Here is a 57671-nt window from a genome sequence, read left to right as displayed (position 1 = left end):
AGCGGACCGCTGGTGAGCCAGTTCTGAATTTGCGTGACGCTGGCCGTGAACTGGTCGGTGAGCTGGGGCAACCCGTCGATGAACTGCTCGACGACAAACGTCATGATTCCCGCGACCAGTCCGATCGAGGCAAGCAGAACGACGATGACGGCTGCTGAGCGGGGAACACCCCACACCTGTAGCCGATCGACAATCGGGATCAGCAGAGCTGATGCCAGAAGAGCCAGCCCCACCGGGATGAGCACGGTTTCGAGGCGGAGTACGACGTACCCGAGAACCAACAGTCCGGCGAAGATCACAATGAGGCGCCACGACCATTCCGCAGCGATGCGCACGCCGGGATGCACCGCCCGAGCGTCGGCGGAGATGGGTTTGTTCATCCTCGATGCTCGCTCCGCACGCCCCCTGTTTGCGTTCACATCGCGAGCCTAACCGGCCCGGCCGACACAGGTGAGCGGACGAATAATCGGACGCGCGTACCAACACTTCGACCTCTGCCAGCTAAATTGAACCCTGTGCGGGCCTCATACAGAGCAATAGCGGTGACCATCCGCAGCCGGTGGCCCCTCTATATGCTCTCCATGCTCGCAGCCAATCTGATCGGCGCGGTACTGGTCTTTGCCTTCGTCCGGTACGGCGTGCCGATCCAGGAGTCCGACGCGATAGTTGCCGACCGGGTCCGCAACTTCGCGATCTTCGGCGTGTACCTGGCATTCGCCGGCGCCGTCAGCCTCACGGCGGCGGCGATGATGTTGAAGTCGGTCATTCGCTGGCGGCTGCGCGGGGGTCCACCGACGAGGTCCGAGCAGATGGCGGCACTGCACGCGCCGCTTCGCCAGGCCATCGTCCACCTGGTGCTGTGGATTCTGGGCGGCATCATCTTCGTGTTCCTGACCATCACCGAGATGCCCGGACTCGCGATCGCCGTGATCGTGACGGTCTGCATGGCCGCGACCACGACCTTCGGGTTCACCTACATGCTCGGTGAGCGCATTTTGCGTCCGGTCGCCGCCCAGGCCTTGAGCGAGGGCGAATTCGATCGGACCATGGCGCCTGGCGTCGGAACCCGGCTGGCGATGACCTGGGGTCTCGGCACGCTGATGCCCGTCGCAGGCATCATCTTGCTGTGCTCGACGCAGCTCACGACCGATCTCGAGTTCTCCCCCGACTCGCTCGCGTGGGCGATCCTGCTCATCTCGATCATGGCGATCGTGCAGGCCTTTGCGCTGTCGATGCTGACGGCTACCCAGATCTCCGATCCGATCCGCCAACTGCGACGCGCCATCGAGCGGGTGCAGCGCGGCGCCACCGACGTACGCGTCGAGGTGTTCGACGGCAGTGAGATCGGCCGGCTGCAGGTCGGCTTCAACCGCATGATGAAAGAGTCCGACGAGCGTCGTCTGCTGCGTGAGCTGTTCGGTCAGCACGTCGGCGAGGACGTGGCCCGGCGCGCGTTGAAGTTCGGTACCGAGCTGGGCGGCGAAACTCGATTCGTGGCAGTTCTGTTCGTCGACATGGTCGGATCCACCGGTGCCGCGGCCGAGCGCCCGCCGGGTGAGGTGGTCGAACTGCTCAACGAGTTCTTCCGTGTGGTCGTCGACGTCATCGATCGTCACCATGGTTTTGTCAACAAGTTCATGGGTGATGCGGCACTCGCCATCTTCGGTGCACCACTCGATCGGCCCGACGCTCCGACTGCGGCCTTGGCGGCGGCTCGCGAGCTGCGGTTCAAGCTCAACGACATCACCGGCCTCGACGTCGGAATCGGTGTGAGCGCGGGGCTCGCGGTCGCCGGCAACATCGGTGCTGCCGAACGTTTCGAGTACACCGTGATCGGTGATCCGGTCAACGAGGCGTCACGGCTCACCGAGCTCGCGAAACTTCGGCCCAGCCGGGTGCTGGCGTCGACGAGCGCGTTGTACTTCGCCGACGAAGAGGAACAGGCCGAGTGGGAACTCGGCGAGCAAGTCCAACTGCGTGGGCGCCGACGACTGACGCATCTGGCGTGGCCCGAAAAGTATCCAGAGGTCGATCCGGATCAAATTGGTTAGGGTGAGTCGATGGCTCAGCCTGGAAACACCCCACGGCGACTGAGACGACCACGCTCGCCCGTGGCCGAGACCAGTCGGGTCAGAGGGCGCTTCTGGTGGCTGAAGTGGCTGCTCGGGGTGGCTCTGATCGCTCTTCTGATCGTCGAAGGTGCAATTCTGTGGTCCAAGCTCAGTGAGTCCTGGCAAGCCTTGACCGAAATCCATTGGGGTTGGGTGGCCGCGTGCGTCGCGGCGCAACTCATTTCGCTCAGCGGATACGCGTCCGTTCAGCAACGTCTTCTCAATGCCGCCGGTGTGATTGCCGGTCACCTCAAGAACCTCTCGGTCATCTACGCCAGCACCGCGATGGCGCTGACGTTGCCAGCCGGCCAGGTCTTCTCGACCGCATTCACCTACAAGCAGACTCGGAAGTGGGGCGCTACACCAGTTGTCGCGTCTTGGCAGTTGGCGGTGTGTGGAGTGATCGCTGCGGCGACTTTGGCGCTGTTGGGTGCCGCGGGCGCGTTTGCCTTCGGCACCAAGGTCAGCCCTATAACGCTCACGATCTCGATCATCGGCATGGCGGCACTGTTCCTGGCGTTGCGATACATAGCCCAGAATCCCGGCAGTATCGAGCGAATCGGGCATCGAGTCCTAGCCCGCTACAACCGAATTCGCAAGAATCCGCTCGGCCACGGGATGCGACGCTGGTCCGAGATCCTGAAGCAACTGGATACGGTCGAGCTCAGCCGCACCGACTCGGTCATCGCATTCGGGTGGTCGGCCATCCATCGTGTCGCCGATGTCGCTTGTTTGGGTTTCGCATGTTGGGCTGTTGGCGCGGAGCCCTCTTTTGCTGGGCTCCTGATCGCTTTCGCCGCCGCAAAAGCAGTCGGCAGCATTCCGCTGGTTCCCGGCGGGCTGGGTTACGTCGACGCTGCTCTGGTCACCGCGCTGACGATCGCAGGGGCCGGCGGAGCGCAGGCAATCGCGTCGGTGTTCGTGTATCGGATGGTCAGCCTCGTCATGGTCGCTGTCGTCGGTTGGATCGTCTTCTTGATCACTTTCCGTGCAACCCACCACGAAGACCTCGAGATGGACCTCGAGTTCGAACGCCGAGAACAACCCGGCCTCTAGCGTCGCAACGCTGCTGCCATGTCGTCGAGGTGTGCCCGGCTGATCCGTACGGCTGCCTCCGCGTCGCCGGCTTCGATGGCGTCCACCAACATTCGATGCTCGTCCGCGTCGGGCTGGCTGTGTGGATGCAGGTCCAGAACCGCGATCAACTCGATCAACGCAGCCCGCAGACGCGGTACAAAGGTCTCGAAGAGTTCCGACAGCACGGGATTGTGTGCCGCGTCCACCACTGCTCGGTGGACGGCGATGTCGGCGTCGACGAACGCTGCGTCGCCAGAGTGCGCTGCGGCAGTTCTACCGTCGAGCGCTTGCCGCAGAGCCGCGACGTCAACGGCATCGCGCCGCTGCGCGGCGAGGCGAGCTGCTTCGATCTCGACCGCGTTGCGCACCTCGACGACGTGAAGGATCGCCTCGGCTTCGAGCACTCGGGGCCACTGATCCGGAGGCGTCGTACTCCGTAGGAAGACCCCGGCGCCCTGCCGCGATTCGAGCATGCCGAGGCCCGCGAGAGTCCGCACTGCTTCCCTGATAGTGGACCGCCCGATACCCAACTGCGCAGCAAGAGTGGTTTCACCTGGAAGTTTGGCGCCGACTTCCCATTCACCGCTCACGATCCGCGCGCGTAGCAACTCCGCGGCCTGGTCGGTGAGCAGCCGACGCTCGACGATCGGGGACACGTGAACTCCTCAGGTTGTCTGATAAGTGATTTCGTTCTAGTGTAGCCCGCATGGCTACAGGAGCACTCCTTCTCGACTGCCGCGGCGGGGCCTGAAAGACCGGCACCCCTCCGCGGGGTTTCGCCATGCCGGTCTCTCGACTCGACCGCAGGAGAAACCGAAGATGAGTACTACCCGAGCCAACCGCTGGAACAACCAGAAGCCGTCACCCATGCCGTCCGAGCGCTATCGCGCCGCGTGGGCTCGCGTCGACATTCCGACTTTCGAGCGGACGTGGCCGTCCAATCGCACCACCGCGGCGCCCCTGTGGGTGCCCGTCGATCTGCGTGACGGCAACCAAGCCCTCGCAGAACCGATGGACCCCGAACGCAAGCGTCGAATGTTCGAACTGATGGTGGCAATCGGCTACAAGGAAATCGAGGTCGGCTACCCCTCCGCGAGTCAGACCGATTTCGATTTCGTTCGCGACCTGGTGCGCTTCGATCTCGTTCCCGACGACGTCACTATCGTCGTATTCACTGCCGCGCGTACGGATTTGATCGAACGGACATATCAATCGATCGAGGGGCTGCCTGACGCGGTCGTCCACATGTACACGGCGACTGCGCCGACGTGGAGAAACGTCGTTCTCGGCAAGGAGCGAGAAGAGTTGCACGACATGATTTTCCGCGCCGCGCAAGACGTTGCTCGTGGCGGCGAAGGCCACGACGGCTGGCGATTCGAGTTCTCACCCGAGGTCTTCAACCTCACCGAACCCGACTACATCCTGCAGGTCTGCAACAGTCTCACCGAACTATGGGACGCCAGCCCCGATCGCCCGGTCATCCACAACCTCCCTGCCACAGTCGAAATCGCCACCCCCAACATCTATGCCGATCAGATCGAATACATGCACCAGAATCTGGCCCGACGCGATTCGGTGATCCTCTCGGTCCACCCGCACAACGACCGCGGCACCGGCGTTGCGTGCGCCGAACTGGCAGTGCTGGCCGGCGCGCAGCGCGTCGAGGGATGCCTGTTCGGCAACGGCGAGCGGACGGGCAACGTCGACCTGGTCACGCTGGGGCTCAATCTGCATGCACAGGGCGTCGATCCGGAAATCGACTTCTCCGACATCGACAAGATCCGTCGAACGGTGGAGTACTGCAACAGAATTCCCGTCCACGAACGCCACCCGTACGGCGGCGATCTCGTGTACACGGCATTTTCCGGAACCCACCAGGACGCGATCAAGAAGGGCTTCGCGCATCACTACGAGAGCGCGGAGGCTGCCGGCGTCGATCCGGGATCGGCGCCGTGGGCGGTCCCTTACCTGCCGATCGACCCCGCCGACGTCGGCCGCGACTACCAGGCGGTCATTCGTGTGAACAGCCAGTCGGGCAAGGGCGGAATCGCATATCTGCTGCAGACCGAGTACGGGGTCGAACTCCCCCGGCGCCTGCAGATCGACTTCGCCTCGCGGGTGCAGCTCGAAACCGACGACTCGGGCACCGAAATGACTGCCGACCAACTGTGGAAACTGCTGCTGCGCGAGTACGGGTACAACGGAGGAGTGCGTCGGTACTCACTGGAACACACCGCCGACGGTGATCAGTTGTTCGTTGCCATCGATCGCGACGGGCGCGAGGTCACCGCCGCGGCCAGTGCGTCCGGGCCGGTCGAGGCATTGAGCAAAATCCTGACCGAACAGGGCTCGGCCGTCGAGGTTGTCTCGCTCACCCAGCATTCACTGCCCCGCAACCCGAATTCTTCCGGGAGTGCGAATTCGGCAGTCACCATTGCAGAGTGCGTGGTGAACGGTGAAGGACGCTGGGGCATTGCGGTGCATCAGTCGGTGACAGCGTCGGCGCTTCACGCGGTCTATGCCGCAAGCACAAACACTGTGATGCAGCTCACATGATCTTGCGGAAGGATTTCCTGGGGTCCATAGTTGAAGCTACAAGAACTTGAACATTCAACTACTTATTCAGGAGCTTCCATGACCACCGCAACCTTGCCCGCTTTGACCGCCGGAACCTGGGTCATCGACACCGTCCACTCCACTGTCGGATTCTCGGTTCGCCACCTCATGGTTTCCAAGGTTCGTGGAACGTTCGACGAGTTCTCCGGAACGATCACCGTTGCCGAAGACGGAACCCCCGCCGTCGAGGCCGAGATTTCCGTGGACTCCATCAACACCAAGAACGAGCAGCGCGACGGCCACATCAAGTCCGCTGACTTCTTCGACGTCGAGAAGTTCCCGAAGGCCACCTTCAAGTCCACCGCAGTGCGCTCCAAGGGCAGCGACTTCGTCCTCGCCGGCGACTTCACGCTCCACGGCGTCACCCGCGAGGTCGAGCTGAACCTCGAGTTCAACGGCGTCAACCCGGGCATGGGCCAGGGCCCCGTCGCAGGATTCGAAGCCACCACCGTCATCAACCGCAAGGACTTCGACATCTCCATCGAGATGCCCCTCGAAGGCGGCGGAGCAGTTGTCGGCGACAAGATCACGATCACCCTCGAGATCGAAGCCGGCCTCCAGGCCTAACAACACTGTGCGCCTTTATTAACCGCCCGCGGTTAATAAAGGCGCACAGTCGTATGGTGTGAGCGTGAAGAAGTACGCACCATTCCTGCTGATCGACGCCATTCTTGTCATAATCTTCTGCGCGATAGGGCGCCGTACCCACGAAGAAGCCAATGCGCTCGCCGGTCTGGCGAAGACATCCTGGCCCTTCCTGACCGGCCTGGTGATCGGATGGGCTGCCACGTTCGCGCTCTACCGCGACAAGTTCAACGCCGTTCTCCTTGTTCCCACCGGCGTTGTCGTTTGGCTCGGCGCCGTCGTCATCGGGATGATCCTGCGAGTGTTGAGTGGCCAGGGCACCCAGTTCAGCTTCATCGTCGTCGCGACGCTGGTCCTCGGCGCGTTCCTTCTCGGTTGGCGCGCACTCGCTCCGCTGGTAGTGAAAATCCGCACCAAGTCGTAACCAAACTCCACGGCTCGGAACCACCCGAAATGCCCGAGCACGTAGGACACTTTTCGGATGAGCAACACTACGGAGCCCGTCGAACGTAGCGAGAAGGAAGACCGGGGGTTCTTCGGCCAACCCTTTGCGCTGGCGAACCTGTTCGGCGTCGAGATGTGGGAGAGGTTCTCCTTCTACGGGATGCAAGGCATCCTCATCTATTACCTGTACTACAGCGTCAGCGACGGCGGCCTCGGCATCAGCCAGGCGGCAGCGACCAGCATCGTCGGCGCGTACGGCGGCACCGTCTACCTGTCGACGATTCTCGGGGCGTGGGTGGCCGACCGACTGCTCGGCTCCGAGCGCACGCTCTTCTACAGTGCTTCGCTGGTGATGGCCGGCCACATCGCACTGTCGGTTCTTCCCGGCATGTGGGGTGTCGGCGTCGGCCTCGTCATGGTCGCCTTCGGCAGCGGCGGCTTGAAGGCCAATGCGACCTCTCTGGTCGGAGATCTCTATTCCGAACAGGATGTTCGCCGCGACGCCGGATTCTCCATCTTCTACATGGGCATCAACATCGGCGGTCTTGTCGGTCCGCTGCTCACCGGAGCCGTCCAGGACGCCTGGGGATTCCACGCCGGTTTTGCTCTCGCTGCCGTCGGCATGGCGCTCGGTCTGATCCAGTACACGCTGGGCCGCAAGCATCTTCACGGAATCGGTGCCGAACCCGGCAACCCGTTGCCTGCAGACAAGCGCGCACTCTACATCGGGATCGGCATTGCCGCGATCGTCGTCGTCGCGGTCGCCTCCGTCACCGGCTTGATCACGGCGGACAACATGTCCGACGTCGTTGTCGGACTCACGATCGTCGCGTCGGTCGGTTACTTCCTCCTCATGCTCACCAGCAAGAAGGTCACCAAGGTTGAACGCAGTCGAGTCTTTGCGTTCATCCCGATGTTCATCGCGAGCGCGGCCTTCTGGTCGCTGTTTCAGCAGCAGTTCACCACCGTGCCGGTGATCTCAGACAAGCTCCTGGACCGCAATCTCTTCGGTTGGGACTTCCCGCCGACGTGGGTACAGTCGATCAATCCGGTGTTCATCATCATTTTTGCCGGTGTGTTCGCAGCGATGTGGACCAAACTCGGTGACCGTCAGCCGTCGTCGCCGATCAAGTTCGCGCTCGGTACCGGCACGATGGGTCTGGCGTTCCTGGCGTTCATCCCGATCACCGGGGGCGGACCGAACAGTGCACCGCTCCTCGGCCTTGCCGGTGTGCTTCTGCTCTTCACCTTCGCCGAACTCTTCCTGTCCCCCGTCGGCCTTTCCCTTGCAACCAAACTCGCGCCCGAGCATTTCCACACTCAGATGGTGGCGTTGTTCTTCTTGTCCGTTGCATTGGGTTCTTCGATGGCGGGAACCTTGGCCGGTTACTTCGACATCGACGACAGTCGCCCGTTCTTCCTGATCATCGGTTTCTCGTCGATCGGAATCGGAGTGATTCTTGCTCTTGCCTCGCCGTGGATCAAGAAGCTGATGCAGGGCGTGAAGTAGACGGGCTCACTTCACCCACAACCACAGAGCCAACACGAATCCCGCTATCGCTACTGCCACACGCAGTACCGATGGCGGGATTTTCTTGACGACGGGCGGGCCACACCAACCTCCGGCCAACGCGCCGAGCGCCATCGCCAACGCGGCCACCCAATGCACCTGTCCGGAGAAGGCGAAGATGAGTGCAGCCACAAGATTGGCGATGCCGAGAAAGAAACTCTTCAGGATCGTTGCACGCCACACCGTTTCGGAAGTGAGGATGAGCGTCGCAGCCAGGAAGATGACGCCGGCACCGGCACCGAAATAGCCGCCGTATACCGCGACGGCGAACAGTGCTGCGGAGTAGATTCCGGGGCGGTCGCCGCCGGACAACTCACGAATCTTCGGTTGCAGCAGCAGCGCGAGCGAGGCGAACACGACCATCGCCGGCACAACGGATTCGAACGAACCTTCCGGTGCCAACCACAGGATGAGGGCACCGATGATGCCACCGGCCGCCGAATAGAGAGACCAGCGAACAAGTTTCGGACCGGTATCGGCAACTTCACGGGACGAGTTCGCCAACGCTCCGACGCCGACGGCCACCAACGCGACGGTATTGGTCATGTTCGCGCTGACCGGTGAGAGCCCGACGCTCAGCAGCGCCGGATACGAAACGATCGATGCAAGACCGGTGACAAAACCGACTAGACCGCTGAAGAAACCCGCTACGACGAGGAAAAGGAAATCGAGCAGGTTCACGAACCAGGAATCTACTCGCGGTGCCCGGTACTACTTGTCGGCAGGCTTGCCGAGTTCCTGGAAGAGCTTGTCCGTCATCTGCATTGCTCGATCGCCGCCGTCGGCGTCTGCGACGAACACCGCGAACGCGAAGTCTCCGCGTGATCCGTAGAACCAGCGATCGTCACCGCTCGCTGCACCGGCCGCCATCATGTCCGGGTACCCAGCCAGTCCGCCGGCGCCTCGCATGGCGTCACGCAGACGATTGTTGACGTCGCCGGGCAACGCCGTCGGCGTGACGTCGGCGGTAGCCGGTTGTCCGAAGACCATCATCGGCATCGGGGCACTGCCGCGGGCAATCGATGCCGCGAGCATCGCCATTCCGAACGGAGTTACCGTCGGTGTGCTCGCGTCGTTGGACGTCTTGTTGGCCATGACGTTGTTCATCGCCTGGTCCACGCCGGGGCGGTTCGCGGCAAGCACTGCTGTCTGCTGTTCGAGTCCCTGAATGTGGAAGCCGTTGCCGAGTCCGAGTTGCTGCCCGGTGTCGGCCAACTGCTCGGGTGAAACGGCGCCGGGGTCGACGCCGTTCTGCATCGACGATGCGAGACGGACCAGATCGAGGGCGCCGCCGGCCGGGCGCAACCCGGTGAAGGCGATCGGGCCCTGTTCGATGGCCTGATTGTTCTGTGCGGCAGCCAGAATGGCGCCGTCCGACGGGCGGATCGCGACGATGGCCGCAGGAGTACCTGCACTGACGACAGCTTCGATCGCGGCGAGTTGAGCGTGCGAGTCGAGGGTCGCGGCGACGTCGGGGCCGGGAGGTCCTTGGAAGCCGGCTTGCTTGATCGGGAATCCGTTGGGCTCGACCAGATTGACCGCCCAACCGGCGGTGGCGTCGCGATTGGCCTGCCACACGGTCCGCAGTGGGTCCAGCAACGGCGAGTTGATGCGACGGTCGGAGGCGATCAGCTTGGGTGTCTTGACCACGACGACACCGGGGATCGCAAAATCGCTTTCCAGGTAGGCGTAGTCGGGATCGCGGAGCAGTACGGCGGTGACGGGCTTGCCGGGGTTTGCGGCGAGGTCGGCCAACATCGACTCCGAAGTGACCAACGGGGCGACAGGTTCGAGCACCGTGGCGAGGCGACGAGTGGTGTCGACGGGGTCCGGCATGGTGGCCGGGTCGAGAGTGATCGCGTTGATGGTCTGCTCGTTCATGAGCAGGGTGCCGGTGCTGTCGACTACCTTCGGCGGCGCTGCGTCCGTGCGGGTGTACGAAACGGTGCGACCGTTGCCGAGGTCGGGGACGAGGACCGACGGGTCCCAGGACACACGCCAGCCGACCGACAGATCACGAACCTCACCCTGCGACTGGTAGCTCCAGTCCTTGCCTTCGCCGAAGTTCCAGGACGCGTCGAGTGTGAAGAGTCCGGAGTCGCTACCCAGATCCATGACCTGAGCGACGTCGAAGTCGGTGGACTTGGCGGCCAGTCCGTCGAACATCTGCTGGATCGACGGCCGCGCCGCGTTGGGGTACGACGTGAGCGCCGCGGCAGCTTCGGCGTCGTGGTTGTTGAGGGCGGTGACGAAGTCCTCCACCACCGAGGCGGCGTCGGATTTCTTCTCCCCACCGATGACACACGACGCGAGCGCCACTGTCAGAACGACAGCAGTTATCGACGCAACGACATATTTTCCACGACGGTTGTGCTGTCCTCCGGGCCCCATGCATGTAACTCTTTACTTCTGTCACACGAGTAACAAGCACGGGATGCCTACAAACGTGTCACGGTTGAGCTACGACGGTGTGATCCAACTGCAACGGAAAACAGGTTTCAGCGCAGAAAAGTGCCCGCTACCTGCACTGCAGGCGAAGAGCTGTCCGCACCCGCGATGAATACCGCAAATGCGAGGTCTCCCTTGATTCCGACGAACCACCCATGTGCCGGGCCACCCTCGGTTTCGGCCGTGCCGGTCTTGCCGAGAAGCCCCGGAATGTCCTGCAACGACGTCGCCGTACCGCCTGTGACGGTCTCGCGCATCATCACCCGCAACTGTTCGGTCACCTCCGCGGGAGCCGGTACAACGGTCTGATCTGCCACGCCGGGCTGTCCCTTGACCAACATCGGCGCGGGTGTCGTTCCGTTGGCGATCGAGGCCGCCACGAGAGCCATCCCGAAGGGCGTGGCGGTCACCGTGCCCTGTCCGATCGCGGACTCGACGCGTTCGGCGGGGGTGTTCGCGTCAGGGACGTTGCCCGTCACCGTCGTGAGTCCGGGGGTGACGTAGTCGACGCCGAGCCCGAACTGCAGCGCCGCTTTGTGCAGAGCATCGGCGGGCAGACCGACGGCCATCCTCGCCATTGTGGTGTTGCACGACTTCGCGAACGCGGTGTGCAGCGGAACCGATCCGAGGTCGAACTCGTCGTCGTTGGGAATCTGACGGCCCTCGATGTTCTCGGTACCCGGGCACGGCAGAACGGTGTCCGGTGTAGCGACACCGGCTTGCAGGGCCGCGGACGCCGTCACGGTCTTGAACGTCGAACCCGGTGGGTACAGGCCGGTCAGAGCGATCGGGCCCTGTGCGTCGGCGGGGGCGTTCTGGGCCACCGCCAACACCGCTCCGGTCGACGGCTGCAGCGCAACGATCGCCGCCTGTTGTGTCACCCCGGCAAGCGCATTCTCGGCCGCGAGTTGCATCGGTCGGTCGATCGTTGTCGCGATGTTCGGAGCAACCGGCCCGTCTTGGCCGGCGACGGTGGTGACGGTTCCGTTCTGCTTCACCTGCTGTACCGCCCAGCCCGCGGACTTGTCCTGCCCCTCCTGCCACAGATCGGACAACCCACTGAAAGTCGGCGACGCCAGAGTTTTGTCCACCGAGAGCAACCGAGCCTGCGGCGCCAAGCTCACTCCGGGAATCGCCGCCAACCGCTCCTCGATCGGTGCAAGATCCTCGGCCCGCAAAGTGATTGCGGTGACCGGCTTCCCACTTGCCGACGCAAGATCGCCGCTCAGCGATGCCGCCGTGATCGTCGGTGCGATGGGCGAGAGAAGAGCCGCCACGGCTGCCGTGTCCACCGGGGGCACCGCGACGGAATCGAGATTGACCAGCGTCACCACCTGCTGCTCCATGATCGGCTGGCCCGCCGCGTCCAGCACCGACGGCGGAGCACCGGTAGTGGGTGTGTAGCGCAAGGTCGTCGAGGAGGTCAGGTCCGGAGCCAACAGCGCCGGGTCCCACTGAATCAGCCAGTTGTCCCCGCTTTTCGACGCGTTTCCCTGCGTCGAGTAGTTCCAGTCCTGACCTTCACCGAACTTCCATGCCGCATCGAGTGTGAACTTCCCCGCAGAATCACCGGACTCGGTGGCGTCGGAGACGGTGAATGTTCCCTCGTCCTTGCCCAGCCCGTCGATCAGAGCCGAAATCGCAGTCGACGCCGCCGCCGGATCGGTGGTCAGGGCTGCCGCCGCTTGCACGTCATCGGACGTGAGCGCGGAGGCGAACTCCTCTGCCACTGATTTCGGCTGGTCAGGGCCAGAACTGCAGGCAACTACCGATCCTGCGGCCAATACCCCCAGAGCCACGGCAGCCACGGGACGACGGAAAGTTCGGAAGCTCTGACGAGCGTGTGAAAGGCGCACGACTCCGATCATGCCCGAATTTGTGGCGCCAGTTCGACTATCGGTGTAATCATGTAATCAGTGCAATAAACGCACGCCACACTCCACCAGCTCTCCGAGGAGAACGCCATGAAGAACTCACAAAACTCCGGCGACCGCAGGTTCGGCCGTCCCGGAGGTTGGCAACAGGCGTCGGTTCCCGACGCGAGTGATGCGTCCGACTGGTTTGCCGGTCGACTTCCAGATGACTGGTTCACCGGAACGGCCGACGTCCAGGTCGACCGCGAAGAAATCGTCGTGATCGGTGAACTCCCGGCAGTCGACGGTGGCGAGGCCGCCGCGGACGGAAGGATCTCACGCTTTCGCGAAACCACGCGCGCCGACCGGATGCGCATCGCCGACGAGGCCGAGGCTCGCTACGGGCGCAAGGTCGCCTGGGGTGTACGTCTGGACGAAAAGACCGTCCTGTTCACACATCTCGCAGTTCCGGTGATGACACGACTACGTCAGCCCGAACGCAAGGTTCTCGACACTCTGGTGGACGCGGGTGTTGCTCGTTCGCGAGCGGACGCCCTCATGTGGACAGTCCGGTTGGCGGGCAAGCACAGCGAACAATGGCTCACCGAACTCCGCGAAGCGATGTCGAAGGTCGACGACCTCCGATCCGAGGGTCCGAAAATCTGAAGGCCCGAAAATCTGAGCACCGAACACTGACGAGACCGACAGCACAGAATAATTCGATTGCACGGGACCGTTCGAGTGTTCTAACCTGGAACACGAATCATTCCCGACAGAACAGGAAACGGGCCGTTGCTCCTCTAGAGGTTCATCACGCGAAGGCACTCGCACCCATCAGCACTTGCTGAGCCGGGCGCACAGTCCAAGCACCCTCTGGAGTACTCATGACCCAATCCCATCTTTCTCTGTCGCTCTCGGATCTCACCTTCATCTGGCCGGACGGCGAATCAGTCTTTTCCCACACCAATTTTGTATTCCCCAGTGGCCGTGTCGGTCTCGTGGGACTCAACGGATCGGGAAAGTCGACTCTGCTGCGATTGATCGCAGGAGAGCTCTCACCGGAATCCGGATCCGTGACCGCTTCCGGCGAGGTCGGCTACCTCCGTCAGGACATCACACTCGATCCGAGCGTTCGGGTGGATGACATCCTCGGTATCCACGAACTCCGAAACGCATTGCACCGCATCGAAACCGGCGACGGCTCCGAATCCGACTTTGCGCTCGTGGACAACAACTGGGATATCGAGGAGAGCGCTCTCTCCACCTTGCATCGACTCGGCCTCGAGAAGGTGGCTCCGGATACCGCAGCATTGAGCCGAACTGTCGGCACCCTCTCCGGCGGAGAGACCGTCTTACTCGGCCTGACCGCAACGCTGCTGAAGAATCCACAGGTACTTCTCCTGGACGAGCCGACCAACAACCTGGATCGCGACGCTCGATCACGAGTTCATGCTGCAGTCCAACAGTTTCCGGGAACCGTGCTGATCGTCAGCCACGACCGGGAACTGCTCGACACCGCGGAGTACACGATCGAACTACGTCGGGGGGATCTACGCGTGTTCGGCGGCAACTACTCGCACTACCAGGAGGTCGTGACCGCTGAGCAGGAAAACGCACTCGCCACCGTTCGCGACGCCAAGGCCGATCTGGCAAAGCAGAGCCGCGAGCTGATCGACGCTCGAACGAAACTGGACCGGCGTAAGCGCTATGGGCAGAAGATGCTCGAGAACAAGCGGATGCCGCCGATCATTGCGCAGACACGAAAACGTCAGGCCCAAGTTTCAGCGGGAAAGCTGGCCCTCAACCATATCGGGAAGGTGGACGAGGCCAAGTCTGTCCTGTCGGAGGCAGAGGAACTCCTTCGAGACGATCGCGAGATTCGTCTGGATCTGCCTGCTACAGAGGTTCATCCGGGGCAGCAGGTTGCGCGGCTCGACGAGGTGACGTTGCAGAGCGGCCAAGTGGTATCGCTCCAGATCACCGGACCGGAGCGGATTGCGATAGTGGGACGCAACGGAATCGGCAAGACGACGTTGCTCGATGCACTCGCCGCGTCGACTCCGTTCGTAGCCTCTCGTGCGCTCCCCCAACGTCTCGACGTGTTCGACGAGGACCTCTCGGTGGCGGACAACGTCGCGTTGGCCGCGCCACACGCGACAGCCGAGGAAATTCGCGGGCAGTTGGCACGGTTCCTTTTCCGGGGAACGGATTCCGACGTATCGGCATCCGCACTCTCCGGCGGTGAACGATTGCGTGCGGCGTTAGCCACGATCCTGCTGGCCGAACCCGCGCCCCAGCTGCTTCTTCTCGACGAGCCGACCAACAACCTGGACCTACCGAGTCTCGCCCACCTCACGCAGGCACTTTCCGATTTTCGCGGCGCCATGGTGGTGGTGAGTCACGATCTGCCGTTCCTTCGCGGCATCGGCATAACGCGATGGATCAGCATGGACGAGACTGGTATTCGAGACATCGATCCCGAGTAGGCCGACGGTTGACGCTGTCGGCGCTCGACGGTCTGGCCTACCGTGGGGCGATGTGCCTTCACCTCGACGCAACCGCCGCGCTGTCGCTCGCAGGTTGGGTTCGCGAAGAACCCACTCGATCGGCCTCTGCCCCAGTTCCGCAACCACTGGTCGGCGGTTGTGACCAACTCGTAGTGTGGGCGAGTTCGTTCTCCGTACTTGCCAGTTCCGACGACCAGGTGTGGTTTCTCTCGGCGGAGAACTATGCCGGTGGCGTTGGCGTCAGCGATGAGGCGTTTCCCTGGAATGCGTTCCGGCACGAGAGCCTGGCGGTCGCTTCCGGGCCGGCGGAGCGCGCGGCGATCAACGCCTTCTGGTCCACTCACCTCCCGGTCCTGCTGTCGGTGCGCAATGGGTACGAGTACTTGGCGCTCGCACCCGACGGTCAGGTTGTCCGTGGAGGAGAGCCGGAGTTCGAGGAGGTCACCATCGTCGCCGCTGATTTCGAGGCTCTGATTCGGGGCATAGCCGCAGGCGTCAGCACTGCAGACCCCTCCACCGATGCATTGCTTGGAACAGTGGGTACTGCCCAGCCGGGCAGTGACCAGTAGCTCTGAGGGAGGCCGAGTTGACGGCCCGACTGTTCGTGAGAGCCCACGCCATCCGTCGAATGGGTCCGGACGACTACTCGAGTTCACGTGCGTAGCAACTGGCACCCATACTGGACGGGTGTTGCACGACGTGAGAAATCCGGTGGACGGTGCGCGGATCACCTATCAGATCGTGGGCGATGGCCCACCCCTGTTGATGGTGCACGGCACAGCGTTGTCGCGCTCCATCTGGCGTGGCTTCGGGTACGTCAAGGCACTTCAGGAGCAGTATCGTCTGATCCTCGTCGACATGCGGGGTCACGGACGCAGTGACAAACCACACGACTCCGATTCGTATGCAATGGATCTGGTGGTCGGCGATCTCCTGGAGATCCTCGACACGGAGTCTCCGTTCGAACCGGCACACGTCCTCGGATACTCGTTCGGCGGACGCTCGGTGATGTCGCTGACAGTCGAGCACTCCGAACGGGTGCGATCGCTGACCGTCGGAGGCGGTAGCAGCCGACCGATGACGGGCGCGTTCGACGCATTGTTCTTCCCGGGTTGCATCGACGTACTCGAAAGCGGCGGTATCGAGGGATTTCTGACCGGTTGGGGCGTGAGGCGCGGCAAACCGGTGGATCCTCAGACTGCGACTGCCTTCCGAATCAATGATGCCATCGCGCTCGCTGCCTACATGCGCCGCGCAGAGAAGGAGCACGGCATCGACGACGCCGTGCTGCAACGGATCACCACACCGGCGTTGTTGTTCGTCGGATCGAGAGATCGCGAGCGCCTGCCGGATACCGAGCATCTCGCGTCGCTGATCCCGGACAGTGCCTTGACTGTGATCGAAGGGGCTGACCACGCAAGCGCAGTCGCAGACTCCGATGCTGTACTGCGTGCGCTCATTCCGTTCCTGAGCCGACAGTAGTCCGCCTTCAACCTCTCGCTACTGCGATGTGAGCACTCTCGACTCCAACGCGGTCACCGGTGGTTGCCGCAAGTCCAAGCGCCTCAACAACTGGGCATTCGCGGCAACGACCACAGTGGATACCGACATCAGGATTGCTCCGACCTCCATCGGCAGCACGAACCCGACGGGCGCCAGTACTCCCGCAGCGAGGGGAACCGAGATCGCGTTGTATCCCGCTGCCCACCAAAGGTTCTGAACCATCTTGCGGTAGGTGGCGCGGGAGAGCTCGATGACCGAGCTCACCGAACGCGGATCATCGCTGGCCAGAACAACTCCCGCCGACGCGATCGCCACGTCGGTTCCGGCACCGATCGCGATGCCCACATCCGCCTGGGCGAGTGCCGGCGCATCGTTGACCCCGTCACCGACCATCGCCACGCGGTGGCCCGCAGCCTGAAGCCGAGATACCTGCGCTCCCTTGTCCTGCGGAAGCACTTCGGCGAAAACTTCGTCGATCCCGAGCCTGCGAGCCACCGAATGGGCCACGGCCTCCGCGTCTCCGGTGACCATGGCCACCCGCACACCGCGAGCATGGAGGGCGTCGACGGCCAATGCTGATTCCGGGCGAATCTCGTCGGCCAATGCCAATGCGCCGATTACCTTCTCGTCACGCACTACATGCAGGACGGTCGACCCGTCACTGAGCCACTCTTCGGTCCCCGGGATCGCGGTGGCCCCGACCGATCGCAGCATCCCCGGTCCGCCGACACCGACGCGTGCACCGGCGACGTCCGCAGCAACCCCGATCCCGTTGTGCGCCTGAAAGTCGGAACCCGAAGTGAATTCGAGCGACAACTCCCGCGCCGCCGCGACGACGGCGCGCCCGAGTGGATGTTCGCTGTCGAACTCGACGGCAGCCGCTGCGCTGAGAACGTCGTCATCGGAATACCCGTCGACACCGCGTACACCGACCACTGCGGGCTCCCCCTTGGTGAGAGTGCCGGTCTTGTCGAAGAGAACGGTGTCTACGTTACGCATCGCCTCGAGGGCCATGCGGTCGGTGATCAAGATCCCAGCCCGAGCCGCCCGTTCCGTCGCGATCGAGACGACCAGTGGAATCGCCAACCCGAGCGCGTGCGGGCAGGCGATCACCAGAACGGTGATCGTCCGGGTGACTGCGCTCTCCGGGGTGCCCCAGATACTCCAGGCGATCGCGGTCAGCACTGCCGCGCCCAGTGCGTACCAGAACAGCAGAGCAGCGGCCTTGTCCGCCAACACCTGCGCGCGACTCGACGAGTTCTGGGCTTGTTCGACCAGGCGCCGGATACCGGCGAGCGCGGTGTCTTCTCCCACGGCGGTGACTCGAAGCCGAAGTGCCGAGTCGGTGGCTACCGTGCCGGCCACCACCTGATCTCCGACAGTCCGGCGGACGGTCTTCGACTCGCCTGTAATCATGGATTCGTCCATGTCGGCGCTTCCCTCGACCACCGTTCCGTCCGAGGGAACACGGGCCCCGGGACGAACTATCACCAGGTCGCCGGTCGCCAGAGCTGCGGTGGGCACGGTTTCCACCGATTCCCCCACCACCCGTTCTGCCTCGTCGGGCAGCAAAGCGGCAAGTGAATCCAAGGCGCTCGATGTCTGACTGAGCGAACGCATCTCGATCCAGTGGCCCAACAACATGATCACGATCAGAAGCGCGAGCTCCCACCAGAAATCGAGAGTGTGATCCACCCAGTGCAGACTCGCAGCCCATGACGCGAAGAAGGCCACGGTGATCGCGAGCGCGATCAACAGCATCATTCCCGGCTGCCGAGAACGGATTTCGGCAACAGCGCCGGTGAGGAACGGCTTGCCACCCCAGAAGTACATCACCGTGCCGAGTACCGGTGAGATCCATTCCACCAGAGAGTTTTCCGGCAGTGTGTACCCGACCAGATCAGCGAACATCGCGTCTGCCGCAACGACCGGAACCGCGATGACCAGCATGACTGCAAACAACGTCCGGAACTGTGCGACGTGATCCCCGTGACCACCGTGTGCCCCATGCTCCATCTGGCCATGGCTCATCTCGCTATGGTCCATCTGGCCATGGTCCATCTGACTGTGATCCATGTGGCGGTCATCCCCTCGCGTGTGATTGCAGCACAGCACCGGTCAAGCCATCAGCCTCGAACGTATGCCCAGGTAGCCACCCGAGCAAGGTCACGCGGCCAAGGCCTCCTGTTCAACTCCCCTTCAACATCGCTTCCATCTGAGTGATTTCCGCCTGCTGACCGGCAATGATCGCTTCTGCCATCTTCTCCGCCGACGGGTCGAGCCCGTTGTCGAGTTCGGTCTGGGACATGGTGATGGCACCCTTGTGGTGCTCGATCATCATCGTCAGCCACAACTTGTCGAACTCCGCGCCACTGGCATCGGTGAGGGCGGTCACGTCGTCGGCCGACATCATTCCCGGCATCTCGGCCATCCCGACGCCGTGTCCCGCGTGCGCCGACTCATCCATGCCCTCCATCGAACTCGACGAAGGCTCGGGGCGTCCCCACTCCGTCAACAATTCGGTCATCTGAGCCATCTCCGGGCCTTGCGCTGCCTCTATCTGCGCTGCAAGAGAGAGAAGTTCGGCATTGTCGGTTCGACCGTCGACCATTCTGGCCATGTCCAATGCCTGCGCGTGATGCGGGTACATCCCTTCGAGAAACTCGATGTCGGCAGCATTGACACCCGAAGGAATCTCCGACTGTGCTGCAACACTGGTTGTTTCGGAAGAATGGTTGATGCTCTCCCCGGAGTTGTCCGAGCATCCGGCAATCAACAGTGCTGCCGCTGCCACAACCGGAACGAACCGCGCGGCGCTCTTCCTGACCGTCAAAGACATGTTTTCACTCCCGAGAATTGATTCTGTCCGATATGCACTGCACCACAATTGATTTGACAAGAGTGCTGCACATGCACAGTTGCCACGTTACCGGCGAAAATCCACCGCGAAGCCCGATAACCGGCTCGAACAGGCTTCCTTCATCGAATCTTCACAGTCGAGTGGAAACCACCACGCGCCAGCAATGCAGACACGCAGTCGACTAACCTCGGTCTGATGAGCGCCGAACTACGACCTGGCGAGGAACCGGGGCGCGTTCTTGTCGTCGACGACGAGACTGCCCTCGCCAAGGTTGTCGCCAACTATCTGACACGCGAAGGATTCACCGTGCGCCTCGCCCACGACGGGCCGAGCGCAGTACGTTCGGTGCGCGAATTCGAGCCCGCGCTGATAGTGCTCGATCTAATGCTCCCGGGCTTCGACGGCATGGAAGTCTGCCGACGAATCCGTACCTTCTCCGATGCGTACATCCTGATGCTGTCCGCCCGCGGTGACGAGTCGGACAAGGTGACGGGTCTGGCGGCCGGCGCAGACGACTACGTGGTCAAACCCTTCGGCCCCCGCGAACTGGTTGCGCGAGTGAAAGCACTGCTCAGACGGCCACGCGCGTCGAGTTTGCTGCCAAAAGTGCTGCCGACGCCTCCCGGTCTCGACATCGACGTCCTCGCCCGCACCGTGCATGTCGACAACCACCCTGTCGATCTCACTCCCACCGAGTTCGCGTTGCTCTCCGCGCTTGCATCCCGACCCGACGCTGCCTGGAGTCGGGCCGAGATCATCGCCTCGGTGTGGGGCTCGTCCTGGTTCGGGGACCAGCACATCGTCGACGTCCATGTGCGTGCATTACGCCGCAAACTCGGCGACGACGCGACCGATCCTCGGTTCATCAGAACCGTCAGGGGCGTCGGATACTCCCTGAGGTCGTCATGAACGCGGTCGTCATGAACGAGGTCGTCATGAAGAAACTCGGGCTACGCGGAAAACTGCTGCTGGCGCAGCTTGTCGTCCTGTTCGTCTCCTGCCTCGCCATCGCCGCAGTCGCCATTGCCGTCGCTGCCCCGCTCTTTCACAACCACCTCATGATGGCCGGCATCGAAGACTCGAATGTCCGTACCCACACCGAAGAGGCATTCGCTCAGACCATGACCATTGCACTGTTGTGCGGGATCGCGGTCGCACTGGTAGGCGCAGGCATCGCCGCGGTCTACATCGTCCGACGCATCACGGCCCCGATCTCAACGCTGGCGGAGGCGGCGCAAAGCGTCGCAGACGGGAACTTCGACGTGACTATCGGCAGGTCCGACGTAGATGCCGATTTCACGCGTCTCGAAACTGCCTTTGCCGACATGGCGGCACGCCTTGATCATTCGGATCGGGTCCGCAAACGCCTGCTTGCCGATCTTGCCCACGAATTACGCACTCCGGTATCGACTTTGGCTGCGTACGTGGACGGCATCGAGGATGGCGTCCTCCCCACGGACAACTCTTCATGGTCGGTCATGCGCGATCAACTCGAAAGACTGCGTCGGCTCTCTTGCGATCTGGCGGACGTCTCCGCGGCCGACGAACACGCTCTCGAACTCGATCGCCGAGACGAGAAGATCGACGACATCGTTTGCAGCGCAACGGCAGCAGCGGCGCCACGTTTCGCCGATCGTGGAGTCGAATTGACGACCGCGCTACCTCCGCAACCGATCACGGCCGAGGTCGATCGCCAACGAATCGAACAGATCCTCGCCAATCTGCTCGAAAACGCATTGCGGCACACTCCGAGCGGAGGTTCGGTGACGGTGACACTCGCACGGGAAGGTGACCACCTCTCGGTGTCCGTCACCGACACCGGTGACGGAATTCCCGCAGACCAACTCGAATCAGTCTTCGACCGTTTCCATCGCGGTGATCGATCCGACGGTTCCGGTTTGGGGCTCACGATTGCGCGCAGCCTCGCGCTCGCACACGGCGGCGATCTGTCGGCGCTCCGAAACGAGCAACCTCTCGGCAGCACGCTGATCCTCACCTTGCCGACAGGTTTCAGGCTGCCGCTTTGAACGGATCGTGCTCGGCGATCAGCTTCTCGAGTCGAGCCTCGTCCACTCGAACCCTGACAGTGGATGCCTCCTGCTGATCACGAATCACCTTGGCCAACGTGAACGTACTGGTGACCAAGAACAGCAAGGACATTCCGAGAAATCCGCGTTGCCACGCATCGATCGGAAGATACGCAATTCCGAGGAGGGTGCCGACAAAACTGACGGCAAAGGCTATTCCGGCCTGAAGATAGAAGGCTGCAGTGGTCTTCGAGGGTGTTGTCGGTGTGCTCATGCTTCGAAGTCTGCTCGCCCATCCCGGCACTCGGATGCGTAGTCCTACTCGAGTGCGCACGGTACTTCCCCGGCAAAATCAGATGCCGTCACCCATCCTGGTGGATAGTCTCGGTCCCGTATCCGGAGTTGTTCCAGAACAGTCAGACGGCAGGAGTGATCGATGACCCGCAGACATATAGCCATGGTGAGCATTCCGGCACCGGGCCACGTCAATCCGAGCCTGGCGATCATCGCGCGTCTCGTCGCCGCCGGTCACCGCGTCACCTATGCCAACGACGAGTCGATGCGTGAGATCATCGAGGCGACCGGGGCCGAATTCGCACCGTACGTCTCCACGCTGCCCAGCCTCGTCCCTTCTCCCGACGGCGCCGAACCCGAGAAGAGTTGGGACGGGGATCTGATCGATCAGTTGACGATTTTCCAGGACGATTACGAGTCGATGCTGCCGCAGCTACGCCGAATCTACGAAGACGATCGCCCTGACCTCTTTCTCTACGACATCGCCGGCATTCCGGCACGAATACTGGCTCAGCAGTGGGGCGTTCCCATCATCCAGTTGTCGCCGACGTACGTTGCCTGGGACGGTTACGAAGCCGACGCCGCACCGATGTACGACGAAATTCGTTCCGATCCGAGAGGCGTCGACCTGCTCGATCGGGAGACCCGGTTCTTCCGCGCCGAAGGCGTCGAGGTCGATCCACGTGAGTTCACCGGACGCCCACCCCGTGCAATCGTGCTGATCGCAGAATCGATGCAGCCCAATGCCGATCGCGTGAACCGCGACGTCTACACGTTCGTCGGCCCCGCACTCGAACCGAGCAGTCAACCTTGGGTGAACCCGGATCCCGAACGCAAGCTCTTGTTGATCTCGCTGGGTTCAGCATTCACCGATCATCCGGATTTCTACCGCACCTGCGTCGAGGCTTTCGGCCAGATGGACGGCTGGCACGTCGTCCTCCAGATCGGAAAGCAGGTGCAGATCTCAGATCTCGGACCATTGCCCGACAACGTCGAAATACACCGTTGGGTACCGCAGTTCGCGATTCTGCAGCAGGCCGACGTGTTCGTGACCCACGCGGGTATGGGCGGATCCAGCGAGGGACTCGTGACCGGGACACCCATGATCGCAGTGCCGCAAGCCGTCGATCAGTTCGGCAACGCCGACTCGCTCGTCGACGCCGGTGTCGCAGTACGCGTCGACAGCGCTACCGTCACGGCAGTAGAGCTTCGTGAGGCGCTGACTCTGGTGAGCGCCGACGAGTTCCGCCGACGCAGCGCGGAGTTGGCAGAAGAACTCGCAGCGGCGGGCGGTGTGTCCCGTGCCGTCGAATTGATCGAAGCCGCTCTACCCGGCAGCGGGCCCGGATAATGTCTGCTACCAGTGCCAGGCGTCGCCGCCCACATTCTTGATGGTTCGCTGCAGCACAGTGATGGTGGTGACAAACTCCTCTTCGGTGATTCCCTGCATCCGCTCTTCCTGCAGCATCTGCTGTACCCGCGCGGCGCGATCGAACTGCTCGGAGCCCGCATCAGTCGGGCGAAGGACAGACCCGTCTTCGCGCGCCCACCCCAGTTCGAGGGCAGAGTCGACGGCGTCATCGATCACATCGGTGGATTCGTTCGGACCGATCGTCCGCAAGAGGACAGCGCGCTCCACTCCTTCAGGGTGCAGCGAAAGTTGGTGCAGGACCCACCACCCCGGCTGGGTGACGCCGATCGCTTCGAGTGCTCCGCGCGTGCGCGTGCGAATCGCTTCACCGGCTCGCGCGGTCCAGAATCCGATCGGCTGGTTGGCCGGTGGCTGCATCGCTTGTTTGTTCATGCACACGACGATAAAACCTCAACGGAAGTTCAGGTCAACCACCAGCGAGGTGAAGTTCTACATATGTTGCGTGATTGCTCGGCCGATAATGCGGGCGGCGTCGGGGAACTCACCCGGGTTCGGTCCGGCGTAGTTGAGCCGCAAGAACTTTCCAGTCGGTTCTGCCGGGAACCAATCGTCACCGGCCCCGACGATGACGCCGGCCGACCGGCAGTCCTGCACCACGCGTTCGACGTTCGTGGTGTCCGGGAGCCGAAGCCAGAGGTTGAGTCCGCCTTTCGGTACGGCATCGAGGTGAGCGTCCGGCGCGTGCTCGCGCAGACTCGAGACGAGGAGGTCGCGTCTGGCCTCGAGTTGGTGACGAAGCCTGCGCAAGTGCGTTCGCCAGGCCGGTTGGGTCACGACGTCGAGCGCTACCGCTTGCAGCATCCCGCTGACGTACATCGAATCTGCCTGTGTATCAGCCAGAATCCGCTCGTACGCCGGACCCCGAGCGATCAATCCGGCAACTCGCACCGATGGGGACACGCTCTTGGTCAGCGCACGAAGGTAGACGACGTGACCGCTGTCGTCTCGTGCAGCGATGGGGCTGGGATCTGCGGTGATTCCGAAGTCGAGCGCCGAACTGTCCTCGATGAGGAATGCGCCGTGCCGACGGACGGTGTCGAGAACCTTGTCAGCCAACGACGGCGACCACAGCGCTCCCGTCGGACTCGCGAAGCTCGGTTGTGCGTAGAACGCACGGGCACCGGTCTGTTCGAATGCACGCGAAAGCTCTTCAGGATCAGGCCCGTTGGCGCCGCTGGAAATCGGAATGACCGTGACTCCAGCCTGCGCGGCGGCCAGGATCGCTCCCCAGTAGGTCGGCGATTCCATGAGCAACGGACGTCCCTCCCCCACCAACGCACGAAAGGACGTCGCAAGCCCACCCTGACTGCCGGGAAGTACAACCACGTCGTTCGGCCCCGGCGGAGTGATCCCGGCAGGAGTGGCGGAACCCAATTCGGAGGCAAACCAGGACTGCAGTTCCGGAAGCCCGGCAGCGAGGGGCCGATTGAACACGGCGTCGGTTCGCGTCGCCCTGGTGAAGGCTGCACGAACCAGACCTTCCGGCAACAGCTCTCGGGCCGGATAGCCGGAATGCAGCGCGATCACGTCGTTGGAGGTGGACTGCAGCGCCATGGGCAACTGCAGACGATAGTTCGGCGATCCGAGCGCCGCTGTCTGCCACCCGTAGTCATTGGGTCGCACGACGCGCGCCGCGCGCACGAAGGTCCCCACACCGGGACGAGCCTCCACGACCCCCTGAGATACCAGTGTTCGCAGCGCCTTCTGCACGGTGACCGGACTCGCCCCGTGCAGGCTGACGAGCGACCGAGTGGACGGAAGCTTCGCGCCTGGAGGAGCCGTCGCGATCCACTCACGCAAGGCTGCGACAATCCTCGAACTGCTATCATTGGACATGTCGAATCATAGTAGCGCTACTCCTCTTTCGCCGCTAGCGCTATCGCGAATCAATGTCCGTTTCCAGACCGAACCCTGAGGCGCCCTTCTCATCTGAAACACAACTCGCCCACCCGAACCGGAGAGGTACGTAACCGCGTGAACACACCCATCGATCAGGCCCGCAAGCTCGAGAATGTCAGGTACGACATCAGAGGGCGAATTCTCGACAAGACCGAAGAACTCGAGGATCAGGGACACACGATCCTGCGACTCAACGTCGGCAATCCGGCCCCCTTCGGGTTCGAAGCTCCGGACGAAATCATGATGGCCATGATCCGCAATCTCCCTACCGCGCAGGGATATTGCGATTCTCGCGGACTGTATTCGGCGCGCACTGCGGTGGTCCAGTACTACCAGACGCGGGGTATCACCGACGTCACCGTCGACGAGATCTATCTCGGAAACGGTGTGTCCGAACTGATCACCCTGACGATGCAGGCCCTCTGCAATCCAGAGGACGAGATCCTGATTCCCGCTCCCGACTATCCCTTGTGGACGGCTTCGGTTTCACTTGCCGGCGGCACGCCCGTCCACTACCTCACCGATGAAAGCCAAGGCTGGGCACCGGACTTCGACGATCTGGAAGCTCGGATCACGCCGCGCACCCGAGGGATTGTCGTCATCAATCCCAACAATCCGACGGGCGCCGTCTACTCGACGGAGGTGCTGCAACGCTTCGTGGATCTAGCGCGCAAACACGATCTGATGCTCTTCGCCGACGAGATCTACGAAAAGATCGTCTACGACGGCCGATCCATGACAAACCTTGCGACGATGACCGGGCGAGACGTTCTGTGTCTGACGTATTCGGGACTGTCCAAGGCCTACCGCGTGTGCGGATTCCGAGCCGGATGGCTGGCCATCACCGGACCACTCGAGCGGGCGTCGAGCTTCATCGAAGGCATCAAATTGCTGGCCAACATGCGAATGTGTGCCAACGTGCCGGCGCAGCACGCTATCCAGACTGCACTCGGTGGACGCCAGTCCATCGAGGACCTGTTGCTTCCACAAGGTCGGCTGACGGCCCAGCGCGATCTCGCACACACCACGCTCAACAGCATCGACGGGATCAGTTGCCAACAGGCCGACGGGGCGCTGTACCTGTTCCCCAAGCTCGACGTCGACAAGTTCGGCATCGTCGACGACGAGAGGTTCGTTCTCGATCTACTGGAATCGGAGAAGATTCTTGTCAGCCACGGTCGCGCGTTCAATTGGATCGAACCCGATCACTTCCGGTTGGTGACTCTCCCCAACACCGACGATCTCTCGACGGCACTCGAGCGACTCGGCAACTTCCTCAGTTCCTACAGCCAGTAGCCCTGGGTACCGGGCCCACATACGACTGAACGCCGACCGGATTTCCGGTCGGCGTTCAGTGGTGAAAATCAGCAGGCGATCAGGCAGTGACGATCGCGTCGAGGGCCGAGTAGAACAAGCCCAATCCGTCGTCACTGGGACCGGTGAGAGCCTCGGTGGCGTGCTCGGGGTGAGGCATCAAACCGACGACCCGGCCGTTGGCCGAGGAGATACCGGCGATACGACGCTGCGAGCCGTTGGGGTTCTCCTCCGAGTAACGGAAGACGACGCGGCCTTCGCCCTCGAGTTCGTCGAGAACCTTCTCGGACGCCTGGAAGCGACCTTCACCCGACTTCAGGGGGATGAGGATCTGCGCGCCGGCCTCGTATCGCGAGGACCACGCCGTGTTGTTGGCTTCGACCGTCAACCACTCGTCGCGGCAGATGAAGTGCAGACCCTGGTTACGGGTCAGAGCACCGGGCAGCAAACCTGCTTCGCAGAGGATCTGGAAACCGTTGCAGATGCCCAGGACCGGCATGCCGCCCTTGGCTGCTTCCACAACCTTGCCCATCGCGGGAGCAAAACGTGCGATCGCGCCGCAACGAAGGTAATCGCCGTACGAGAATCCGCCAGGAACGATGACCGCGTCGACACCCTTGAGGTCTGCATCGCCGTGCCAGAGTTCGACAGCTTCACCGCCGGCCAGGTTCACTGCCCGCGCCGCGTCGATGTCGTCGAGCGTGCCGGGGAAAGTGATTACTCCGATACGTGCGCTCATGCCTCGACTCGCCTGACGGTCCAATCCTCGATCACCGTGTTGGCCAGCAGGCCTTCGGCGATCTTCTCGAGTTCGGCGTCTTCGACACTGCCGTCGATCTCCAACTCGAACCGCTTGCCCTGACGGACATCGGATACTCCTGCAAAGCCCAGGCGAGACAGTGCCCCGACAATTGCCTGTCCCTGGGGGTCGAGAATCTCGGCCTTGGGCATGACTTCGACGACGACACGGGCCACGTGCTGCTCCTCGGTACTAGTGCGCGAACCCGGAGTGAAACGCTCGGGTGATGGCCAGTTTACCGGGCGGACCCGAGATGGTTCGCATCGAGTGATCGGGGCGTGACGGCCACCACCTGTGAAACCCGCCTGCGAGTCCCTTCGGGGCGGCGCATACTCGAAATCATGCGACTGACACATTTTGGCCATTCCTGTGTGCTCGTGGAGTTGAACGGCTCGAAGATCCTCTTCGATCCCGGCAACTTCTCGCACGGATTCGAAGGCATCACCGGCCTCGACGCCATCCTCGTGACACATCAACACCCCGATCACGCCGACCCTGCGCGGCTGCCCGAACTGGCCGAAGCGAATCCCGACGCCGTGCTCTACAGCGATCCGCAGACGGCTGAAAAGCTCGGTGGGCGCTGGACCGGCGTCCGGCCGGGCGACCGGTTCAGCATCGGCGACGTCGAGGTGACCGGAACGGGCGGAGAGCACGCAATCATCCATCCGGACCTACCGATGATCGACAACACCGCGTTCCTCCTCGGTGACGCCACCAACCCGGCACGGTTCATGCATCCCGGCGATTCCCTCTACGTCCCCGAACAGAAGGTCGACGTTCTCGCCCTCCCCGCCGCCGCACCGTGGCTCAAGATCTCGGAGGCCATCGACTACCTCCGCGCGGTGGCGCCGCGCGTTGCGGTTCCCATTCATCAAGCGATCATCCGCGACGAGGCCGCAGGCATCTTCTACGGTCGCTACTCGGAAATGGCTGCCGACGGCACCGAGTTCCGAGTTCTCGGCGAGGAGTCGAGCGTCGAAGTCGCCTGATTCGGTTCTCACGCACTCACATCGACGATGATCCAGCCGGTGCTCGTGCCACCGGCTGCGTCGGTGAGTGTGTAGAGAATCCTGTCGGTGCCTGCCTTCGTTCCGGCTTCGAACACCACTTCGCCGTTTTCGAGCTTCACGGTGCCACCGAGAAGTGACGTTGCCCCGACGCCGGTCACTTTGATCGAATCTCCGTTGCTGTCATGATCATTCGCGACGGCGTCGACGGTGACTGTGCCGCCTGAGCGGACCCGCGCGGTGTCGAGTGCGGCGTACGGCGGGATCGGGCTTGCCGTGTACCGACCGACGTCGTCGAGTCGAGCCGAGGCAACCTCCGCCGCATCGACGATGGCAGCGAATTCGGTGCCGTCGAAGCGCGAGAGCTCGTTGCCGTTCATGATGGTCGATCCCTCGGCGCCGCCGCCGTGGTAGTCGTCGGCATAGAAGTTGTGGCCCAACTCGTGGCGGAGAACGCGGCTGAAGTTGCCGTCGGACTCGGCACCGACATGCGCGTAGCTGTGGTCGAGTTCGAACTTCGAGTAGTAGGCATTTCCGCCACCGGATGCGCACACGACGGTCGCCTGATCGACACTCGACCCGACCTGATCGGACCACAGATCTTCCAACTGCTCGAGATTTTCACAACTGCTCGAGTACGGATCATCGGCGGAATCTGCCCGCAGGACAACTCGACCGAGGACCGGCCGAATCCCGACGTCTCTGATCCAGATGGCAGCGGTGCGGGCCATTGATTCCTCGGCCCGATCCAGAGCGACGGCGGCACTGCCTGCGCCGTGCGCGGAGTACCACTCACCACTGAGGTCCAGTCCGACCACGAACTGCTTGACCGTCTTGCCGACCCTTGCGGCCGAGGCCGGCGCAATGGCGGCGGTGGGCCACTTGGGCTTTGCGTCGATCGGCGCCGTGCTGCGACCGACCACGTCGGATCCGACGAACTCGAGCGAAGCACCACGATCGAAAATCACCTGCCCTCGCAGTGTTCCGGCGGAGTCGACGATGGCCGAGACGATTGCGTCCGGATGCCCTTCTACGCTGCCGATGTACGAACGGGGCGCCGGGATCACCGCGTCGGTCAGCTCTCCGTCGCTGTCTTGCACAGCCATCGAGAACTCGGATCCCCGCAGGTTCATCTTGTGAAGGCGCAGTGTGAGTTGCTCACCTTCATCGTCGACGGTTGCGGTGCGGACGCCATCGCTCGATCCGCTCGACCCGCCGTCGACACTGCCCGTCGGCAGCGTGTGAACCGCGCCGGTCGGAGCGGCAGACGCGAGCGCCGGAACGAACGCAGCACAGACGACTGCGCCCACAGCCACGGCGACAAGACCCTCGGCCGACTTGGAGAACACTCTCGTGCGCATGGCGAGATCCCGATCCCATCTACTAGCGGCAGATTAACTGCACGCACTCTAGCAGTGGGAGAGCTGGCTGACCCAGCGCTCTAATTAATCGTCCGTTTTATGCGATTTTGACCCACTCTGCACTACTACCAGCAAGGAAGTGGAGAAACGCGAAGAGTCTGCCCGCTCGGACAACCCGGACAGACGACATAGTCTCGTAGCTATCAAATAGTTGCCAACTGCCGAATTCAGGCAGCGCCGAGCTCCTGAGACGGGGAGTTCCACCGATACACCTGCGAGTCGGCTTCGTGGAAGAGGGCAAGGTCGACGGCGTCGAGGACGGCCTGACGTGGGCCCTCGTTTCCCAACTGCTTGGCCGTGATCGACAATCTGACCAGTCCCCCACGTTTGGCGGCACGCCCGGCTCCGAGAACCAATGCGCGACACCACCACGGCTCGGCCTTGAAGCCTTCGCCGATCCCGAAAACCCTTCCCCGTTGCAAGGTTCCGCGGGTCAGATCATGTACTGCCCCGAGGCCTGCCATCGTGCGAAAGCCCGTCTCCGGCAACACCGACATGGCACCGGGCGATGCCACCCAGCGCGGCGGTGCGAACACCCGGGTCCGAAGGCCTGCATGCTCGAGAACGCGGTCCGCAGCGAGTAGTCGCAGTTTCGCTTCGTGCTTCGACAGAGTGGCGAACTCGGCTCGGCGACGCTTGGTCGCGGCCTGGTCGTAGCCGTGCAGAACGATGGCATCGCCGTGCTCGCGACGCTCACGCAGCCAAGCCGTCGTCACCGCGTCGTCGGCCAGTCGGTATTTGTCCTTCAGTCGCGGCGCCACCAGGAGCGACAAGCGGACACCTCGAGTGTCCATCTCGTCTGCGAATCCGGCAGCGAGATAACATGTCTCGTCTCTGATTCCGGATACCGACACGATCAGTTCTGCGGACATACTCCGATAGTGGCAGCTGTGGGTGAACAGCACACTGCCGCCGGATGATCATCCGGCGGCAGTTTTCAGCGCACCTACTGGTTCTTGGAAACCTCTAGTTCTTGGGAAGCGCAGCTTCGATCGCGGCGACAACCTCGGGTGCGTCAGGCTCGGTCCGCGGACGGAAGCGGTTGACGACGGTGCCGTCCGGTCCGATCAGGAACTTCTCGAAGTTCCACTGAATGTCTCCCGCAGCGCCTTCGGCGTCGGCCGCCTTGGTGAGCTCGGCGTACAGCGGATGCTGGTTTTCGCCGTTCACCTCGATCTTCTCGAGAAGCGGGAACGTGACGCCGTAGGTAGTGGAGCAGAACGTCTCGATCTCTTCGGCGGTACCCGGTTCCTGCCCCATGAACTGGTTGCACGGGATACCGATCACGGTCAGACCGCGATCGGCGTACTCGCTGGCCAGCTTCTCGAGCGCCGAGTACTGCGGGGTCAGTCCACACTTGGACGCGACGTTGACCACGAGGACGGCGCGGCCGTCGTATTCACCCAAAGAGGTGGGCACGCCACCGAGGGTGTTGATCGCGATGTTCTGTACTGGAGTTGTCATAGGCTCCAACTTAGCGACTCTCTCGCGCACTGCTCCTTCGCGCACTGCTAATTCGACGCTCCGAGAATGCGATCGAGGTCGTCCAGAACGGTGAGGCCGCCGAGCGGTCCGACGCCGGTGATCCAGTAGGACATGTCCACCAGATGCGGGTTCGGGAAGAATCCGGCGTTGTCTGCGACGGCCTTCGGCATCGTGCCGGCATCGGCCGGTTTCGCGGAGGTGACCAGGATGAGGTCGGCGTTGGCTCCGGAGACGAATTCCGGGGAGAGGTCGACCGAGATCGAGTTCTCCCAGTCGCGTGCGGGAATCGTGAGTCCAGCACATTCGAGAGTGCTTCCGGCAAACGACGTGGGTCCGTACAGCGTCAGAACGTCGTCGCGTGGGCGGATCAGCTGAGCAGTCTTGCCCTCGGTGCTGTGCTTGCTCGCCACTTCCTCGCAGCGTGCCGTGTAGTCACCGAGCAGTTCACCTGCCTGATCGGTCTTGTTCAACGCCTCTGCGACGAACTGGACGTTGTCCTGCCACGGATCGGTCTGAGTTGCCATGTAGACGGTCGGTGCGATGGCAGCGAGCTGCTCGTACAGATCACCGTGCCGCGATTCCGTTCCGATGATCAGGTCCGGGCTCAGTGCGACGATCTTCTCGAGGTTCGGTGCCGCGACGGTTCCGACCATCTCGATCTCCGCCGCCTTCTCACCGAGGTACGCCGGAACGCCGGTCGTCTCGCTGAGTACCGCGGTGCCCACGGGAATCACGCCCAGCGCTACCGACGTGTCGAGCTGAACCGGCTCGAGCACGACAACTCGCTGCGGATCCGTCGGTACGTCGGTAGTTCCACGGGCGTGGGTGACCGCGTGCACGGTGTCGGCAGACTGACTGCCGGTATCCGTCTTGTCGTCACTGCCACACGCCGTTGTCGTTGCCACTATGGCGGCGAGGACAAAACCACCCAGCATGTACTTCGTCCGCGAGTTACTGCGTTTCATTCACAAACTCCTGTTACCGACTGCTTCCGACCGTCACAGCCACGTGCATTCACCGCGGCTGAGCAAAGGATTCACCATCCAATAGTCTGGTGAGCCTAACCTACGAGACTGGAGCCTCATCATGTCTTCCCTCCCCTGCCACAGCGACGGTGTCCTGGGGAAAGGATCTATGCAGTGCCTTTCGGAATTTGTCGCCAATCCGCAAACCAGTCGACGCCCTCACGCCTGTACACGGCAGTCGTCGACCGCCGGCGAACCTATGGTCGGTCGCGCCGGAATGACACATCTGTGGGTATTGATCGAGCATCCCGGCCCCTGGCCGGCGTCCGCCCCTGACGACGTTCTCCCCGTCGCGCTCACCGAAAAGATCTACGCAGCGCAGGGCCGTATCCGTGTCGTGGTGATCCGGCGGACCCGCAACCGCCGGGTGCTCACCCCGACGTGTGTACTCGCCTGGACGGACGGCACACGCCAATGGATGCGGGAAGGGGCGGTCGACCGATACGAGGACCTGTCGGTACTGCCGTTCGAATCGATGGCCACCGGAGCGGAACCCGACTTCGGCCGCTCCCGCACGGAACCGCTCTTCGCAGTCTGCACGCATGGAAAGAAGGATGCGTGCTGCGCGGAACTCGGCCGCCCGGTCGTTTCGGCGCTGAACGCGGCACAGATCGCAGATGTGTGGGAATGCAGTCACATCGGCGGAGATCGTTTCGCGGCCAACATGATTGCGTGGCCTGCCGCAGTCTATTTCAGCCGACTGGACGGCAACTCCGCAATCGATGCTGCCGAGAAATACCTAGCCGGAGAATTGGAGCTGCTGCACCTGCGCGGCCGGGCGGCACTGTCACAGGCCGCTCAGGCAGCCGAACATGCTGTCCGACGCGCCACCGACATCGTCGCCACGGACGCACTCGAGAGCATCAGCGAGAGTGTCGACGGAGAACACACGACTGTCGATCTTCGGTTGGAGGGGAGAGACTTTCGCGTCGTCGTTCGCTCCGGTCCTCCAGGGCTGCCGTTCCGACATGATTGTGGTGCCGGAGGGACCGTCGAATGGAGCGGATGGACCGTCGAGCACGTTCACGAGCAACCCCACTGACCACTCGATTTCGACAAGAGTGCCCGGCAGGCCATCGAACCGAGATTTGCGCGGACTGACAACACTTCGAATCAGGTCGCGATGAAGGATCGACGCCCCTGGTGTTTACAGCTTGCATTCTTCCCATGACCACCGCACTGACGCCGAATGCCGTACCCCGGTCTGCTGATCCGATCAAAAGTGAGGTCGACTACGAAACACTGGCAGAGAAATTCCGTCCGATCTTCGCGGACATCGCACAAGGCGTCGTCGAACGCGAACGCGATCACGTACTTCCCTTCCAACAGATCGACGCACTCAAGAATGCAGGCTTCGGCGCCGTTCGGGTGCCGACAACACACGGTGGATCCGGTGCGAGCATCCCGCAATTGATCCGCTTACTAGTCGAGCTGTCGAGCGCCGATTCCAATATCACCCAGGCCCTGCGCGGACATTTCGCATTTGTCGAAGACCGACTGGTCGCCGACCCAGGCCCGGAGCGTGACATCTGGCTCCGACGCTTTGCGGAGGGACAGTTAGTCGGCAACGCGTGGACCGAAATCGGCGACGTTGCATTGGGCGAAGCCAACACCAAGGTCTCGCCCGCACCCGATGCCGACCATTTCCTGGCGAACGGGGCAAAGTTCTACAGCACGGGTTCCATCTTCGCCGACTGGATCGACCTGTACTCGCAGCGCACCGACACCGGCGCATTCGTGATCGCGGCGGTCGAGGCGAGACAACCCGGTGTCACACACAGTGACGATTGGAACGGGTTCGGCCAGCAGACGACTGGCTCCGGTTCGTCCGTCTACGAGAACGCAATTGTACAGCCGGAGAACATCTTCGACTTCTCGACACGATTCAAATACCAGACCGCGTTCTACCAATTGTTCCACCTCGCCACTCTCGCCGGCATCGCCAAGGCTGCTACGATCGAGATCTCTCGTCGAGTTGCCTCTCGCACTCGAACCTTCAGTCACGGCAACGCTCCGAGATACGCGCAGGATTCGCAGATCCAGCAAGTTGTCGGCGAGGTGTCCTCTGCAGCCTTTGCAGCCGAGGCCGTTGCACTGCACGCAGCACAGTCGTCCCAATGGGCTTACGAAGCCGCATTCTCCGGCTCGCCGGAGGAAGAGAAGGCCGCCAACATCGCAGCCGAAATCGATTCGGGGCGAGGGCAAGTCGCCTCGATCGGACTCGTCGTGCCGGCCACGGCCAAGATCTTCGACGCACTCGGTGCTTCCGGAGTCAGCCGCGACCTCGATCTCGATCGATTCTGGCGCAACGCCCGCACCGTCGCCAGCCACAATCCGGTCGTCTTCAAATCCAAAGTTGTCGGCGACTACGAAATCAACGGAACCGAACCGATTTACGTGTGGGCCATCGGGACCGCACCGACCGAAAAGGATGAACAGGCATGACCGTGACCAGTGAAACCGAAGTCTTCGTCGGCGTTCCCGACACATCCGAGGGCTGGATCGACCGGGCTCGCGAGGTGAGCAACATCCTTGCCGCCGACGCACTCGCCCGCGACCGAGCCGGCGAACCACCGTTCCGAGAAGTTCAGCTGCTCAAGGACAGTGGTCTTGTGACGCTCCTGGGCCCGGTCGAGTTCGGCGGCGGCGGGCAGCGATGGGAGACCGCCTACAAGGTGGTTCGGGAGATCGCCCGCGCCGACGGCTCCATCGGACAACTGCTCGGATACCACTACCTGTGGGCATGGGCAGCCAGATTGGTCGGAACAGATCCGCAGATCTCCGCTGTCGAGGAGCTGTACACGAGCAACCGATTCTTCTTCGGCGGCGCGGTCAACCCTCGAGACACCGACCTCACCGTCGCGGACCGCGGAGACACCCTGGTGTTCAACGGTGTGAAGTCGTTTTCCACCGGCGGCCGAGTCACCGACCTCACGGTGCTCGAAGGAATCATCGACGGAACTGCGACGCATGTGTTCGCAATCGTGCCGACTGCTCAGGACGGCATAGTCTTCCGCGGTGATTGGGACAATCTCGGGCAGCGCCTCACCGATTCCGGCAGTGTCGAGATCAACGACGTCGAGGTCGACTGGGCAAGTGCGGCAGGCTTTGTCGACAAGGAATTCCAACCTCTGGTCTACAACACCCTGAACTTCCCGGCGATCGAGATCGTGTTCGCCAACTTCTACCTCGGGATCGCTCGTGGCGCACTGGACACTGCCGCCGAGTACACCCGAACCCGTACGCGTCCATGGCCGTACGGCGGTGACAACCGCGAAATCGCAACCGACGAGTGGTACCTCCGTGAGGGCTACGGCGACTTGCAATCCAAGCTGTGGGCAGCGGAGGCCTTCGTGGACCAGGTCAGCCGTGAGGCCGACGCCGTGCTCCACGACGCTCGCGAAAACCTCACCGAGCAGGCTCGCGGCGACCTCGCCGTACGCATTGCGGCCGCAAAACTTCGCGCCGCCGACGTCTCCTTGGAGATCAGCAACAAGATCTTCGAACTGACCGGTGCCAGAGCCACGTCCAACGACGTCGGCCTGGACATCTACTGGCGCAACATCCGGACGCATACCCTTCACGATCCGCTCGCGTACAAGCGCCGTGAAGTCGGTAGTCGTTTTCTGACCGGCGAGATTCCCGAACCGACCTGGTACACCTAGCCACGAACAGAAAAAGACCGTCGCACGGTTGGTGCGGCGGTCTCTTTCATCGTTACGACCAGGATCACTGATCGTAGATCGGGTTCCGCGCCTGCAGCGCAGTCAAACGTTCAGCAGAGCGGACGTTTCTAGTGATGGCTCACGAACGACTGTTTGGTGCCGGTCGGAGCCGTTTCGAGCTTGTGCTGCTCTTCTTCGTCCTCGTCGTCGAGCATCGTGGCTTCGTTGAACGGAATCTTCCCGTCGAGTACCTCGACGACGCGTTCCTTGTCGATCGTCTTGGTCCAGGCGCCGACCAGGAGAGTCGCAACCGCATTGCCCGAGAAGTTGGTGATCGCTCGCGCTTCCGACATGAAGCGGTCGATTCCGACGATGAGTCCGACGCCGTCGAGAAGCTCGGGGCGATGGCTCTGCAGTCCGCCTGCCAGCGTGGCCAGACCGGCGCCGCTGACTCCGGCAGCGCCCTTGGAGGCGATGATCATGAACACCAGCAGCGAGAGCTGTTCACCGAAACCGAGTGGCTGTCCCATGGCGTCGGCGATGAAGATCGAGGCCATCGTCAGGTAGATCGCGGTGCCGTCGAGATTGAACGAGTAGCCCGTGGGAACGACGATGCCCACCGTGGTGCGCTCGACGCCTACGTGCTCCATCTTGGCGATCAGACGCGGCAGTGCCGATTCGGAGGACGACGTGGCGAAGATGAGCAGGTACTCACGGGCCAAGTACTTGACCAGCTTGAAGATGTTGAATCCGGTGACGGCGCGCAGCAGCGTTCCGAGAACACCGAAGACGAAAATCAGGCAGGTCAGGTAGAAGCCGATCATCAGCGTGCCGAGCTGGACGACGGCGTTCAAACCGGTCTGGCCGACGACGCTGGCGATGGCACCGAAAGCACCGATCGGGGCGAGCCAGAGGATCATCGTCAGGATCTTGAACACGAGCTTCTGGATGTATCCGACGGCCTTGAGGATCGGTTCACCCGACTTGCCGAGCGACTGGATCGCGAAGCCGACCAGAAGGGCGACGAACAGAGTCTGCAGCACGCTACCGGCTGTGAGGGAGGACAGCATCGACGTCGGAATGATGGACGCGATGAAGTCCCAGGTACCGCCCGCGCTGTGGGCCTGATCTGCAAGCTTGGCCACGGAGGCCGCATTGGGCGTGATGTTCAGGCCACTGCCCGGGTTGAGCAGGTTGCCGACGCCCAGGCCGATCGCGAGTGCGATGGTGGACATCCCGATGAAGTAGGCGAGTGCGAGGCCGCCGACCTTGCCGACCTTGGCCGCCGCTCGAACCGAGCCGATGCCGAGCACGATGGTGCAGAAGATGACCGGGCTGATCATCATCTTGATCAGGCTGACGAACAACGTGCCGAGTACACCGACGGACTTACCGAACTCGGGTGCGAGCCAACCGACGAGGATGCCTCCGATGACCGCGACGATGACGCTCATGTAGAGCCAATGCGTCTTGTCGCGCTTTGCCTTGGTGCCCTCGGGCTGTGGGGAACCGTCTACTGTCCCTGTTGCCGTGCTGCTCATGGGGTGTCCTTTGGATCGGATATCTGTGAAGTGATCGGGATCACTTCGAGTCGTGGAGAATTCTTGTTGCAAACAGGTGGGCCCGGAAGTTTGTGTTCATTACGTTCAGGAGGCGCTCGATGGTCGAACGAAAGACCGGCCGACGTATGAGCGTCGCCAGGCAGATCCTGCTCCTGCAATTGGCGTTGTTGGCGCTGGTCATCGGTGTGGGAGCCGCGCTCGCAGTTGTCGACGAACGCCGAGACAGCGACGACGCGATCCGCAGGCAGGTGAGCTCGATAGCGCAGACTCTCGCCCTGTCGGATTCGACGGCGGCAGCCCTGACGAGTCCGGACCCGACCGCGATTCTGCAACCACAGACCGAGAAGATCCGACAGGCAACCGGCGTCGATTTCATCGTGGTGATGGCGCCTGATCGCACTCGGTTCACCCACACGAGCCCGGAGCTGATCGGTCAACTCTTCACCGGGAACATCGACCGCGCACTTGCCGGCGTGACCTTCACAGAGACGTACGCCGGGTCGCTGGGGCCGTCGATCCGCGCAGTCACTCCTGTCTACGATTCCGGCGGAACCTTGGTCGGTCTGGTTTCTGCCGGTGTCACCCGCGAGCAGATCAGCAAGCAGTTCGCCCAAAGTGTTCCGGTCATCCTGTTCGTTGCCGGCGGCGGTCTTCTTGCCGCCCTCCTGAGTTCACTTCTGGTGAGTCGGCGTATCCGGCGACAGACCCTGGGGATGGCGCCGGATGAACTGCGCACCATGTACGAACACCACGACGCCGTCCTGCACAGCATCGGTGAGGGTCTGGTGGTGATCGGGCGAGGCCGAAGCAGAGATGCGCGAGTGGATATCGTCAACGACGAAGCGCGTCGCCTCCTCGATCTACCGGACGGGCCCGTGCCACTTTCGTCCATCCCCGAGACCATGCGAGTCGACGACGCCTCTCCCGCGAAGGATCAAGTGCACCTCACCGACAAGCGTGTGCTGGTGGTCAACCAACACCCGGTTGAGTGGGAGGGCAACAGAATTGGCACCGTGCTGACAATTCGCGATCACACCGAATTGCAGAACGTACTCGGGGAATTGGATTCGGTACGCAGTTTTGCCGAGTCGCTTCGATCGCAAGCCCACGAGAGTGCAAATCGTCTGCACACGATCATCACGATGGTCGAGTTGGGCCGGAACGAAGACGCAGTGGCCTTCGCCACCAATGAATTGCGAGTGTCCCAACAGTTGATAGATCGTCTGATGAATGCGGTCCACGAGCCGGCGCTCGCCGCACTGCTGCTCGGGAAAATGAGTGAAGCGGCCGAACGCGGGGTCGACCTGACCATCACCGAAGACACCGCGCTCGGTCCGGTTCCTTCGCTCAATGCACGCGAGTTGGTCACGCTGGTCGGCAATCTCGTGGACAATGCTATTGACGCATCGCGCGCGAGCGAGTCTCCGTGGGTGGAAGTGACGGTAATGGAAGAGGATTCGATGATGGTTGTTGCCGTCGCCGACAGCGGCCCGGGAATGACACCCGAAGCACTCGAAAAGGCCAAGGGCCGTGGCTACTCCACAAAATCCGGCTCTCGCGGACTCGGTCTCGCACTGGTCTCTCAAGTGGTGAAACGGCACGGCGGCACGCTCACCAGCGAGCCGGCGATGGGCTCCATGCTGGTTGTCCGTATCCCGCTGCGCGAGGCGGAAGCACCGCGATGATCCGTGTGCTGATAGTCGACGACGAACCGTTGATCGCCCAGGCGCACCGTTCGTACGTCGAGCGTGTGCCGGAATTCGTGGTCCACGGCGTGGTTCATTCCGGGAACGCCGCCGTGCGTGCAGTTACGGCGGCCAACGCCACCGACCAGCCCATCGACCTGGTCCTGCTCGACATCGGGTTGCCCGACGCCAGCGGTCTCGACGTGGCTTCCGCCCTGGGCGGTTTGCGGCCCAGTCCGGACATCATCGCGGTTACCTCGGCGCGCGATCTGGAGGTGGTCCGAAGCGCCGTGGCTCGCGGGATCGTCCTCTATCTTCTCAAGCCGTTCACTTTCGCAGCATTCCGCGACAAGCTCGAGCGCTACCTCGAATATCGTGCAGCGCTTCCCGCTGGAGAGTCTGCGGTCAGTCAACACGACATCGACCGCGCGATGTCCGCGCTACGAACGTCCGACGATCGAGCAGCGGCACCGAAAGGCTTTGCGTCTCAAACACTCGGACTCGTCGCAGCGTCTGTCCGGGATTCTGAGGGACCCGTGACCGCTGCAGAGGTGGCAGCATCGGTCGGCGTGTCCCGGGTGACAGCCTGGCGCTACCTGGAAAAGCTGGCAGACGACGGCATGCTCACCCGGGAGACCGAGTACGGGCGCGCTGGGCGCCCTCAGGTTCGTTACCGCAGAACCTGATTGACACAGAACCTGACAGTCACCGAACCTGATTGACACAGAAGCTAGTTCGCGCCCACGGTGTCCAACACCCAGGCGAACTCGAACGCGACCTCTTTCCACTTCTCGTACCGACCGCTGACACCGCCGTGTCCGGCGCTCATCTCGGTCTTGAGAAGTAGCGGAGCATCACCGGTCTTGGTGGCGCGCAGTTTTGCGACCCACTTGGCCGGCTCCACGTACAGAACACGGGTGTCGTTGATGCTCGTGATCGCAAGAATGGCGGGATAGTCCTTGGCTTCCACGTTCTCGTACGGGCTGTACGAGCGCATGTAGTCGTAGACGTCCTTGTTGTGCAGCGGATCTCCCCATTCGTCCCACTCGATGACCGTCAACGGCAGCGACGGATCGAGAATCGACGTCAACGGGTCGACAAACGGAACGTTGGCGAGAATGCCGGCAAACAGTTCCGGAGCGATGTTGGCGACAGCGCCCATCAGCAATCCACCTGCACTACCGCCGTCGGCAACCATCCGGTCGGCCGACGTGACACCGGTGTCGATCAAATGCTTTGCGCAAGAGACAAAATCGGTGAAGGTGTTCTTCTTGGTGAGCGTCTTGCCGTTTTCGTACCAGTGACGGCCCATCTCGCCGCCGCCGCGCACGTGTGCGACGACGAAGACGACACCGCGATCGAGCAACGACAAGCGGGCAACCGAGAACGACGGGTCGATGCTCGCCTCGTAGGAACCGTAGCCGTACAACAGCAGCGGCGCGGGACCTTCCGGCGCACCTACGCGCCTCACGATCGAGAGCGGAATGCGGGTTCCGTCGTCGGCTACTGCCCAGTCGCGACGCTGCTCGTAGTTACTCGCATCGAAGTCTCCGAGAACGGGCTGCGACTTACGCAGTGCCAGTTCACCACTGGCGACGTAGTAGTCGTACACCTGCCCGGGAGTGATGAATGAGGTGAATCCGAGCCGGATGGTGGGCTGCGCCCATTCCGGGTTGGACCCCATGCCGATGCTGAAGAGTTCTTCGTCGAAGTCGATCTCGTGGCGTTCGCCGTAGCCGTCATCCGTCAACGGCCACACGGCAACCCGAGTGAGCGCCTCGCGTCGGTAGCTCAGGACGAGGTGTCCGGCAAAGGCTTCGGCTTCTTCCAGACGAACGTCTGCGCTGTGCTCGATCAGCGTCGTCATGTTCATCGGATCCGACACGGGAGCTTCCACCAACACGAAGTTCTCTGCCTTGATGCCGTCGACGACGTCGTTGTGGAGGATCAGGAAGCGGTCCTCTCCCCCGATCACGGCGTGCTCGGCCCCGTACTCGACGCCCTCGCGACGCGGGATGATGACGCGGAAGTCGCCTTCCGGGTTCGCCGATTCCAGCATCCAGCCTTCGCTGGTCACCTTGGAACCGACCCAGATCATCAGGTACTTCTCGCTGCGGGTGGACCCCACCGAAACCCAGTACCGTTCGTCGGGCTCGTGGAACACCGAAACATCTTGACTCTGCGGCGTTCCCAGCTTGTGACGCCACACCGTGTCCGGACGCCAGGAGTCGTCGACCGTCATGTAGAAGACGTGACTGTGGTCGATCGCCCAGGTGGCGCCAGGCGCGGTATCGGGAATCTCGTCGGCGAGCATCTCACCGGTCTCGAGGTTCTTGAACCGCAAGGTGTACCGCTCGTCGCCGACGATGTCCACCGAGTACGCGAGCAACGTGCCGTCCTCGCTGATGGAGAACGCGCCGAGCGAAAAGAACTCGTGCCCTTCGGCTTCGACGTTGCCGTCCATGAGGATCTGCTCGTCGGCCAGCTCGACGCCGGGCGTCAGGTCGGGCGGAGTCCAGTCGTCTTCACCGGCGATGGGGCACCGGCACTGGACGGTGTACGACTTGCCTTCCACGCTGCGCGAGTAGTACCACCACTTACCCATGCGAGTGGGCACCGACATGTCGGTTTCCTGCGTCCGCGACTTGATCTCCTGGAAGATCTTCTCGCGCAACGGCTCGAGCGCGGCCGTCTGCTCGTCGGTGTACGCGTTTTCGGCTTCGAGGTATGCGACTACCTCGGCGTTGTCCTTGTCCCGCAGCCACTCGTAGTCATCGACGAACGTGTGTCCGTGATGGGTACGTTCGGTGGGGACCTTCTTTGCGACCGGCGGGATCAGGCTCATGCGCTGGGACCGACCCAATCGTCGAAGGACAGACCGGAAATGCGCTCGTACGCCTCGATGTAGCGTGCACGGGTCGCGTCGACGATCTCCTGCGGCAACGGCGGCGGTGTCGTGTCCGAGCTACGGTCCCAGCCGGATTCAGGGCTCGTGAGCCAGTCGCGCACGAACTGCTTGTCGAAACTGGGCTGCACCTTGCCCGCTTCGTAGCCTTCGAGAGGCCAGTAGCGCGACGAGTCGGGGGTGAGCACCTCGTCGGCGAGCACGAGGTTTCCAGCGGAGTCGAGACCGAATTCGAGCTTGGTGTCGGCAAGGATGATTCCGCGATCGGCTGCGAAGTTGGAGGCGCGGGCATAGACGTCGAGAGTGTCCTCGCGAAGCTGCACTGCCAGCTTCTGGCCGACCTTCTCCACTACCTGATCGAAGCTGATGTTCTCGTCGTGATCCCCGAGAGCCGCCTTGGACGCCGGGGTGAAGATCGGGTCGGGCAGACGCGAGGCCTCGACGAGGCCCTCGGGCAACGCGACGCCGCACACTGCGCCGGTGTTGTTGTAGTCGACCAAGCCGGAGCCGGTGAGGAAGCCACGAACGACGCATTCGACGGGAACCATGTCGAGGGAGCGCACCACGAGAGCGCGGCCGAGAACCTCTTCCGGGATGCGATCGTCGTCGGGCTCGCCGGCCAGGTGGTTGGTGCCACCGAGGACGTTGAAGAAGAACACGCTCATCGCGGTGAGCACGCGACCCTTGTCCGGGATCGGCGTGCTGAGCACGTGGTCGTAGGCCGAGATCCGATCACTCGCGACAAGCAGCAGATGCTCGTCGTCGATCGTGTAAAGGTCACGGACCTTGCCACCGGCCAGATGAGTGTAGGAATCAAGTGTAGGACGCACCCGGTCACCCTATCGGGCGTTCGCAGTTCGTACAGAACCCCGGTAGCCGGGACAGGTAAGCGTCCTCGCCGATCGGAGAGCTGTCCGCCCTGCTCATCCGGATATGCAGGTGGCCCCTCGCCAGCAGGCGAGAGGCCACCGTCACAGTCGATGAACTACTGGTTTGCGGGCAGCTTCGACAGGCCCTCGTCGATCGAATCCAGCGTCAGAAGAGCCGTCTGATAGGTCGCGGCCAGCGAATGCTGGACCTGGACGACGTTGCCGGCCTTCACTGCGGGCAATTCCTTCCACAGCTCGGAATTGACCAGCTCCTGCAACTGCGGAGACATCGAGCCGTCGGCGTTGAGGCCGTAGACGATCACGTCGACATTTCCGAGATTTTCGCCGATCTTCTCGATGGATACCTGTTCGACGTGGATGTCGGCGGGGTCTGCGGGGGTGCCGGGGAACTGCAGTCCGAGTCCGTCGAAGAGATTGGTCGTGTACGAAGACGCGTACTCGCGTGAGAAGGTGCCGGCCTCCGGCTTGCAGACGTTGCACACGCCGCCGAAGGTCAACGAGCCGAGCTTGTCCTTGTACTTCGCGGCCAGTTCGGCGGTTTTGGCGTCGTAGTCGTCCTTGAACTCGCCGTAGGTGTCGGAGACATTCGCGGCATCGGCGAACTGCTCGCCCAGCACTCGCCAATCAGCAGGAACCGTCGGTCCCAGGAAGACGACGGGAGCGGCCGCCTCGAGCTGCGCCATGTCCAGCTGGCTTTCGACTCGAGCGGGAACGCCCATGATGATCAGATCGGGCTCGGCAGCGACGATTCCCTCGTAGTTGAGCTGGGAGACGTTGCCGTCGGGTGCGACCTTCGGCAGAGCTTCGTAAGCGGCCTTGGTCTTGTCGTCCATGTTGCCGAGTTCACGGGTCCACTCACATACTGCTGCCAGGTTCGCTCCCGCCTGAATCAGCGGCAGAACTGCGTATCCGCAGGCCACGATCCGTTGCGGGTCGCTCGGGATCTCGATGGATCCGTTCTGTGCCTCGAAGACACGGGTCGGCGAGCTCGCGGCTGTCGTCGACGATTCGGACGACGCCTCCTCGGAGTTGCTACAGCCGGCGACGCCGACCGCCAGCGCAGCTGCTGCGCCGATCACCACTGCACGGCGAAACCGCGACAGACCTTGAACCCGCATGTTGAACTCCATCTGAACGCACCGGACTGCTCCGGAATTGATTTGGTGAGGCTAACCAATATCAGGGCACTGGACCTTTACACAAACACAGCTCCCGAGGAATGAACTGCGCCTCCCGAGCCGCCCACGCTCACAGCAGCACGCCTCCCACTGAGAGGGAGCAAAGCAAGATTCCTCTCGAATCGGACACGCGAACTCGCTACCTTGCCTTCGCGATACCTCATCGACTCGCCACTCTCTCCGCTCGACGAAGGGCTCACACATGTCCCGATCCACCCGTACCTGCTCACTACGGTCTGCCGCGGCCATTGCGTTGACCAGTAGCTTTCTCATCACCGGTTTCGGCGCCTCGATCGCGCAGGCCGAACCTGGCCCCTCGGCTCCGCTGTTCGGCTCGCTGGATTTCGGATCCAGCAACCTCGGCAGTTCCGAGCAGACCCCAGATGCGCCGCGGCTGACCGGGATCGACAATTTCCGCGACGTCGCAGGCACCGGCGCCGGATACTCGGGGACTTTCGGCCTGCCCGTGAACAAGGGAGTCTTCTACCGCGCGAACGCGATCACGCCCAAGGGCGATGACATGAGCAATCTCGAAAAGCTGGGACTGACAAAGGTTTACGATCTGCGCACTGAACCCGAGATCGCCAGTAAGCCCGATGTCTTGCCCGACGGGGTTGCGTACGAGAACATTCCGATCCTGTCCGGGAACATCGCCGAGATGATCGCGAAGATCAAGTCCCCCGAGGACTCACGATCGATGATGCAGGACATGAACCGCGCCTTCGTCACCGGAGCGACGGAGCGAGCCGGGTTCGCGCAGTTGCTCACGGGTCTCGCGGAAACCGAAGGTGCACAGGTCTTCCACTGCACCGCAGGCAAAGACCGCACCGGCTGGACGTCGTTTCTGCTGCTGAGTATCGCCGGTGTCGACCGCTCGGTGATCATGAACGACTACTTGCTGACCAACGAGTACACAGCCGAAGGCATGAAGGCCACGCGCGCGGGCATCGCGGCGAGCCTGGGCGAACAGATGGCCGTCAACATGGAGCCCCTGTTGGGTGTCGAGGCAAGCTATCTCGATGCCGGTCTCGCCCAGTTGGACCAGACCTACGGGTCGGTCGATCGGTACCTGACCGAGGGCCTGGGTCTGAGCCCGGCGACTGTCATGACGCTCAAAGCCAAACTGCTGGGCTGAGTGGCACGGATGCCCCGGGTTCGACGAGGGATCGGACCCGGGGCACGTGTACTTCTCTGCCCGTGCCGCGGCGGATGCGCCGCAGCGTCCCGTGCGTCAGCGCGATACGGCGATCACGTTGTTTCGGTACGCCCAGATGACGATCTGCACACGGGTACGCACCTGCAGCTTCTTGCAGATGTTGCTGATGTGCGACTTCACCGTGCTCTGTTCGAGGCTGAGGGAATCTGCGATGTCGTTGTTTCCCAAGCCTTGTGACAGCAACTGCACCACATCCATCTCACGCGCACTGAGACCGTGATCCGATCCGGAGCGCGCCGTGGACATCGGTGCCGGCTTGCGCCTCGCGAACTCCACGATCAGTCTCGACGTCAATCTCGGCGAGAGCACCGAACCACCTTCGGCCACGGTCAACACTGCCGACGAGAGCTCTTCGGGATCGGCGTCTTTGAGCAAGAACCCTGCGGCACCGCTGTCGAGCGCCTCGAAAACGTACTCGTCGAGATCGAACGTGGTGATCACGATGACGCGGGTCCCGGGAAACTCGGCAAGGACCTCCCGAGTCGCAGTCAACCCGTCGCCGTGCGGCATTCGGATATCCATCAGCACGACGTCCGGACGCAGTGCACGCACCTGCTCGTACGCCTCGACTCCCGTCTTGGCATGCCCGACGACGCGAATCTCGGGGTGACCGGAGAGAAACAGCTCGAACCCCTGCCGTACCACCTGCTGGTCGTCTGCAATAAGGACATCGATCATGCGTTGATCCTCCCGTTCACCGGCACCAGTGCCTGCACAGCCCACTCACCTTCCGAATTCGGTCCGGCGTCCAGTTGACCACCCATGAGCGTCGCGCGTTCGCGCATTCCCACAATTCCGAGGTTTTGCCCGTCGGAGGCCGGGCGAGCATTCCCGAGAGTATTGACCACCCGTACCCTCACCGCACCGGCTTCTCGACTCAGACACACCTTGGACTCGCTACCCGGCGCATGGCGAAGGACGTTCGACAACGCCTCCTGCACGATGCGGTAACACGTCAACTGGACTCCGCTGTCCAGGTCGTCGAAGCGGCCGACCTTCTCCAACGAGATCGACGAGATGGTGCGCTTGCAGTCGTCCACCAACTCGTCGATGTCGGAGACCATGGGCGTCGGGAAATCGGGGTCTTCCTCACCCAGGCGAAGTATCCCCACGATCTGCCGCAAGCTGTTGAGGGCCCGCTGACCCTGCTCGATGACGCCCCCCAGAAGGGCTTGTGCTTGTTCGGGATTGCTCGAGAAGAACTTGTCGGCGGCACGAGCCTGGATGATCATGCCGGTCATGTGGTGGGCAGCGACGTCGTGCAGTTCACGTGCCATGTCCTGCCGTTCGGCGACAACGGCATTCGCGATCTTGCGTTCGCGGTCCCGGTGCAGATCCGCTACTGCCTGACTGTTCTCCACTGCTTGTTTTCGCAGGCGCGCGACAATCTTTCCCATGGCTGCGACGACCAGGAAACTCGTGACGGTGTTTGCCGCCGGTTCGAGGAACAAGTGAGGCAACTCCCCCACCTGAACCTCGGCGACCGTCAGCCCGTCCCGTTCGGTGAGATACATCGCCAAGATCACGTCCATCGCCATTCCGAGGACCAGCAGTCCGACCAGGCGCATGCCTGTCACTCGGATGGACACTGCCATGATCGCGAACCAGAAAAGCGGCGTGGCCCCCAGCGATCGACTGCCGAGGAAGAGCATCAATCCGCCGGATCCTGCCAACGTCAGGAGGTAGTACGCGATCGGGTACCGCCGGCGCGCACACGCCACAACGGTCAACACCGTCAGGAAACCCATGATGCCGACGACGGTTCCCGGATCGCTCAGCACTCGATTGCTCGTCTCGGGTTCAGTCTTGAGACTGGCGAGACCGAACACCCACGGCACACTCAGCAGGCCGACGATCACGGCCGCCGTGGCCGGGTTGTTCAGGTTGAAACGTCCCCACCCTCGCGATGCCAGGGCTTGCCCCGGGGCATTCTGACCAGCCGAGTCGAACATCCACTCCCCATTCCGCATCCGATGATTGACGTTCATGGTGGCATGCGCGCACCACTTGGTCCCACATTCGGCGAACGTGAAGGGAATGTTCGATTCCCGGCTCCTACCAAAGCACTAGTTGAAAGTGAAAGGCCTAGTACTTATGGCTCAGCTGAACTGCTCGACCAACCGGTTCACCATGTTGGTTGCGCTGTAGTAGTCGAGACGGAAGGTGTCCAGACCCACGGCATAGACATGGTGGTCACGAATTGCAGGATGCTGGGCCAACAGGGGAAGTGCCTCGACCGCTTTCACCGCACCGTCGTCGGCGCTGACCAGGATCAGGGTGTTGCCCGCGATACCGTCGTAGAGGTTCTCCGCCGAGACCTGAATGATGTCCTTGCGCTTACCCATGGATTCACTGCTCTTCGCGGACTCGGGAATGTCGGCGACCGTGAAACCCATCGCCGTGAGCAACTTCGCCTGCCCGGACTCGTGCGTCCAGATATTGGCGCCGCTGCCGTCCTCGTAGTAGACGAGCGCGGTGGTCGGCTGCGGGGGAAGTGTGATCTTGGCCTTCGCGGCCTCTACTGCGCTGTCGAACTTCGCGACCGTGGCCGCCGCGTTGTCTTCGAGACCTGTCGCCTTACCCAGCACAGCGGCGACTTCCTGCCAACTACTTCCGCCGTAGTCCACCACGATTGTCGGCGCGATGGCCGTGAACTGTTCGTACAGATCGACGACGGAGTCACCTCCAGTTGCCGAGACGACGATCAGGTCCGGGTTCTGCGCCAGAACGGATTCCGCGTTCGCACCGCCCATCGGCAACACTGCAAGTCCGCGTTCTTCTGCTATGTCGCCCCACTGTGTGAACAACCCCTGCGCATCCGAGACGTCGGTGTTCGGTCCCGTCGATGCGGTAGCCACCACCGGAGCGTCGATCGACAACAGCGTGCCCGTCAGCGTCACACTGGTCGAGACGATCCTCTCCGGCTTCGACGTGATCTCCACCGGCCCCTTCGGCGTTTCCACGGTACGCGGCCAATTACCCTGCGATGCAGCTGAGTCAGCATCGGAATCGGCATCCGCAGAACTACAACCGACGAGGGCGAACCCTGCTACCAAGACTGCGGAGAGCACCTTCAGGGTGCGTGATTTTTTCATTGTGACGCCCACTGGCGGACCACTCCTCGAATTCAAAAGCCCATCAAATTAGGTTAGGCTGTGCTCATGCTAACTCAGGCGGTGACCGAATTGTCCGCTACCCTCGCAGCCTCGCCCGACATCGAGACGTCCTGGAATCGGATAGTGCAACAAGGAACGCCGATCATCGAAAGCATTGATACACAGACTGTTCGAGTTACGTTCCTCTGGCGTCAGCCCGAGGAGACCGAGGTCGAGCGCGTTTACCTGGATGCAAATTCGCTGACCGACCATCACGCAGAACAACTCAGCGTGATGCAGCGACTCGGCGACAGTCCGGTGTGGTTCTACACCGCCGAAGTCTCGAACACCTGGCGTAGCAGTTACAGCATCATCCCGGTACCGAAGTCCGTAGTCGACGAGTTCGACTATCCGGGAGCAGGCAAGGAAGACTCGACCCGCCGCACCCGCTGGTTGGGGTTGCTCGAGCACCGAATTGCCGACCCACTCAATCCGCTTTCCGCAGGTGTGGACACAAGGCGTTCCGTCGCCGAGATGCCCTTGGCGCCGGTCCAGTTCGGTTGGGATGCTCCAGTTTTCAGGAAGTCGGTACAGCTCACCTGGGCTAGTTCGACTTTGGACGTCGAGCGGCCGGTGTGGATCTACGAGACCGTGGACGACGGATTGACACCGCTCGAAGAACGGCCGCTCGTGATACTTCTCGACGGGCGCCACTGGGCCGAGGTCATGCCGGCAGGCGCCGCCTTCGATCGTGCGGTCCAGACCGGCAAACTGAAATCCTGCGTTCTGCTTGCCATCGATTCCGTTGACAATCAACGCCGTTCGCAGGAATTGCCGTGCAACCGCGACTACTGGAGTGCAGTCGTCGACGAACTACTTCCGCAGGTGCGCGCCGTCGCACCCTTCTCGTCTGATCGAACGCGAACGGTGGTCTCGGGACAGAGTTTCGGCGGCCTGGCTTCGATGTTCGCAGCACTCGAATTCCCCGAACACTTCGCGCTGGTCGCCAGCGGGTCCGGTTCATTCTGGTGGCCGACAGGCTTGAAGCGCGGCGAGGATGGTCCGCCGGGTGGAGACATAGCCGCGCGCATCGAGCGCGATGGCGTGCCGGACGGTTTACGCGTTGTCCTCGAAGTAGGTAAGCACGAGTCCGACATGGTCGGGCACAGCGCAGCGGTCGCACAGGCACTGAAGGCCGCAGGAGCGCAAGTATCGTGTCGGATCTTCGACGGCGGCCACGACTGGTTGTGCTGGCGCAGTGTCCTTCTGGACTCCGTTGTCGAACTGATCGGCAGTCCGTGAGACAGACCACGCTCTAGGCCGGCTCGATGTCACCAAGCTTCCAAGTCCGATCGAAATATGGTTCGAGCGGTCCGTAGAAGCGGAAGTACGAGAACCAGTGCTGACCCGCAATGGTCTGAACCCAATTGGGTTCCTTCCCTACCGGAGCTGTAGGTCCGTAGTAGAGATCCACCGAACCGTCCTCGTTGACAACAAGATCGGGATCTCGCGAGCCACGGTCACCTCGGCCCTGCTCGTTGTCGACAAGGCAGCGTGTGTCGACCGAGTAGACCGTCGCGGACCAGAACAACTTTGCTGGGACATCGGCGGGTACGTGGAGTGTGTAACTCTTTCCTCCGTCCAACCAGTGGCCCTCGGCGTCGGCGTAGCTACCCAGATATGCCTGCCCGAGTCCGGGCGTCGTACTCTTCATCGCCTCGGAGAAGGTGACCGCCTCGTAGAACCACGACGCGCGTTCGTAGAACTCGTCGTAGTTGTCCCCTCGCTGAGCTGAGTTGTCCAGGACAATCGCCAAGTCCCACTGGCGATCCGGCCAGTAGCGCGAACCGGGGAAGCGTTTGACGAACGCATTCGCCTGGGCGAACACCTCCCCCACTTCGACGGCCCGTCGCAAGATCTTTCTCACTCGATCATCCGGGGCGAAGGGCTTGCCCTTCTCAATCCCCAGCTGCCGAAGCCACGCCATCGGGAAGCGGTCGCGCTCTTCGACAGGTTCGTCCTGCACGATGTCGTGCAGGAGTTCCCAGTATCGAAGGTCTCGCGGCTGAATTCCGCTCCAGGGCTTGCCGTCCGGTGAGACCAGACGCGTCGGAGTCGGATTCTCACGATCGGAGTACGGGTACACCCGGACGGCGTCGACCAACGCGTCCGAGCGCGCCGGGTCGGGATCGAGCGTGCGGAAGCCGAACATGATGTGCATCATCGGGGAGTGGACAACGGTGTAATCACCTGTGTCCTCGACACTCTGACCTGGGCCGACTACCAGGGTCTTGCCACCCTTGCCTGCATCGGGGCCCATCTCACCGAGCACCGCGAATTCTCGTTGCCAGAAATCTGCGATGCCCCCGGCGGTCGGCCCTGGCGGCAATTCGATCACCAACGGCCCCGTTGCACCGAGATCGAAAAAGTTCAAGATGTACGGAGTCGTCGCGTTGGCGGTGATCAGGCCTAGTCGGTCACGATATGAGCGGTAGACGACGATATCGGAGGCAGTTGCTCCGAAGATGTTGGTATGCACGTCCATCCACTGAGCCCAGGACACGATGGGTATGGCCCACAAGTACGCCTGCACTGCTGTTTGGAAGTCGAGCTCGTCGAAGACCGTTGCGATGGTTTCGCGAGCGGGAAGCTCTCCGTCCCTCGGGACAAGTCCGCAGGAATACGTCAGTTCGATGTCGGCCATACCCAGATGATGCTGGGAGAAACCTCGGCGCGAATCACCCACACCGGGTGAACCTCTAGTTCAGTGCGCCTCGAATGACGGCAGCCGTGCTGTCGAGGATTGTCCGATTGGGCGTGCGAGGTAGGGCGCGCAGGCCGAAGCCGTCGCCGCGATTTCGCGGAATGACATGCAGATGAACATGGAAAACTTCCTGCCCCGCAACAGCTCCGTCGGAAAGGTGCAGATTCACTCCGTCGACGGGGAGAGATCCGGTACGCATCGCCGCGGCGATCTTCTGCGCGACGGCGAAGATCCTGGCACCGTCGTCGGGATCGAGCGTGGACAATCCACTGGCGTGGCGCTTCGGCACGACCAGGAGATGGCCGGATGTGAACGGCCGAATATCCATGAAGGCAAGGACATTCGCGTCGTCGTAGACGACGCTGGCCTCGGCCTCACCGGCGATGATGGAACAGAAGATGCAGTCCATGGTCTCCGGCCCCTGTGCGCCTTTTCGGTAGTGGTGACCACCGAAAAGGCGCACGGGGGCGTAGCCCTTACAGAATCGGCGACGGCGCGTACGCCGCAGCTTCGGGGTTGGCGTCGACAAGTTTCTGCACCTCGGCGACAACGGCATCGACCTGAGCCGAAGCAGCACCGACAAAAGCAGCCTTGTCGGCCAGGGCCTCGTCGAGTGCAACGCGGTCGAGCGGCAAACGGTCGTCGGCGGCAAGGCGATCGAGCAGGTCGGGCTCCTTGCCCTCTTCACGCATCGCCAGCGCAACTGCGACGGCATTCTCCTTGATCGCCTCGTGTGCGGTCTCGCGTCCGACGCCGGCGCGGACGGCGGCCATGAGCACGCGCGTCGTGGCGAGGAACGGCAGATACCTGGTCAGTTCCTTCTCGATGACGGCCGGGTACGCGCCCATCTCGATCAGCACGGTCAGGAAGGTCTCGAACATGCCGTCGATCGCAAAGAACGCGTCCGGGAGCGCGACGCGGCGCACGACGGAGCAGAAGACGTCGCCCTCGTTCCACTGTGCACCCGCAAGCTCGGCTGCCATGGAGCCGTATCCGCGCAGGATCACCTGAAGTCCGTTGACTCGCTCGCACGAGCGGGTGTTCATCTTGTGCGGCATCGCCGAGCTGCCGACCTGGCCGGGCTGGAAGCCTTCGGTGACCAACTCGTGGCCGGCCATCAGGCGGATCGTGTGTGCAAACGACGACGGGCCCGCGCCGACCTGGACGAGCGCGGAGATGACGTCGTGGTCGAGGGAACGCGGGTACACCTGGCCGACGCTGGTCAACACGTGAGCGAATCCGAGGTGCTCCGCAACCTTCGCTTCGAGCTGCTCGAGCTTGGCCGCATCGCCGTCGAGGAGGTCGAGCATGTCCTGAGCGGTCCCCATCGGGCCCTTGATCCCGCGCAGCGGGTACCGGTCGATCAGCTGGCGCAGACGCGTCAGTGCAACCAGCAGCTCGTCGGCGGCCGAAGCGAAACGCTTGCCCAAGGTGGTGGCCTGAGCTGCGACGTTGTGCGAGCGGCCGGCCATAACGATGGACGAGTACTCGGCAGCGCGCTCACCCAGACGGGCGGCGACGGCGATGCCGTGGTTGTAGACGTGTTCGAGAGAACGCACGATCTGCAGCTGCTCGACGTTCTCGGTGAGGTCGCGGCTGGTCATGCCCTTGTGGACCTGCTCGTGCCCGGCAAGTGCGTTGAATTCCTCGATGCGTGCCTTCACGTCGTGGCGGGTGACCCGCTCGCGGTCCGCGATGGACTCGAGGTCGACGTTGTCGATGACACGCTCGTAGTCGTCGATGGCGTCGGCCGGAATGTCGATGCCCAGCTCTGCCTGCGCACGCAACACCGCCACCCACAATTGACGCTCGAGCACGATCTTGTACTCGGGAGACCACAGAGCAACGAGCTCCGGGCTGGCGTAGCGGTTGGCAAGGACATTCGGGATGCGGCTCACGAGGCCTCAGTCTAACGGGGGCCAAGCAGTGCCGTTACCCCCGATAGAGACCGAGCTAGACCGGCGGCGCCATCACGTCGATCGATTCCAAGAGCATTCCCCTGGCCAACCCCCGTGGGTCCGGGTCGTACTCCCCCAGAGCCGTGATCATCGCACCGTCGACCATCGCGACAAGACGGCGCAATTGCCCCTCGGGAGCCGACCGGCCCGAGCGTCGAAGCGCATCGGTCAACAGGTCGTCGAGCTGGGCTCGTAGGCGCAACTGCACGTCACGAAGTGCGGGATGACGGGCACACGCGACGAATCGTTCGTAGCGCGAGATCAAACGCTCGCGGCTCTCCGGCCGCTTCTCTTCGTCTCCGAGCAGCAGCTCGACCAACAGTTCGACGGTTGATTCCGCGCCCCGCCGACGTTGGGTCACCGCAGCCACTCTGGCGCGCATCGCTTCCATGTCGGCGTTGCCGTTGAGCTCGACGGCACACGCGATCAGATCGTCGAGTGAGTCGAAGTAATAGGTCGTCGAAGCCAGTGGAAGGTCAGCTCTGGTTGCCACCGCTCGGTGACGAACGGCGTCGAACCCGCCCTCCAGCAAAAGTTCAGCAGCGGACGCCACCAGAGCTTGGCGACGTCGTTCGCCCTTGGGCGTAGCTGCAGAAGACACCACGACATCGTGCCAGCAGAGGGCACCTCCGCATGGCGAAACAGCTCGAAGACCCTGCTGTTTGTTACCCGAGCCACTTCTCGAGGCGGGCCAGTGCCTCCTGGATGTCGGCTGTCGCACCTGCGAACGAGAGTCTGACCATCCGGTTTCCGTGGACGGTGTCGAAATCGATTCCAGGTGCCAGCGCGACCCCGGTATCTGTCAGCAACCGGGCACACCACGCGGTGGCGCCCTCGTCGCCACACAGATGGCCGATGTCCGCGTAGACGTAGAACGCACCGTCGGCGGGAGCCAACTCGGTGATGCCCAGTTTCGGCAACCCGGTCAACAACAGTTCACGATTGACGGCGTACCGCTGAACGTGCCCGTCCAACTCGACCTTCGCCTCGTCCGAGAACGCCTCGACGGCGGCGTACTGAGAGATCGCGGGCGGACACACGGTCATGTTCGACGCGAGTCTCTGCAGCGGGCGCCGAAGATAGGTCGGCACCAACATCCACCCGAGTCGCCAACCCGTCATCGAGAAGTACTTGGACACCGAGCCGATCACGACGGATTCGCGTGAGGTCTCCCAGGCGCTCGACGTGTGCTGATCGCCGTATCCGATGCCGTGGTAGATCTCGTCCGAGATCAGAAGAGTTCCGTGCTGCTCGCACCACGTCGCCAATGCAGCGAGCTCCTCGGGCGAGATCACCGTGCCCGTGGGATTTGCCGGGCTCGCGACGATCAGACCGGCAGGCGGCGACGGCAAAGCCTCGAGCATTTCCACTGTCGGCTGGTATCGAGTTGCCGGCCCGCAGTCGAGTTCGACGACGTTGCAGCCGAGAGCGGCAAGGGTATTGCGGTACGCGGGATATCCGGGTCGAGCAACCACCACGGTGTCGCCCTCGTCGAACGCGGCCAGGAAGAGCAAGGTGAACGCCCCGGACGAACCGGTCGTCACCACCACGTCTTCGGCGTCGACGGCGATTCCCGATCGCTCGCTGTGGTAGCGCGCAATAGCCTCGCGTAGCTGCAGGATCCCGAAAGTCTCGGTATACCCGAGTAGTTCGGTGCCCAGAATCTCTCGCGTCGCACGTAGCACCGGTGCCGGCGCGGGCGTCGACGGTTGACCTGCCGCCAAGGTCAGGACGTCACCATGTGTCCGCTGACGTTCGGTCGCGGCCTTCCATACATCCATGACATGGAAGGTCTGGATATCTGATCGACGAGATTCTGAGCGCACACTCCGACGGTAGTCGAACCGTGGTGCGGCAAGAAACGACGACCACCCATTGTGACGATCCGACAGATTCAGGCGCTCAGCATGAGTCGATTCAACGAGACCTGGGCCACGTCCCTCGCGCAACATTGATCAACGACTTCCTTCGATCAAAAGGTGCATCAGATGAAAGCTCGCTCAGTGCCCACTGCGGCTCTGGTCACGATCGGCGTTCTCACGGTTGCCTCGTGCGGAAGCACCTCTGATCCTGGCGGCAATTCTTCCGGCGACTACGCGAAGGACGGCAGTTTCACCACGATCGTGAACACCGATCCCGGCAACCTTCATCCCCTGATCACCAATCTGACTGCCACGCAGGCGATCAACAGCTATACGAATGACTCGTTGTTGGCCATCGACCCCAAAACCCGCGCAGCGGGCTCGTATCTGGCCGAAAAATGGAGCGAGAACGGAACTTCGCTGAACTTCACCCTCAAAAAGGGGATCACGTGTGAAGACGGCACGACCTTCACTGCCCAGACAGCGGCAAACAACATCAACTGGGTCGTCGACACGACCAACGGCTCGCCGTGGTTGGGAGCATCCGTACCCGAAACTGCGGTAGCAACCGCTGATGGTGACGAGCTCACGATCAAGACAACGGAACCCGCGCCCTTCCTCCTCGAGCGCATCGGCGCTCTCAAGATGGCGTGCCAGGCAGCCCTCGACGACCCTGCCAGTGTTCGAGGCAGCAGCAACGGAACCGGACTGTTCAAGATCACCGAAGTAGTGGCCAACGATCACGTCACGCTCGAACGCCGCGACGGATACAGCTGGGGGCCGAACGGCGAAACCACGTCGGACACGCTCGGAGTGCCCAAGACGGTCACGATCAAGGTCGTGACCGACGCCGCGACGACGGCGAATCTCGTGCTCACCGGAACGGTCAACGCGGCCCCGGTTGCCGGCGCGGATATCGAACGTGTGGAAGCTTCAGGCCTCGAGTCGATGACGTCCAACACCCTGAGCGGACAGTTCATCTTCAACCACAATGCGGCTCTCCCCACCAAGGACGAGGCGGTACGCACCGCACTCGTGCAGGCGATCGATCTCGACGATTACACGGACATCAACACCGGTGGCAAAGGCTCACGAGCTACGGCACTGGCAGTAGTCGATCCGCGGGCGTGTGACTTCGACAGCGTCACCGGTGTAGTTCCGAAGTTCGACATGGCCGCTGCGAAAAAGACTCTTGCGGACGCCGGTTGGAAACCCGGGTCCGACGGTGTCCTGACCAAGGACGGTCAAGCGCTGCAATTGACGGTCATCTTTGCCAACTACCGCGACACCACCTCTGCAGCAGCCGAATACGCGATGAAGCAGTGGCAGGAGCTCGGCGCGAAGGTGGAGCTTCGTGGTGGTGACAACAACTTCATCATTTCCAACACATTCGCAGCGAAAGACCTTACGTCATGGTCGATCTCGATCGGACTGACCGTCCAGAGCGATACCCCCAGCATCTTCGTTCCGTACTTCGCCGGCCCCACCCCACCGTCGGGTGTCAACTTCGCATCGATCGACAATCAAAAGTACGCCGAACTGGCGGCGAAGGCCTCGGTTCTGCCCGGGCAGGAATCCTGCTCGGTGTGGAAAGAAGCGGAACAAGCACTGTTCACCTCGTCCGACGTCATTCCGGTGTCCACGTCGCCGAACTTCATGTTCTTCAACGGCGCAACGGCCCTGTATGCACCCGTTGGCGGCACCCTGGCCGGCCCTGGCATTCGCGTTCTGAAATAAGCCGGAAGACAAAGCTTTACGTCTGCATCTATTTCTCCGATTCGAAGGATCTACATGACTGACCGTCCATTTGTTCTCGACGACCTCCACCGTGTGGTCACACCCACTGAGACCTCAATCTCTCCCGACGGCACCGTGGTCGTCTTCGTTCGCTCGGAAATTGTTGCCGGAAAGGCAACTACATCGCTCTGGGCGGTGTCCCGCGATTCCCAGGCTCGCCGCCTCACCGCAGGGCCCGCCGATTCTGCCCCTCGGTTCTCTCCGGACGGAACCTCGATTGCCTTCCTGCGTAAGGTCGGTGACTCCGCGCAGCTGCACCTGATCCCGCTCGCCGGTGGCGAGGCCGAAACTCTCACCACATCAGCATCACTCCCCCTCGGCGCCGGTGCAGCAGCCTGGAGCCCGGACGGAAATGCCATCGCGTTCGCCGCTGTGGTCTCACGTTCGGACTCCACCGATCCGAATGCTCCCATCGTCACCGACCGACTCGGGTACAAGGTGGACGGTGCCGGTTGGCTCGGCACCTTCCGTCGCCACCTTCACACCGTCGATCTGGAGACGAAGGCAGTTCGACGGCTCACCGACGGTGACTGGAATGCAGACGTTCCGTCCTGGTCGCCCGACGGCACGGCTCTTGCCTTCACCGCGAATCTCGAACCGGACAGCGATCTGAACCTCACGTTCAGCGCTTACCGCATCCTCGTCGACGATCTGTCGGTTCCCCCGCAGCGACTCGGTCATGCCACCGGAGTGCAGGGCTCCACACTGTGGCATCCGCAGGGAGATTCGGTCGTCGCCATCGGCACTCCGGAGGTCCGTGTCGGAACTGCAGACCTGATCCGGCTGTCCGTCCCCGGCCCAAGCGAGACACCGGTCG

At 62.4% G+C, this 57671-nt stretch carries 52 protein-coding genes (2 of these 52 only partly in view); 24 read left to right on the top strand and 28 right to left on the bottom strand.

The window, feature by feature from the left end; translation table 11 throughout:
* Nucleotides 1–380, bottom strand: the start of a protein-coding gene (locus YH3_RS06995) for an AI-2E family transporter (protein ID WP_007734480.1). The gene continues 799 nt to the left of window position 1, outside the view; only the first 380 of its 1179 coding nucleotides appear in the window; its start codon is at nucleotides 378–380; the stop codon falls past the left edge of the window.
* A 192-nt stretch (nucleotides 381–572) separates the two neighbouring features.
* Between YH3_RS06995 and YH3_RS06990 the strand changes: the two genes are divergently transcribed.
* On the top strand, nucleotides 573–2051 hold the full coding sequence (locus tag YH3_RS06990) for an adenylate/guanylate cyclase domain-containing protein (protein WP_003945952.1): 1479 nt from the start codon (nucleotides 573–575) through the stop codon (nucleotides 2049–2051).
* Nucleotides 2052–2060: 9 nt separating this feature from the next.
* A complete protein-coding gene (locus tag YH3_RS06985; RefSeq protein WP_064443167.1) occupies nucleotides 2061–3167 on the top strand; it encodes a TIGR00374 family protein in 1107 nt (368 codons plus the stop codon).
* Here YH3_RS06985 and YH3_RS06980 read toward each other — a convergent pair.
* Nucleotides 3164–3844: a FadR/GntR family transcriptional regulator gene (locus YH3_RS06980; protein WP_007734477.1), complete on the bottom strand. Its 681-nt coding sequence runs from the start codon at nucleotides 3842–3844 to the stop codon at nucleotides 3164–3166. The two genes, YH3_RS06985 and YH3_RS06980, sit on opposite strands and share 4 nt — an antisense overlap.
* Nucleotides 3845–4007: 163 nt before the next feature.
* Between YH3_RS06980 and YH3_RS06975 the strand changes: the two genes are divergently transcribed.
* The 4 genes from YH3_RS06975 (at nucleotide 4008) to YH3_RS06960 (ending at nucleotide 8343) form a co-directional block, all read left to right on the top strand.
* Nucleotides 4008–5744 (top strand): 2-isopropylmalate synthase, encoded by a 1737-nt coding sequence (locus YH3_RS06975; protein ID WP_064443166.1) that lies wholly within the window; start codon nucleotides 4008–4010, stop codon nucleotides 5742–5744.
* 78 nt (nucleotides 5745–5822) lie between these two features.
* A complete protein-coding gene (locus YH3_RS06970; protein ID WP_003945643.1) occupies nucleotides 5823–6371 on the top strand; it encodes a YceI family protein in 549 nt (182 codons plus the stop codon).
* A gap of 64 nt (nucleotides 6372–6435) precedes the next feature.
* Nucleotides 6436–6813, top strand: coding sequence for a DUF3054 domain-containing protein (locus YH3_RS06965; RefSeq protein ID WP_003945710.1), 378 nt, complete (start codon nucleotides 6436–6438; stop codon nucleotides 6811–6813).
* Nucleotides 6814–6870: 57 nt separating this feature from the next.
* Nucleotides 6871–8343: a peptide MFS transporter gene (locus YH3_RS06960; RefSeq protein WP_003945468.1), complete on the top strand. Its 1473-nt coding sequence runs from the start codon at nucleotides 6871–6873 to the stop codon at nucleotides 8341–8343.
* A gap of 6 nt (nucleotides 8344–8349) precedes the next feature.
* Here the strand turns inward: YH3_RS06960 and YH3_RS06955 are convergent, their stop codons facing one another.
* The 3 genes from YH3_RS06955 to YH3_RS06945 all read right to left on the bottom strand — a co-directional run bounded on the left by YH3_RS06955 (nucleotide 8350) and on the right by YH3_RS06945 (nucleotide 12719).
* A complete protein-coding gene (locus YH3_RS06955; RefSeq protein WP_064443165.1) occupies nucleotides 8350–9084 on the bottom strand; it encodes a sulfite exporter TauE/SafE family protein in 735 nt (244 codons plus the stop codon).
* Between the two features lie 30 nt (nucleotides 9085–9114).
* Complete coding sequence (locus tag YH3_RS06950; protein WP_064443164.1) at nucleotides 9115–10794, bottom strand: NTF2-like N-terminal transpeptidase domain-containing protein; 1680 nt, start codon at nucleotides 10792–10794, stop codon at nucleotides 9115–9117.
* Between the two features lie 107 nt (nucleotides 10795–10901).
* Nucleotides 10902–12719, bottom strand: coding sequence for a penicillin-binding transpeptidase domain-containing protein (locus YH3_RS06945; protein WP_064443163.1), 1818 nt, complete (start codon nucleotides 12717–12719; stop codon nucleotides 10902–10904).
* Between the two features lie 96 nt (nucleotides 12720–12815).
* On the opposite strand from YH3_RS06945, the gene YH3_RS06940 reads away from it, so the two are divergent.
* The 4 genes from YH3_RS06940 to YH3_RS06925 all read left to right on the top strand — a co-directional run bounded on the left by YH3_RS06940 (nucleotide 12816) and on the right by YH3_RS06925 (nucleotide 16693).
* Nucleotides 12816–13370, top strand: a complete 555-nt coding sequence (locus YH3_RS06940) for a hypothetical protein (RefSeq protein ID WP_003945732.1) — start codon at nucleotides 12816–12818, stop codon at nucleotides 13368–13370.
* 218 nt (nucleotides 13371–13588) lie between these two features.
* Nucleotides 13589–15190, top strand: coding sequence for an ABC-F family ATP-binding cassette domain-containing protein (locus YH3_RS06935; RefSeq protein ID WP_064443162.1), 1602 nt, complete (start codon nucleotides 13589–13591; stop codon nucleotides 15188–15190).
* An 8-nt stretch (nucleotides 15191–15198) separates the two neighbouring features.
* The gene (locus tag YH3_RS06930; protein WP_228232461.1) at nucleotides 15199–15780 is read left to right on the top strand and encodes a hypothetical protein; all 582 of its coding nucleotides are present in this window, start codon (nucleotides 15199–15201) and stop codon (nucleotides 15778–15780) included.
* A gap of 142 nt (nucleotides 15781–15922) precedes the next feature.
* Complete coding sequence (locus tag YH3_RS06925; RefSeq protein ID WP_058039300.1) at nucleotides 15923–16693, top strand: alpha/beta fold hydrolase; 771 nt, start codon at nucleotides 15923–15925, stop codon at nucleotides 16691–16693.
* 18 nt (nucleotides 16694–16711) lie between these two features.
* Here the strand turns inward: YH3_RS06925 and YH3_RS06920 are convergent, their stop codons facing one another.
* Both YH3_RS06920 and YH3_RS06915 read right to left on the bottom strand, forming a co-directional pair.
* Nucleotides 16712–18760 (bottom strand): heavy metal translocating P-type ATPase, encoded by a 2049-nt coding sequence (locus YH3_RS06920; protein ID WP_231782968.1) that lies wholly within the window; start codon nucleotides 18758–18760, stop codon nucleotides 16712–16714.
* A 142-nt stretch (nucleotides 18761–18902) separates the two neighbouring features.
* The gene (locus YH3_RS06915; protein ID WP_064443161.1) at nucleotides 18903–19553 is read right to left on the bottom strand and encodes a DUF305 domain-containing protein; all 651 of its coding nucleotides are present in this window, start codon (nucleotides 19551–19553) and stop codon (nucleotides 18903–18905) included.
* Between the two features lie 216 nt (nucleotides 19554–19769).
* Between YH3_RS06915 and YH3_RS06910 the strand changes: the two genes are divergently transcribed.
* Both YH3_RS06910 and YH3_RS06905 read left to right on the top strand, forming a co-directional pair.
* On the top strand, nucleotides 19770–20483 hold the full coding sequence (locus YH3_RS06910) for a response regulator transcription factor (RefSeq protein ID WP_064443160.1): 714 nt from the start codon (nucleotides 19770–19772) through the stop codon (nucleotides 20481–20483).
* Nucleotides 20480–21601, top strand: coding sequence for a cell wall metabolism sensor histidine kinase WalK (locus YH3_RS06905; protein WP_082920540.1), 1122 nt, complete (start codon nucleotides 20480–20482; stop codon nucleotides 21599–21601). The genes YH3_RS06910 and YH3_RS06905 overlap by 4 nt, the downstream gene beginning before the upstream one ends.
* On the opposite strand, the gene YH3_RS06900 is transcribed toward YH3_RS06905, so the two are convergent.
* The gene (locus YH3_RS06900; protein ID WP_003945505.1) at nucleotides 21585–21875 is read right to left on the bottom strand and encodes a YiaA/YiaB family inner membrane protein; all 291 of its coding nucleotides are present in this window, start codon (nucleotides 21873–21875) and stop codon (nucleotides 21585–21587) included. The two genes, YH3_RS06905 and YH3_RS06900, sit on opposite strands and share 17 nt — an antisense overlap.
* A gap of 162 nt (nucleotides 21876–22037) precedes the next feature.
* On the opposite strand from YH3_RS06900, the gene YH3_RS06895 reads away from it, so the two are divergent.
* Nucleotides 22038–23246, top strand: a complete 1209-nt coding sequence (locus YH3_RS06895) for a macrolide family glycosyltransferase (protein ID WP_064443159.1) — start codon at nucleotides 22038–22040, stop codon at nucleotides 23244–23246.
* 6 nt (nucleotides 23247–23252) lie between these two features.
* On the opposite strand, the gene YH3_RS06890 is transcribed toward YH3_RS06895, so the two are convergent.
* On the bottom strand, nucleotides 23253–23699 hold the full coding sequence (locus tag YH3_RS06890; protein ID WP_007734451.1) for a MarR family winged helix-turn-helix transcriptional regulator: 447 nt from the start codon (nucleotides 23697–23699) through the stop codon (nucleotides 23253–23255).
* 57 nt (nucleotides 23700–23756) lie between these two features.
* On the bottom strand, nucleotides 23757–25163 hold the full coding sequence (locus tag YH3_RS06885; protein WP_042452643.1) for a PLP-dependent aminotransferase family protein: 1407 nt from the start codon (nucleotides 25161–25163) through the stop codon (nucleotides 23757–23759).
* Nucleotides 25164–25301: 138 nt separating this feature from the next.
* Here YH3_RS06885 and YH3_RS06880 point away from each other — a divergent pair, with 138 nt between their 5' ends.
* Nucleotides 25302–26522 (top strand): pyridoxal phosphate-dependent aminotransferase, encoded by a 1221-nt coding sequence (locus tag YH3_RS06880; RefSeq protein WP_003945423.1) that lies wholly within the window; start codon nucleotides 25302–25304, stop codon nucleotides 26520–26522.
* A gap of 79 nt (nucleotides 26523–26601) precedes the next feature.
* Here YH3_RS06880 and purQ read toward each other — a convergent pair whose 3' ends face one another.
* Nucleotides 26602–27279: a phosphoribosylformylglycinamidine synthase subunit PurQ gene (gene purQ, locus YH3_RS06875; protein ID WP_003945887.1), complete on the bottom strand. Its 678-nt coding sequence runs from the start codon at nucleotides 27277–27279 to the stop codon at nucleotides 26602–26604.
* Nucleotides 27276–27515: a phosphoribosylformylglycinamidine synthase subunit PurS gene (purS, locus tag YH3_RS06870; protein ID WP_003945817.1), complete on the bottom strand. Its 240-nt coding sequence runs from the start codon at nucleotides 27513–27515 to the stop codon at nucleotides 27276–27278. Before purS ends, purQ begins: the two co-directional genes overlap by 4 nt.
* Nucleotides 27516–27680: 165 nt before the next feature.
* Between purS and YH3_RS06865 the strand changes: the two genes are divergently transcribed.
* Nucleotides 27681–28328 carry an MBL fold metallo-hydrolase gene (locus YH3_RS06865; protein ID WP_042452645.1) on the top strand — a complete coding sequence of 216 codons (648 nt, stop codon included), beginning with the start codon at nucleotides 27681–27683 and terminating at the stop codon, nucleotides 28326–28328.
* 8 nt (nucleotides 28329–28336) lie between these two features.
* Here YH3_RS06865 and YH3_RS06860 read toward each other — a convergent pair whose 3' ends face one another.
* The 4 genes from YH3_RS06860 to YH3_RS06845 all read right to left on the bottom strand — a co-directional run bounded on the left by YH3_RS06860 (nucleotide 28337) and on the right by YH3_RS06845 (nucleotide 32217).
* Nucleotides 28337–29707, bottom strand: a complete 1371-nt coding sequence (locus tag YH3_RS06860) for an Ig-like domain-containing protein (protein ID WP_064443158.1) — start codon at nucleotides 29705–29707, stop codon at nucleotides 28337–28339.
* Nucleotides 29708–29934: 227 nt separating this feature from the next.
* Entirely contained in the window at nucleotides 29935–30639 is a 705-nt protein-coding gene (locus YH3_RS06855) for a DUF2334 domain-containing protein (RefSeq protein WP_007734443.1), read from the bottom strand.
* A 94-nt stretch (nucleotides 30640–30733) separates the two neighbouring features.
* Nucleotides 30734–31231 (bottom strand): glutathione peroxidase, encoded by a 498-nt coding sequence (locus YH3_RS06850; protein WP_003945816.1) that lies wholly within the window; start codon nucleotides 31229–31231, stop codon nucleotides 30734–30736.
* Between the two features lie 47 nt (nucleotides 31232–31278).
* Nucleotides 31279–32217, bottom strand: coding sequence for an ABC transporter substrate-binding protein (locus YH3_RS06845; protein WP_042452648.1), 939 nt, complete (start codon nucleotides 32215–32217; stop codon nucleotides 31279–31281).
* 277 nt (nucleotides 32218–32494) lie between these two features.
* Here YH3_RS06845 and YH3_RS06840 point away from each other — a divergent pair, with 277 nt between their 5' ends.
* From YH3_RS06840 to YH3_RS06830, 3 genes are all read left to right on the top strand, one after another.
* Nucleotides 32495–33319 (top strand): sucrase ferredoxin, encoded by an 825-nt coding sequence (locus tag YH3_RS06840; RefSeq protein WP_232329985.1) that lies wholly within the window; start codon nucleotides 32495–32497, stop codon nucleotides 33317–33319.
* A 125-nt stretch (nucleotides 33320–33444) separates the two neighbouring features.
* Nucleotides 33445–34722 (top strand): acyl-CoA dehydrogenase family protein, encoded by a 1278-nt coding sequence (locus tag YH3_RS06835; protein ID WP_007734440.1) that lies wholly within the window; start codon nucleotides 33445–33447, stop codon nucleotides 34720–34722.
* Nucleotides 34719–35942 carry an acyl-CoA dehydrogenase family protein gene (locus YH3_RS06830; protein WP_054188015.1) on the top strand — a complete coding sequence of 408 codons (1224 nt, stop codon included), beginning with the start codon at nucleotides 34719–34721 and terminating at the stop codon, nucleotides 35940–35942. Before YH3_RS06835 ends, YH3_RS06830 begins: the two co-directional genes overlap by 4 nt.
* Nucleotides 35943–36070: 128 nt before the next feature.
* Here YH3_RS06830 and YH3_RS06825 read toward each other — a convergent pair whose 3' ends face one another.
* Nucleotides 36071–37483, bottom strand: a complete 1413-nt coding sequence (locus YH3_RS06825) for a C4-dicarboxylate transporter DctA (protein WP_007734438.1) — start codon at nucleotides 37481–37483, stop codon at nucleotides 36071–36073.
* Nucleotides 37484–37602: 119 nt separating this feature from the next.
* Between YH3_RS06825 and YH3_RS06820 the strand changes: the two genes are divergently transcribed.
* Nucleotides 37603–39189 carry a sensor histidine kinase gene (locus YH3_RS06820; protein ID WP_007734437.1) on the top strand — a complete coding sequence of 529 codons (1587 nt, stop codon included), beginning with the start codon at nucleotides 37603–37605 and terminating at the stop codon, nucleotides 39187–39189.
* Nucleotides 39186–39875 carry a response regulator gene (locus YH3_RS06815; RefSeq protein ID WP_003945570.1) on the top strand — a complete coding sequence of 230 codons (690 nt, stop codon included), beginning with the start codon at nucleotides 39186–39188 and terminating at the stop codon, nucleotides 39873–39875. The genes YH3_RS06820 and YH3_RS06815 overlap by 4 nt, the downstream gene beginning before the upstream one ends.
* Nucleotides 39876–39919: 44 nt before the next feature.
* Here the strand turns inward: YH3_RS06815 and YH3_RS06810 are convergent, their stop codons facing one another.
* From YH3_RS06810 to YH3_RS06800, 3 genes are all read right to left on the bottom strand, one after another.
* Nucleotides 39920–42034 (bottom strand): S9 family peptidase, encoded by a 2115-nt coding sequence (locus YH3_RS06810; RefSeq protein ID WP_007734436.1) that lies wholly within the window; start codon nucleotides 42032–42034, stop codon nucleotides 39920–39922.
* Entirely contained in the window at nucleotides 42031–42924 is an 894-nt protein-coding gene (locus tag YH3_RS06805; RefSeq protein ID WP_003945463.1) for a phosphoribosylaminoimidazolesuccinocarboxamide synthase, read from the bottom strand. The genes YH3_RS06810 and YH3_RS06805 overlap by 4 nt, the downstream gene beginning before the upstream one ends.
* Nucleotides 42925–43079: 155 nt before the next feature.
* The gene (locus YH3_RS06800; protein WP_007734435.1) at nucleotides 43080–44114 is read right to left on the bottom strand and encodes an ABC transporter substrate-binding protein; all 1035 of its coding nucleotides are present in this window, start codon (nucleotides 44112–44114) and stop codon (nucleotides 43080–43082) included.
* A gap of 250 nt (nucleotides 44115–44364) precedes the next feature.
* Between YH3_RS06800 and YH3_RS06795 the strand changes: the two genes are divergently transcribed.
* Nucleotides 44365–45297, top strand: a complete 933-nt coding sequence (locus YH3_RS06795) for a tyrosine-protein phosphatase (RefSeq protein WP_007734429.1) — start codon at nucleotides 44365–44367, stop codon at nucleotides 45295–45297.
* A gap of 96 nt (nucleotides 45298–45393) precedes the next feature.
* Here the strand turns inward: YH3_RS06795 and YH3_RS06790 are convergent, their stop codons facing one another.
* The 3 genes from YH3_RS06790 to fepB form a co-directional block, all read right to left on the bottom strand.
* Nucleotides 45394–46056 (bottom strand): response regulator transcription factor, encoded by a 663-nt coding sequence (locus tag YH3_RS06790; RefSeq protein ID WP_003945911.1) that lies wholly within the window; start codon nucleotides 46054–46056, stop codon nucleotides 45394–45396.
* Nucleotides 46053–47366: a sensor histidine kinase gene (locus YH3_RS06785; protein ID WP_003945842.1), complete on the bottom strand. Its 1314-nt coding sequence runs from the start codon at nucleotides 47364–47366 to the stop codon at nucleotides 46053–46055. Before YH3_RS06785 ends, YH3_RS06790 begins: the two co-directional genes overlap by 4 nt.
* A 111-nt stretch (nucleotides 47367–47477) precedes the next feature.
* Nucleotides 47478–48473 (bottom strand): Fe2+-enterobactin ABC transporter substrate-binding protein, encoded by a 996-nt coding sequence (gene fepB, locus YH3_RS06780; RefSeq protein ID WP_037132295.1) that lies wholly within the window; start codon nucleotides 48471–48473, stop codon nucleotides 47478–47480.
* Between the two features lie 66 nt (nucleotides 48474–48539).
* On the opposite strand from fepB, the gene fes reads away from it, so the two are divergent.
* Complete coding sequence (fes, locus tag YH3_RS06775; protein WP_064443484.1) at nucleotides 48540–49775, top strand: enterochelin esterase; 1236 nt, start codon at nucleotides 48540–48542, stop codon at nucleotides 49773–49775.
* Nucleotides 49776–49788: 13 nt separating this feature from the next.
* On the opposite strand, the gene YH3_RS06770 is transcribed toward fes, so the two are convergent.
* From YH3_RS06770 to YH3_RS06750, 5 genes are all read right to left on the bottom strand, one after another.
* Nucleotides 49789–51177, bottom strand: coding sequence for a DUF1254 domain-containing protein (locus YH3_RS06770; protein WP_064443483.1), 1389 nt, complete (start codon nucleotides 51175–51177; stop codon nucleotides 49789–49791).
* A gap of 55 nt (nucleotides 51178–51232) precedes the next feature.
* Nucleotides 51233–51646: an HIT family protein gene (locus tag YH3_RS06765; protein ID WP_042920316.1), complete on the bottom strand. Its 414-nt coding sequence runs from the start codon at nucleotides 51644–51646 to the stop codon at nucleotides 51233–51235.
* 67 nt (nucleotides 51647–51713) lie between these two features.
* The gene (gene purB / locus YH3_RS06760; protein WP_003945775.1) at nucleotides 51714–53135 is read right to left on the bottom strand and encodes an adenylosuccinate lyase; all 1422 of its coding nucleotides are present in this window, start codon (nucleotides 53133–53135) and stop codon (nucleotides 51714–51716) included.
* A gap of 55 nt (nucleotides 53136–53190) precedes the next feature.
* The gene (locus YH3_RS06755; protein WP_003945736.1) at nucleotides 53191–53796 is read right to left on the bottom strand and encodes a TetR/AcrR family transcriptional regulator; all 606 of its coding nucleotides are present in this window, start codon (nucleotides 53794–53796) and stop codon (nucleotides 53191–53193) included.
* A gap of 64 nt (nucleotides 53797–53860) precedes the next feature.
* Nucleotides 53861–55021 (bottom strand): pyridoxal phosphate-dependent aminotransferase, encoded by a 1161-nt coding sequence (locus YH3_RS06750; RefSeq protein WP_037132442.1) that lies wholly within the window; start codon nucleotides 55019–55021, stop codon nucleotides 53861–53863.
* Between the two features lie 162 nt (nucleotides 55022–55183).
* Between YH3_RS06750 and YH3_RS06745 the strand changes: the two genes are divergently transcribed.
* Both YH3_RS06745 and YH3_RS06740 read left to right on the top strand, forming a co-directional pair.
* Complete coding sequence (locus YH3_RS06745) at nucleotides 55184–56794, top strand: ABC transporter substrate-binding protein (RefSeq protein WP_064443157.1); 1611 nt, start codon at nucleotides 55184–55186, stop codon at nucleotides 56792–56794.
* A gap of 54 nt (nucleotides 56795–56848) precedes the next feature.
* A protein-coding gene (locus tag YH3_RS06740; RefSeq protein WP_064443156.1) for a serine hydrolase crosses the window boundary here: on the top strand, nucleotides 56849–57671 show its 5' portion. 2546 nt of this gene lie beyond the right edge of the window; only the first 823 of its 3369 coding nucleotides appear in the window; its start codon is at nucleotides 56849–56851; its stop codon lies beyond the right edge, outside the window.

The sequence above is a fragment of the Rhodococcus sp. YH3-3 genome (assembly GCF_001653035.1).
Lineage (GTDB): Bacteria > Actinomycetota > Actinomycetes > Mycobacteriales > Mycobacteriaceae > Rhodococcus_F > Rhodococcus_F qingshengii.
Note: the sequence above shows the minus strand (reverse complement) of the source record. Positions and strands in the feature narration are given on the sequence as shown.

Coding starts and splice junctions, on each gene's coding strand:
- YH3_RS06935 (WP_064443162.1), top strand. CDS start 13,589: ATGACCCAATCCCATCTTTCTCTGTCGCTCTCGGATCTCACCTTCATC.
- YH3_RS06795 (WP_007734429.1), top strand. CDS start 44,365: ATGTCCCGATCCACCCGTACCTGCTCACTACGGTCTGCCGCGGCCATT.
- YH3_RS06855 (WP_007734443.1), bottom strand. CDS start 30,639: ATGTCCGCAGAACTGATCGTGTCGGTATCCGGAATCAGAGACGAGACA.
- YH3_RS06745 (WP_064443157.1), top strand. CDS start 55,184: ATGAAAGCTCGCTCAGTGCCCACTGCGGCTCTGGTCACGATCGGCGTT.
- YH3_RS06945 (WP_064443163.1), bottom strand. CDS start 12,719: ATGATCGGAGTCGTGCGCCTTTCACACGCTCGTCAGAGCTTCCGAACT.
- fepB (WP_037132295.1), bottom strand. CDS start 48,473: ATGAAAAAATCACGCACCCTGAAGGTGCTCTCCGCAGTCTTGGTAGCA.
- YH3_RS06850 (WP_003945816.1), bottom strand. CDS start 31,231: ATGACAACTCCAGTACAGAACATCGCGATCAACACCCTCGGTGGCGTG.
- YH3_RS06915 (WP_064443161.1), bottom strand. CDS start 19,553: ATGTCTTTGACGGTCAGGAAGAGCGCCGCGCGGTTCGTTCCGGTTGTG.
- YH3_RS06830 (WP_054188015.1), top strand. CDS start 34,719: ATGACCGTGACCAGTGAAACCGAAGTCTTCGTCGGCGTTCCCGACACA.
- YH3_RS06985 (WP_064443167.1), top strand. CDS start 2,061: ATGGCTCAGCCTGGAAACACCCCACGGCGACTGAGACGACCACGCTCG.
- YH3_RS06840 (WP_232329985.1), top strand. CDS start 32,495: ATGACACATCTGTGGGTATTGATCGAGCATCCCGGCCCCTGGCCGGCG.
- YH3_RS06940 (WP_003945732.1), top strand. CDS start 12,816: ATGAAGAACTCACAAAACTCCGGCGACCGCAGGTTCGGCCGTCCCGGA.
- purQ (WP_003945887.1), bottom strand. CDS start 27,279: ATGAGCGCACGTATCGGAGTAATCACTTTCCCCGGCACGCTCGACGAC.
- YH3_RS06845 (WP_042452648.1), bottom strand. CDS start 32,217: ATGAAACGCAGTAACTCGCGGACGAAGTACATGCTGGGTGGTTTTGTC.
- YH3_RS06975 (WP_064443166.1), top strand. CDS start 4,008: ATGAGTACTACCCGAGCCAACCGCTGGAACAACCAGAAGCCGTCACCC.
- YH3_RS06765 (WP_042920316.1), bottom strand. CDS start 51,646: ATGGACTGCATCTTCTGTTCCATCATCGCCGGTGAGGCCGAGGCCAGC.
- YH3_RS06990 (WP_003945952.1), top strand. CDS start 573: ATGCTCTCCATGCTCGCAGCCAATCTGATCGGCGCGGTACTGGTCTTT.
- YH3_RS06910 (WP_064443160.1), top strand. CDS start 19,770: ATGAGCGCCGAACTACGACCTGGCGAGGAACCGGGGCGCGTTCTTGTC.
- YH3_RS06835 (WP_007734440.1), top strand. CDS start 33,445: ATGACCACCGCACTGACGCCGAATGCCGTACCCCGGTCTGCTGATCCG.
- YH3_RS06800 (WP_007734435.1), bottom strand. CDS start 44,114: ATGGAGTTCAACATGCGGGTTCAAGGTCTGTCGCGGTTTCGCCGTGCA.
- YH3_RS06950 (WP_064443164.1), bottom strand. CDS start 10,794: ATGGGGCCCGGAGGACAGCACAACCGTCGTGGAAAATATGTCGTTGCG.
- YH3_RS06885 (WP_042452643.1), bottom strand. CDS start 25,163: ATGTCCAATGATAGCAGTTCGAGGATTGTCGCAGCCTTGCGTGAGTGG.
- YH3_RS06790 (WP_003945911.1), bottom strand. CDS start 46,056: ATGATCGATGTCCTTATTGCAGACGACCAGCAGGTGGTACGGCAGGGG.
- YH3_RS06785 (WP_003945842.1), bottom strand. CDS start 47,366: ATGAACGTCAATCATCGGATGCGGAATGGGGAGTGGATGTTCGACTCG.
- YH3_RS06895 (WP_064443159.1), top strand. CDS start 22,038: ATGACCCGCAGACATATAGCCATGGTGAGCATTCCGGCACCGGGCCAC.
- YH3_RS06920 (WP_231782968.1), bottom strand. CDS start 18,760: ATGGACCATAGCGAGATGAGCCATGGCCAGATGGAGCATGGGGCACAC.
- YH3_RS06820 (WP_007734437.1), top strand. CDS start 37,603: ATGGTCGAACGAAAGACCGGCCGACGTATGAGCGTCGCCAGGCAGATC.
- YH3_RS06900 (WP_003945505.1), bottom strand. CDS start 21,875: ATGAGCACACCGACAACACCCTCGAAGACCACTGCAGCCTTCTATCTT.
- YH3_RS06815 (WP_003945570.1), top strand. CDS start 39,186: ATGATCCGTGTGCTGATAGTCGACGACGAACCGTTGATCGCCCAGGCG.
- YH3_RS06970 (WP_003945643.1), top strand. CDS start 5,823: ATGACCACCGCAACCTTGCCCGCTTTGACCGCCGGAACCTGGGTCATC.
- YH3_RS06865 (WP_042452645.1), top strand. CDS start 27,681: ATGCGACTGACACATTTTGGCCATTCCTGTGTGCTCGTGGAGTTGAAC.
- YH3_RS06905 (WP_082920540.1), top strand. CDS start 20,480: ATGAACGCGGTCGTCATGAACGAGGTCGTCATGAAGAAACTCGGGCTA.
- YH3_RS06960 (WP_003945468.1), top strand. CDS start 6,871: ATGAGCAACACTACGGAGCCCGTCGAACGTAGCGAGAAGGAAGACCGG.
- fes (WP_064443484.1), top strand. CDS start 48,540: ATGCTAACTCAGGCGGTGACCGAATTGTCCGCTACCCTCGCAGCCTCG.
- YH3_RS06860 (WP_064443158.1), bottom strand. CDS start 29,707: ATGCGCACGAGAGTGTTCTCCAAGTCGGCCGAGGGTCTTGTCGCCGTG.
- YH3_RS06890 (WP_007734451.1), bottom strand. CDS start 23,699: ATGAACAAACAAGCGATGCAGCCACCGGCCAACCAGCCGATCGGATTC.
- YH3_RS06825 (WP_007734438.1), bottom strand. CDS start 37,483: ATGAGCAGCACGGCAACAGGGACAGTAGACGGTTCCCCACAGCCCGAG.
- YH3_RS06770 (WP_064443483.1), bottom strand. CDS start 51,177: ATGGCCGACATCGAACTGACGTATTCCTGCGGACTTGTCCCGAGGGAC.
- YH3_RS06810 (WP_007734436.1), bottom strand. CDS start 42,034: ATGAGCCTGATCCCGCCGGTCGCAAAGAAGGTCCCCACCGAACGTACC.